The sequence below is a fragment of the Okeania sp. SIO2F5 genome, from assembly GCF_010692685.1.
In the GTDB taxonomy this organism is placed as follows: Bacteria; Cyanobacteriota; Cyanobacteriia; order Cyanobacteriales; family Microcoleaceae; genus Okeania; species Okeania hirsuta.
This window is the reverse complement of the sequence record NZ_JAAHGU010000010.1, coordinates 88,737-146,407: the sequence shown is the minus strand read 5'-3', so window position 1 is coordinate 146,407 and position 57,671 is coordinate 88,737. Positions and strand designations below refer to the sequence as shown.

43 protein-coding genes, 2 tRNA genes and 2 pseudogenes (1 of these 47 only partly in view) are annotated in these 57,671 nt (G+C 35.1%); 28 read left to right on the top strand and 19 right to left on the bottom strand.

Annotated features, from left to right (window positions below):
• From F6K27_RS33570 to psbM, 8 genes are all read left to right on the top strand, one after another.
• Window positions 1–142, top strand: the 3' portion of a protein-coding gene (locus F6K27_RS33570; RefSeq protein WP_287239212.1) for a hypothetical protein. 116 nt of this gene lie to the left of the window's left edge; the window shows 142 of its 258 coding nt (coding positions 117–258); its start codon lies off the left edge, out of view; it ends in the stop codon at window positions 140–142.
• Entirely contained in the window at window positions 87–506 is a 420-nt protein-coding gene (locus tag F6K27_RS07085; protein ID WP_353735948.1) for a hypothetical protein, read from the top strand. The genes F6K27_RS33570 and F6K27_RS07085 overlap by 56 nt, the downstream gene beginning before the upstream one ends.
• Window positions 507–628: 122 nt before the next feature.
• Entirely contained in the window at window positions 629–1,750 is a 1,122-nt protein-coding gene (locus tag F6K27_RS07080; RefSeq protein ID WP_287274235.1) for an NAD(P)/FAD-dependent oxidoreductase, read from the top strand.
• Window positions 1,751–2,093: 343 nt separating this feature from the next.
• Window positions 2,094–3,437, top strand: a complete 1,344-nt coding sequence (locus tag F6K27_RS07075; protein WP_124142992.1) for a TIGR03279 family radical SAM protein — start codon at window positions 2,094–2,096, stop codon at window positions 3,435–3,437.
• Window positions 3,438–3,523: 86 nt separating this feature from the next.
• Window positions 3,524–6,652 (top strand): TolC family protein, encoded by a 3,129-nt coding sequence (locus F6K27_RS07070; RefSeq protein WP_287284089.1) that lies wholly within the window; start codon window positions 3,524–3,526, stop codon window positions 6,650–6,652.
• Window positions 6,649–6,876, top strand: a complete 228-nt coding sequence (locus tag F6K27_RS07065) for a hypothetical protein (RefSeq protein WP_287274239.1) — start codon at window positions 6,649–6,651, stop codon at window positions 6,874–6,876. Before F6K27_RS07070 ends, F6K27_RS07065 begins: the two co-directional genes overlap by 4 nt.
• Before the next feature lie 362 nt (window positions 6,877–7,238).
• Entirely contained in the window at window positions 7,239–7,544 is a 306-nt protein-coding gene (locus F6K27_RS07060; RefSeq protein WP_124147321.1) for a 2Fe-2S iron-sulfur cluster-binding protein, read from the top strand.
• Window positions 7,545–7,598: 54 nt separating this feature from the next.
• Window positions 7,599–7,703, top strand: a complete 105-nt coding sequence (psbM, locus tag F6K27_RS07055; RefSeq protein ID WP_124147322.1) for a photosystem II reaction center protein PsbM — start codon at window positions 7,599–7,601, stop codon at window positions 7,701–7,703.
• A 317-nt stretch (window positions 7,704–8,020) separates the two neighbouring features.
• Here psbM and F6K27_RS07050 read toward each other — a convergent pair whose 3' ends face one another.
• On the bottom strand, window positions 8,021–8,875 hold the full coding sequence (locus F6K27_RS07050; protein ID WP_124147323.1) for a universal stress protein: 855 nt from the start codon (window positions 8,873–8,875) through the stop codon (window positions 8,021–8,023).
• Between the two features lie 104 nt (window positions 8,876–8,979).
• On the opposite strand from F6K27_RS07050, the gene F6K27_RS07045 reads away from it, so the two are divergent.
• The 4 genes from F6K27_RS07045 to F6K27_RS33565 all read left to right on the top strand — a co-directional run bounded on the left by F6K27_RS07045 (window position 8,980) and on the right by F6K27_RS33565 (window position 11,311).
• A complete protein-coding gene (locus F6K27_RS07045) occupies window positions 8,980–9,462 on the top strand; it encodes a thioesterase family protein (protein WP_124147324.1) in 483 nt (160 codons plus the stop codon).
• Window positions 9,463–10,131: 669 nt separating this feature from the next.
• Window positions 10,132–10,515: a hypothetical protein gene (locus F6K27_RS07040; protein ID WP_287274240.1), complete on the top strand. Its 384-nt coding sequence runs from the start codon at window positions 10,132–10,134 to the stop codon at window positions 10,513–10,515.
• A 412-nt stretch (window positions 10,516–10,927) separates the two neighbouring features.
• Entirely contained in the window at window positions 10,928–11,152 is a 225-nt protein-coding gene (locus F6K27_RS07035) for a hypothetical protein (RefSeq protein ID WP_287274242.1), read from the top strand.
• Window positions 11,153–11,224: 72 nt separating this feature from the next.
• Window positions 11,225–11,311, top strand: a complete 87-nt coding sequence (locus F6K27_RS33565; RefSeq protein WP_353735950.1) for a glycosyltransferase — start codon at window positions 11,225–11,227, stop codon at window positions 11,309–11,311.
• 1,103 nt (window positions 11,312–12,414) lie between these two features.
• Here F6K27_RS33565 and F6K27_RS07030 read toward each other — a convergent pair.
• Both F6K27_RS07030 and F6K27_RS07025 read right to left on the bottom strand, forming a co-directional pair.
• The gene (locus F6K27_RS07030) at window positions 12,415–14,316 is read right to left on the bottom strand and encodes an efflux RND transporter periplasmic adaptor subunit (protein ID WP_287274244.1); all 1,902 of its coding nucleotides are present in this window, start codon (window positions 14,314–14,316) and stop codon (window positions 12,415–12,417) included.
• A 30-nt stretch (window positions 14,317–14,346) separates the two neighbouring features.
• A complete protein-coding gene (locus F6K27_RS07025) occupies window positions 14,347–14,931 on the bottom strand; it encodes a PadR family transcriptional regulator (RefSeq protein WP_287274246.1) in 585 nt (194 codons plus the stop codon).
• Between the two features lie 455 nt (window positions 14,932–15,386).
• Here F6K27_RS07025 and ftsH point away from each other — a divergent pair, with 455 nt between their 5' ends.
• Window positions 15,387–17,378: an ATP-dependent zinc metalloprotease FtsH gene (gene ftsH, locus F6K27_RS07020; RefSeq protein WP_287274248.1), complete on the top strand. Its 1,992-nt coding sequence runs from the start codon at window positions 15,387–15,389 to the stop codon at window positions 17,376–17,378.
• A gap of 430 nt (window positions 17,379–17,808) precedes the next feature.
• Here ftsH and F6K27_RS07015 read toward each other — a convergent pair whose 3' ends face one another.
• The gene (locus F6K27_RS07015) at window positions 17,809–18,471 is read right to left on the bottom strand and encodes a M23 family metallopeptidase (RefSeq protein WP_124144661.1); all 663 of its coding nucleotides are present in this window, start codon (window positions 18,469–18,471) and stop codon (window positions 17,809–17,811) included.
• Window positions 18,472–19,060: 589 nt separating this feature from the next.
• Window positions 19,061–19,389, bottom strand: a pseudogene (locus F6K27_RS33560) (sensor histidine kinase).
• Between the two features lie 1,628 nt (window positions 19,390–21,017).
• Here F6K27_RS33560 and F6K27_RS07005 point away from each other — a divergent pair.
• The 4 genes from F6K27_RS07005 (at window position 21,018) to F6K27_RS06990 (ending at window position 24,659) form a co-directional block, all read left to right on the top strand.
• Window positions 21,018–21,401 carry a hypothetical protein gene (locus F6K27_RS07005; RefSeq protein WP_124144670.1) on the top strand — a complete coding sequence of 128 codons (384 nt, stop codon included), beginning with the start codon at window positions 21,018–21,020 and terminating at the stop codon, window positions 21,399–21,401.
• A 286-nt stretch (window positions 21,402–21,687) separates the two neighbouring features.
• Window positions 21,688–22,347, top strand: coding sequence for a deoxyribonuclease V (nfi, locus tag F6K27_RS07000; RefSeq protein ID WP_287274269.1), 660 nt, complete (start codon window positions 21,688–21,690; stop codon window positions 22,345–22,347).
• 520 nt (window positions 22,348–22,867) lie between these two features.
• Window positions 22,868–24,013 (top strand): glycosyltransferase, encoded by a 1,146-nt coding sequence (locus tag F6K27_RS06995; RefSeq protein WP_287274250.1) that lies wholly within the window; start codon window positions 22,868–22,870, stop codon window positions 24,011–24,013.
• An 85-nt stretch (window positions 24,014–24,098) separates the two neighbouring features.
• Window positions 24,099–24,659: a Uma2 family endonuclease gene (locus F6K27_RS06990; protein ID WP_287274252.1), complete on the top strand. Its 561-nt coding sequence runs from the start codon at window positions 24,099–24,101 to the stop codon at window positions 24,657–24,659.
• A gap of 202 nt (window positions 24,660–24,861) precedes the next feature.
• Here the strand turns inward: F6K27_RS06990 and F6K27_RS06985 are convergent, their stop codons facing one another.
• Together F6K27_RS06985 and F6K27_RS06980 are read right to left on the bottom strand one after the other, a co-directional pair.
• Window positions 24,862–25,500 carry a methyltransferase domain-containing protein gene (locus F6K27_RS06985; RefSeq protein WP_287274254.1) on the bottom strand — a complete coding sequence of 213 codons (639 nt, stop codon included), beginning with the start codon at window positions 25,498–25,500 and terminating at the stop codon, window positions 24,862–24,864.
• 569 nt (window positions 25,501–26,069) lie between these two features.
• Window positions 26,070–26,192: a hypothetical protein gene (locus tag F6K27_RS06980; protein WP_287274256.1), complete on the bottom strand. Its 123-nt coding sequence runs from the start codon at window positions 26,190–26,192 to the stop codon at window positions 26,070–26,072.
• Window positions 26,193–26,342: 150 nt separating this feature from the next.
• On the opposite strand from F6K27_RS06980, the gene F6K27_RS06975 reads away from it, so the two are divergent.
• Entirely contained in the window at window positions 26,343–27,275 is a 933-nt protein-coding gene (locus tag F6K27_RS06975) for an Rpn family recombination-promoting nuclease/putative transposase (protein ID WP_287274257.1), read from the top strand.
• Between the two features lie 190 nt (window positions 27,276–27,465).
• Here F6K27_RS06975 and F6K27_RS06970 read toward each other — a convergent pair whose 3' ends face one another.
• The 3 genes from F6K27_RS06970 to F6K27_RS06960 all read right to left on the bottom strand — a co-directional run bounded on the left by F6K27_RS06970 (window position 27,466) and on the right by F6K27_RS06960 (window position 28,245).
• Complete coding sequence (locus F6K27_RS06970) at window positions 27,466–27,804, bottom strand: XisI protein (RefSeq protein WP_287274258.1); 339 nt, start codon at window positions 27,802–27,804, stop codon at window positions 27,466–27,468.
• Entirely contained in the window at window positions 27,792–27,974 is a 183-nt protein-coding gene (locus tag F6K27_RS06965) for an element excision factor XisH family protein (RefSeq protein WP_287274259.1), read from the bottom strand. The genes F6K27_RS06970 and F6K27_RS06965 overlap by 13 nt, the downstream gene beginning before the upstream one ends.
• A 202-nt stretch (window positions 27,975–28,176) precedes the next feature.
• A complete protein-coding gene (locus tag F6K27_RS06960) occupies window positions 28,177–28,245 on the bottom strand; it encodes a XisH family protein (protein ID WP_240038920.1) in 69 nt (22 codons plus the stop codon).
• 531 nt (window positions 28,246–28,776) lie between these two features.
• On the opposite strand from F6K27_RS06960, the gene recQ reads away from it, so the two are divergent.
• Window positions 28,777–30,972: a DNA helicase RecQ gene (recQ, locus tag F6K27_RS06955; RefSeq protein WP_287274261.1), complete on the top strand. Its 2,196-nt coding sequence runs from the start codon at window positions 28,777–28,779 to the stop codon at window positions 30,970–30,972.
• Between the two features lie 534 nt (window positions 30,973–31,506).
• Here recQ and F6K27_RS06950 read toward each other — a convergent pair.
• The gene (locus tag F6K27_RS06950; protein WP_287284086.1) at window positions 31,507–32,001 is read right to left on the bottom strand and encodes a hypothetical protein; all 495 of its coding nucleotides are present in this window, start codon (window positions 31,999–32,001) and stop codon (window positions 31,507–31,509) included.
• A 157-nt stretch (window positions 32,002–32,158) separates the two neighbouring features.
• Window positions 32,159–32,701: a type IV pili methyl-accepting chemotaxis transducer N-terminal domain-containing protein gene (locus F6K27_RS06945; RefSeq protein ID WP_287272977.1), complete on the bottom strand. Its 543-nt coding sequence runs from the start codon at window positions 32,699–32,701 to the stop codon at window positions 32,159–32,161.
• Window positions 32,702–32,886: 185 nt separating this feature from the next.
• On the opposite strand from F6K27_RS06945, the gene F6K27_RS06940 reads away from it, so the two are divergent.
• From F6K27_RS06940 to F6K27_RS06910, 6 genes are all read left to right on the top strand, one after another.
• Window positions 32,887–34,446 carry a TM0106 family RecB-like putative nuclease gene (locus F6K27_RS06940; RefSeq protein WP_287272975.1) on the top strand — a complete coding sequence of 520 codons (1,560 nt, stop codon included), beginning with the start codon at window positions 32,887–32,889 and terminating at the stop codon, window positions 34,444–34,446.
• Window positions 34,447–34,547: 101 nt separating this feature from the next.
• The gene (locus F6K27_RS06935) at window positions 34,548–34,715 is read left to right on the top strand and encodes a hypothetical protein (RefSeq protein ID WP_287272973.1); all 168 of its coding nucleotides are present in this window, start codon (window positions 34,548–34,550) and stop codon (window positions 34,713–34,715) included.
• 810 nt (window positions 34,716–35,525) lie between these two features.
• The gene (locus F6K27_RS06930) at window positions 35,526–36,650 is read left to right on the top strand and encodes an esterase-like activity of phytase family protein (RefSeq protein ID WP_287272972.1); all 1,125 of its coding nucleotides are present in this window, start codon (window positions 35,526–35,528) and stop codon (window positions 36,648–36,650) included.
• Between the two features lie 1,172 nt (window positions 36,651–37,822).
• Window positions 37,823–37,896: transfer RNA gene (locus F6K27_RS06925), tRNA-Asp, on the top strand.
• A 212-nt stretch (window positions 37,897–38,108) separates the two neighbouring features.
• Entirely contained in the window at window positions 38,109–40,643 is a 2,535-nt protein-coding gene (gene gltX, locus F6K27_RS34310; protein ID WP_375339654.1) for a glutamate--tRNA ligase, read from the top strand.
• Window positions 40,644–40,989: 346 nt separating this feature from the next.
• Entirely contained in the window at window positions 40,990–41,490 is a 501-nt protein-coding gene (locus F6K27_RS06910) for a hypothetical protein (protein WP_124145184.1), read from the top strand.
• A 173-nt stretch (window positions 41,491–41,663) separates the two neighbouring features.
• Here the strand turns inward: F6K27_RS06910 and F6K27_RS06905 are convergent, their stop codons facing one another.
• The 5 genes and pseudogenes from F6K27_RS06905 to bchI form a co-directional block, all read right to left on the bottom strand.
• A complete protein-coding gene (locus F6K27_RS06905; protein WP_287272971.1) occupies window positions 41,664–45,485 on the bottom strand; it encodes an ATP-binding protein in 3,822 nt (1,273 codons plus the stop codon).
• 1,576 nt (window positions 45,486–47,061) lie between these two features.
• Complete coding sequence (locus F6K27_RS06900) at window positions 47,062–47,868, bottom strand: TPM domain-containing protein (RefSeq protein WP_287272969.1); 807 nt, start codon at window positions 47,866–47,868, stop codon at window positions 47,062–47,064.
• 636 nt (window positions 47,869–48,504) lie between these two features.
• Window positions 48,505–48,996, bottom strand: coding sequence for a crossover junction endodeoxyribonuclease RuvC (gene ruvC / locus F6K27_RS06895; protein WP_287272968.1), 492 nt, complete (start codon window positions 48,994–48,996; stop codon window positions 48,505–48,507).
• A 69-nt stretch (window positions 48,997–49,065) separates the two neighbouring features.
• A pseudogene (locus F6K27_RS06890) lies at window positions 49,066–49,527 on the bottom strand (GUN4 domain-containing protein).
• An 870-nt stretch (window positions 49,528–50,397) separates the two neighbouring features.
• Complete coding sequence (bchI, locus tag F6K27_RS06885) at window positions 50,398–51,504, bottom strand: magnesium chelatase ATPase subunit I (RefSeq protein WP_375339655.1); 1,107 nt, start codon at window positions 51,502–51,504, stop codon at window positions 50,398–50,400.
• A gap of 787 nt (window positions 51,505–52,291) precedes the next feature.
• On the opposite strand from bchI, the gene dapB reads away from it, so the two are divergent.
• Window positions 52,292–53,119 carry a 4-hydroxy-tetrahydrodipicolinate reductase gene (gene dapB / locus F6K27_RS06880; RefSeq protein ID WP_287272964.1) on the top strand — a complete coding sequence of 276 codons (828 nt, stop codon included), beginning with the start codon at window positions 52,292–52,294 and terminating at the stop codon, window positions 53,117–53,119.
• Window position 53,120: 1 nt separating this feature from the next.
• On the opposite strand, the gene F6K27_RS06875 is transcribed toward dapB, so the two are convergent.
• Together F6K27_RS06875 and F6K27_RS06870 are read right to left on the bottom strand one after the other, a co-directional pair.
• Window positions 53,121–54,074, bottom strand: a complete 954-nt coding sequence (locus tag F6K27_RS06875) for a hypothetical protein (protein WP_287273068.1) — start codon at window positions 54,072–54,074, stop codon at window positions 53,121–53,123.
• Between the two features lie 369 nt (window positions 54,075–54,443).
• Window positions 54,444–55,115, bottom strand: coding sequence for an Npun_F0813 family protein (locus tag F6K27_RS06870; protein ID WP_287272962.1), 672 nt, complete (start codon window positions 55,113–55,115; stop codon window positions 54,444–54,446).
• Window positions 55,116–56,191: 1,076 nt separating this feature from the next.
• Here F6K27_RS06870 and F6K27_RS06865 point away from each other — a divergent pair.
• Together F6K27_RS06865 and F6K27_RS06860 are read left to right on the top strand one after the other, a co-directional pair.
• Window positions 56,192–56,265 (top strand) — tRNA-Arg (locus tag F6K27_RS06865).
• Window positions 56,266–57,334: 1,069 nt separating this feature from the next.
• On the top strand, window positions 57,335–57,547 hold the full coding sequence (locus F6K27_RS06860) for a DUF2862 domain-containing protein (RefSeq protein ID WP_287273066.1): 213 nt from the start codon (window positions 57,335–57,337) through the stop codon (window positions 57,545–57,547).
• The last annotated feature ends 124 nt before the right edge of the window (window positions 57,548–57,671 follow it).

Here is a 57,671-nt window from a genome sequence, read left to right as displayed (position 1 = left end):
AGAAATACTGAACTATAATGTAGCGATCGCCCTGGCAAGTAATAGTGAAAAAGCTCGTTTCCTGACGGAATGCTCCGCAAACGGAAATGATAATTGCGCCAATATTAATAGATATCAAAAGACAAAATCAAGAACAAATTAATATATTTTCAGGCATAGATTTTACAGTCGAACCAGAAACAGGATTAAACGGAAGTTGTGACTTTTTAATCACGAAATCTGCGGAAATGTTAATCATAACAGCTCCAATAATCGTGATTGTTGAAGCGAAAAAGGAAAACCTGAATTTAGGATTAGGGCAATGTATAGCAGAAATGATAGCTGCTAAAATATTTAACCAAAAAGAAGGCAACAATATAAGCACAATTTATGGGGCAATTACATCAGGAACTAACTGGCGATTCTTGCAACTTCAAGAACAAAATATTATTATAGATTTAACTGAATATTACCTAAATCAAGTTAATCTAATCATGGGAATATTAACAGCTAGTCTGACTACTTAAAAAAATACAATTAAATGTAAAGTATATTTCAGATAAATTATACTAATGACTAAAAATAGTGCTGTACTTAGGTAATACTTCAATTATTAAATAACTAACACAGGCCGAATAACCTTATATTTATGATTACAAAAAATACTCGTATTGGCATTGTGGGCGCAGGAACAACAGGAACCTATTTAACTTATTTATTAGCTAAAAAAGGTTATCAAGTTGACTTATTTGAAAAATATCCTGCTCCCCGTACTGATGGCTGCGGTATCCTGTTAATTTCTCCAGGAATGCAAGCTATTCATCAGGGAAACCCAGAACTATGTTACCAGTTAATAGAAAAGGGTGTGCCTGTAAAAACCTTTGAATTTCGTAACTTCAAAGACGATGTTGTCAACCAAGAACAGGTAGAATACGAAGACAAAGAAATTCCTGGAATTTTAATCCATCGTAAAGCTATCTTAGAGTCAATTCTCACCTATTTACCCGCAGGTTGCCTACATTGTAACGCTTGTTTTAGCCATTTAGAACAAACAGAAGATAAGGTAATTGCCTATTTTGAAGATGGGAGTCATTGGGAAGGAAATTTATTGATAGGGAGTGATGGAATTTACTCAAAACTCAGAAATTTTGTGGTATCTGATGCACAATTATCTTATTTAGGTGATATTGTCTGGCGTGGAATTGTCAAAGAAGACGAATTTTGTCAAGATGGGTTATTCTTGCTTTACGTCCGAAGTCGTGGAGTTTATGCAAATTTCTTTGATATTGGTCATGGTTATACCCATTGGGGCTTTTTTACCGAAAAAAATCGAGAAGAATCTGAATTTAACTTACCTAGACCTCATAATATAGGAATTCCTCCTCAAGAATTGGCAAAAGTTCCTCAAGCAGCTCGAAAAGTCATTGAATCTACCCCAAATGACCAGATTGTTTGTAATTTTTCCTATGATATCGATCCTATACCTCAACTTTATCATGGAAACGTCCTCTTGATTGGGGATGCTGCTCACGCAAAAAGTCCTAGTCGTGCTAGAGGAATGACATCAGGGTTTGAGGATGCTTTGGCTTTATCTCGATATTTAGAAGAAGGTGAGACAATTAATGAAGCTTTGGCTAAATTTCAAGCAGAGCGACTACCCATTGTTCATGAGTACCAGCGTACTAGCAGAGAGATTAGCCGTAAGACTGGGCGGAAAAGTATACAAAAAAATGGTGAAAAAAGCGGTCAGCACTCAGCAGTAAACGTTTAGAAGGGGATTTAAACCCAAGTAGGGGCGTTAACGATAGTTATGCGCCAGCAAATGGCCATTCGCCCCTAAAAGCTGTTAACGCAGTTCCTCTGCAAGAGGCTAGTTGTTTGCGGAGCATTCCGGTACAGAAATGGTAAAAGCTAATGCCTAAAACTCGTTCATCATCCGTAATATAGAATCCGGTTATACAGTATATGTTGATAATTTCTTAAATTACTTCAAGCCTTTAATCTCCCCCACTCCCCCACTCCCCTACTCCCAACTATACAATAACTATTCAACCGGATTCTATATAAGTCCTGTTCCTTATTTCTTTTTTCCCTCTTCCTTGTTCCTTGGTAACATGAGTAAAACTTCTATCAAACCTGCCTTAATAACTAAAATTATCCCCGACTCCATCGCTGCCGAAATAGGTTTTGAACCTGGAGATGCGATCGCCTCTATCAACGGACAACAACCACGAGATTTGATCGACTATCAATATATTTGTGCTGACGAATATCTAGAAATAGAGGTCATCGATGCTAAAGGCAAAACTCACCACATTGAAATCGAAAAAGACTACGATGAAGACTTGGGTTTAGAATTTTCTACCGCTCTGTTCGATGGTTTAATTCAATGTAATAACCGTTGTCCGTTTTGCTTCATTGACCAACAACCACCAGGTAAACGAGAAACTCTCTATTTAAAAGATGATGACTATCGTCTCAGTTTCCTCTACGGTTCATACCTGACTTTAACTAACCTTCCACAACGGGAGTGGGAGAGAATAGAACAAATGCGACTCTCACCACTTTATGTTTCTGTCCATGCTACTGAACCAGAATTGCGATCACGCCTGCTGAAAAATTCCAGAGCAGGTAAAATACTCGAACAAATTCAGTGGTTTCAACAACGGCGACTGCAAATACACGCTCAAGTTGTAGTTTGTCCGGGAATTAATGATGGTATTCATCTGGAACGCACATTATTAGATTTAGCAAAATTTCATACTGGGGAAATTCCGGCAGTAGCATCTGTGGCAGTTGTACCAGTGGGTTTAACTCGCTTTCGCCCTAGTTCAGATGAACTAATACCCGTCACTACTGAAAAAGCGGAGGAAGTCATAGACCAAGTCCAAGAAATTCAAGCTAAACTGAGACAGACATCTGGGACTAATTGCATCTGGTTAGCTGACGAATGGTTTTTGATTGGCCGTCGAGACCTGCCCCCTGCTTCAGAATATGAAGATTATCCTCAAATTGGCAATGGAGTTGGTTCAATTCGCCAGTTTATATCACAATTTGAAGCTGCTGTCAAAGAAATTTTAGCCAATAACATTTGCTTAAGCACCAAAAGAAAGCTAACCTGGGTAGTAGGAAATGCAGTAGAAAAAGCATTTGCAGCGATCGCCGAGCGACTCAATCAAATTGAAGGACTGGAAGTAAATATGGTGGCCTTATCAAGCAACTATTGGGGACAAAGTATTAGTGTCACTGGATTATTAACAGGCCAAGATTTGCTAGATGGTTTACAAGGACGAGACTTAGGGGAAGGAATTATTTTACCCTCAGTCATGCTCAAACCAGGAGATAATCTATTTTTGGATGATATGACCCTAGAAGAATTAGCAGAGCGGCTGAAGAAACCTATTTGGCCAGTGGCAGGAGTAGAAGAACTAATTTTGACTGCTATGGGCGATCGCTAATTGAATTTTCAACTTTTGACTTTGGCAAAGCAGTTGACTCGTTAGTTTAAAATATCAGTTGGACTTGGAGACGAATAAAAAAATCCATGAGTGTTTTTCGTAATGTATTGGTAGTAGGAGCGATCGGAGTAGTTATTTCAAATGCGGGACAGGGGTCTACTGCCCCACCACCTATGCACTCCCAAAGTAATACTCCTAAAGATTCTATTTTAGACCCACAAGAGGTCAAAGAAAAATCTATTGAGGTAACAGAAACTCAAGAAGTCAAGTCAGATACTGATTCTTTAGAGGATATTACTCAATCAAGACCTCAAGGCAGTTTATTAGAAAAGTTAAATTCAAATTCTGATGCTCCTTCATTAGGTACAAAAGCACCATCAACAAGACACTCAAAAGTCAATATTAATAAACAATTACCTAAGTCAAAACCTAATCAAGAGATTATTTCATCTTTAAAAAAATTTGAACATATATATGAAAATACAGGTAGTTTATTGACCGAATTAAAATCCCATAGAAAGGGAGAAAATGTTTCGTCCTCAGTATTACCATTTAAACAAAATATTAATCGTAGTTTTGCAGCTAACAAGAATCAAAAATTTAATGTAGAATCGAAAAATTTGGTTGAGTTAGAGAAATCAAATTCTAGTTTATTAGATTTATTACAGTCAAATTCAGATAATTATGAGGTAGAAACGGAAATTAATCCGGGTAACGAAACAGAATTTCAACAATCAATTACTCTCGCTGGTAAAGGGGCTAAAAAATTTGATGTAGAATCGAAAAATTTGGTTGAATTAGAGAAATCAAATTCTAGTTTATTAGATTTGCTACAGTCAAATTCAGATAATTATGAGGTAGAAACGGAAATTAATCCGGGTAACGAAACAGAATTTCAACAATCAATTACTCTCGCTGGTAAAGGGGCTAAAAAATTTGATGTAGAATCGAAAAATTTGGTTGAATTAGAGAAATCAAATTCTAGTTTATTAGATTTGCTACAGTCAAAGTATGGTAATTCTCATAGAGCAGCAGAAATTAATCCGGGTAACGAAACAGAATTTCAACAGTCAATTATTCTCGCTGGTAAAGGGGCTGAAAAATTTAATGTAGAATCAAAAAAATTGGTTGAATTAGAGAAATCAAATTCTAGTTTATTAGATTTGCTACAGTCAAAGTATGGTAATTCTCATAGAGCAGCAGAAATTAATCCGGGTAACGAAACAGAATTTCAACAGTCAATTATTCTCGCTGGTAAAGGGGCTGAAAAATTTAATGTAGAATCAAAAAAATTGGTTGAATTAGAGAAATCAAATTCTAGTTTATTAGATTTGCTACAGTCAAAACCAAAAGCAGAAAATCCTAAAATTGAAACAGCAAAATTTCAGACAAATTTACAACCGAATCAAGAAAACGAAACAAATAACCCCAAAACAACATCAGAAAGAAATTCAATTCTAGGAAATTCTTACCGAGTAATGACAAGCATCAATCGAGCACCGATAATGGAAACAGTCAATGACTTAGCACAGACTGAAACCCAAGCATTAGGCTTAACTCATCCCCTAAGATTGCCCGGTAGAAATAATCGAAATTCAGCCACAACAATTCATAATCCACCTACTTTTGGGAATACTTCAACACAGAAAAAATCAGCCCAGATAACCACAGGTCTCAATCAAACTCCAAACAACAATACTGTTCCTAATTTAGCCAGAGTAGAAAATCAAAAACCTTCATCAAGAGATACTGGCTTTATCATTGTTCAACAAACAACAGAAAGTTTTCCTCCACCAGTACCAGACGGAACCTTAAAAACAAATCCTCCCCCTCAAATTCAACCAAAATCTTCTAATCCATTAAACTTTCCAATTACCCCCGATGAAGTACAGATAGAAGAAACCATACCAATTACTTTAGAACAAGCCATTGATTTAGCCAGACGCAATAATCCAGAAATAGAAATTGCTCAATTAGAAGTTGAAAGAAGCAGAGCAAGTATGCGAGAAGCTCAAGCTGCTCTCTGGCCCAGCCTAACTTTTGAATCAGCCCTACAACGTATAGAAAGTGCTAGTGGTGATTTACAGGCAAAAGCTCAACAACGACTTGCAGAAAGTAGGGGTACAGAATTTATAGACACAGATATTCAAAATTTCCCAGTCACGACTTTTGATAATACATTTCGATTTGACTATGACCTTGGCCTTGGTAAAGCTCGTTCTGCTAGAATTGGAATTGCTAGAGAACAAATGCACCTCCGAGAACTAGAGTTAGAAAGAGTTTCAGAACAATTACGCTTTGATGTATCTGATGAATACTACGATCTACAAGAATCAGATGGACGAGTCAGAATTGGGGAAGCTGCTGTGGCTAACGCTAGAAAAAGTTTAGAGGATGCAGAAGCTTTAGAAAGAGCTGGAGTTGGAACTAGGTTTGATGTACTGCAAGCTCAAGTAACATTGTCAAACGAACAACAAAATCTGACAAATGCATTTCGAGACCAGCGTACTGCTCAACGTCGCTTAGTGGAAAGATTGAATATAAGTCAGTTAATCAATTTAACGGCTGCTGACCCAATTGAGCCAGCAGGGTCTTGGCCTCTATCTTTAGATGAAACAATTGTGTCTGCTTTTCAAAACCGAGCTGAGTTAGAACAGCAGTTGGTACAAAGAGACTTAAGCGATGAGCAACGAAAATTAGCTCTCTCAGCCATCAGGCCAAGCTTAAATTTCTTTGCCACTTACAATGTGTTGGCGTTAACTACTGATAACTTAAGCCCTTTTGCTGCAAGAGGTTGGGCCGATGGAACTACAGTAGGATTCAACTTTAGATGGAATTTCTTTGATGGTGGTGCAGCTAGGGCAGCTGCTAGACAGAGTATTCTAGATCAAGATATTGCAGAAAATCGGTTTGAGCAAGTTAGAAATCAGGTTCGTCGTGAAGTTGAACAAGCCTTTTTTGGTTTGGAAGCCAGTTTTGAGAATATTTCTACAGCAGAATTAGGCGTGGAACAGGCCAAAGAGGCTTTACGTTTGGCGCGATTAAGATTTCAAGCAGGTGTGGGAACTCAGTTGGAGGTTATTAATGCTGAGACAGACTTGACCAGAGCTGAGAATAATTTGCTAACTGCAATTATTGACTATAACCGTTCTTTGTCAGAGCTACAGCGAGCTGTTAGTAATCTTCCTGGTGGAGATTTGTCAGATACTCCTTGAAGAAGCAAGAAGCAAGAAGCAAGAAGCAAGAAGCAAGAGGAAAAAATATTGGGTTGTGGTGCATAGTAATGGTAGATAGAGTGTGGGGAGTGTGGGAAGAAATTAAAAAATATATATCTTTACCATTACGCGAGCAGGACAACCAAATATTGCTTTCTCTGAGTTTTATAGTGGCTTTTTCTTCTGTCTTCTTCCAACAGAACAAGTTATATCAAATCCGGTAGCATCGGTGTAATTAGATGGGGAGATGGGGAGATCGAGAAATATTTGGTAATGGTTGAAGATGGAACATTTTTGTATACCGAATTAAACGGATTTGATATTACATAAAATCCGCCTATACAATCAACGCACTTTCTACTTCCATTCAATGCAGACATAAAATGCCAGAATATCCCCAGATAATTCCCACTCTCACCCTTTATTCCTACTGACTTTTAACTTCTGACTCCTGACTCCTGACTCCTGACTCCTGACTCCTAGCTAAGTTATTTATGAGTATTCAACTGAATATGATATTAAACTTCTCAACATTAGTTAACATTTTTTTAGAATTACCAATCTCAATATAAGTTAATAATTCATAATGGCCAACATCAAATTTGAACAAGAAAACCAAGAAATAATTGCTGCTGATGGAGCAAATTTAAGAATCAAAGCTCTAGAAAACCGTATTGACCTCTACACCTTTACAGGCAAAATGATGAATTGCGGGGGCTATGGACAATGTGGAACCTGTGTCGTAGAGGTAGTTGAAGGTCTGGAAAATCTTTCACCCCGTACTCCAGTGGAAGAAAAAAAGTTGAAGAAGAAACCCCCTTCTTATAGATTAGCTTGTCAAACCATGGTTAACGGTCCTGTAACTATTAAAACAAAACCAAAGCGCAAATAGCAAATAATGGTATTCTTAACCTTGTGGTTTTTTTCAATTCAAGGTGGGTTAATCATGGCAGTTAATGATTTAGGCTTTGTGGCAACCATTTTGTTCATATTTGTGCCAGCCGTTTTCTTAATCATTTTGTATATTCAAACTGGTAACAACGAAAGCTAAAAATTTAGCAGTTTACACACTCAGAGTAGGAGCATAATTTAAAAAATTGTCCTCCTACTTTGCCGTTTTTTTCTAATTATTGCTCTGCTGATTAAATCTCAAAGCATTGACTGATATTGGCTTTAGTCTTTTTAGGGTCGAAAAAAGTGCCTAGTTTGAGATGTCTCAAGCTTCAAAAGTTAATATTTTGGGCATTAGAGGGCAGAAAAATGAGGGGACAGTTCTTCCGACTACCTCCTGATAATACCCTGTTCTTCCTGACTCCTGACTCCTGACTCCTGACTCCTACCTTGACAAAAAGACTTTTTCAGCAAACCCTAACTACTACTCTGGCGAGCTAACAATACAGGACAATTGGCATAAACTCGCACATAATCCGATAGAGAATTTCCTAATAGTTTATCAAGGTCCACAAGATTCTTAGCACTGGATGGACGGCGGTCTGGTGAGCCCAATATCAATAGGTCTACATTCAAATCCTGGGAAATTTTACAAATTTCTGGACCAGGTTTACCACTGGCAGCAACACAGCGATATTGAATACCCATTTTTTTTGCTTCTGCTGCAGCTTCAGCTACAACAGGGTCTTTTTCTGCATCGGCAGTATAATCTTGCATTGATTTTCCACTGGGATCTTTCTTAACATGACTCAAAATTAATTGTCCCCCAGGAATTTGATTCACTAAGGAAATAGCCAACTGTAGAGAACTTTTTCCTCCTTCTGATGAATTTAGAGCTACCATCACCCGCCTGATTTTTTTAACGTAGATATCGTCTTTCACAAGTAGCATTGGACGGGAAGTTAACTGGAAAACATATTGACTAACTGAATTTTCCAGAATAGCTTGCAGTTTGCCTAAGCCCCGGGAACCCATAATAATTAGTTCAGATTCTTCTTCATCAGCTACTTGACAAACAATATCCTTGGGGTCTCCTTGTTTGAGTCGGGGATTAACTTTTTTTGGATCTATTTTTAAAGATTGAACAGCCTCTGCCAGGATTTTTCCACCTTCTTCTAACTTAGCAGACATACCTTCTGCACTAGGTTGAGGGGGGACAACGTGCAAGACAGTCACAGATGCTACTTGGAAGTAAGGGATGTCCATCAACATATTGAGCATCTGCTCACATAGTCCCCGACCAGCAACAGCTAACAAAATTTTGTTTATCATTTTTTAATTGAGTGAATCAGCAAATAATAACGTTTAAAAATAGCATAAATCTCCTGTACCCATGATAACTTTGAGAAATGTAGCGTTTTAGCAAATTTTGTAAAGTGGCCTCATCAGAACAATCTCAATCTCAGTTACCCACAAGTGCGATTGAAAATCAATCTACTCAGAAATCAGATGCTTGGTTTGAATATATAGTCCGAGTTCATCCTCATCACACTGATTATGCTGGTGTTGTTTGGCATGGGACTTATATTTCCTGGATGGAGGAGGCACGAATAGAAAGTTTGCGTTCTATTGGTATTGAGTATGCTGAGTTGGTTAACCTTGGTTGCGATTTACCAGTGGTAGAACTTTCAGTACGTTATCACAAAGCGGTCAAGTTTGGGATGGTAGTTGCAGTCAGGACTCGCATGACAAATACTCAAGGAGTCAAACTAGACTGGGATTACCAAATTCAATCTTTGGATGGTAAAGAATTATATGTTACAGCCAGAGTAACATTAGTAACTGTTGACCGAGAAAAAGGCAAAATCATGCGCCGTTTACCTCCAAAAGTAGAAGCAGCTTTAACCAAGCTTTATTGATAGTTGAGATTTATTTTTTATGTTATTAAGGAGGTAATAGACTGATAAAGTCTGTAATTACCTCCCAGTTCAGCTAATTCGGGAGATATTATCCATAGTTATCAGGAAAAAATTATCCCTGTTTTGAAAGAAAATGAAAGTTGACCAAACTCGATTAAAAATAGCTACAGAAAAAGCAAGGGAAAAATGTTGGAATTTGCGGAAAAAATTAAAGAGAAAGCAGCATCTACTGAAGCTATAGGTTAGCAAACTAAAAACAATTAAATTTTTAGTTGCTCAAAAAAATTACTTATAACAATTAATTATGGTCTCAATCACACAAACACTTGAAAATTGGATGCTCCCTCACAGGTTATGGAAGATAGGCGCTCCACTTCCTACCCCACTCCTAGAAAGTGCGACAACAGTTATTAACGACAAACTTTATATTTTTGGTGGCTTTACATTTAGATATAAATAAGCAAGATTTAATTTGAAAAAAAATTTACTAACTACAAATATATTTATTCTTTGCTGAAACTGAAAGAATTGTTTGCCAATGTTGATAATTTTACAGGACATAAAAAAGTCTAATATCGCTCTTTTTTGCCAAAGCAACTAATGAAACCAATAGTAATTATCTATCGCGACCAATTAATTCCCTAATCAGAAACTTTTATCCCCGCACAAGTGGAGAATTTTTCATCCTATCAAGGATTCTACGTTGGCTCATCTGGCTTTTTCACTGCCAAATCAATGATTCCCCAGGATAGAGCGATTATTCTGGGTTACTTAGCCTCTCCTCCTGGTCTCTGGAAAACAGCCTACAAATTAACTGGTTTTATCCATCCTCGCTGGCTGAAATCTTTGCAAGATTTATCGCCTCAGTTAATTCACGCTCATTTTGGTCTGGATGGGGTTTTAGCACTGCCACTAGCAAAAAAGTTAAACATACCCCTCATCGTAACTTTTTATGGTTATTATGCTACCACAGAAATAACCCTAAATCAATCTCAAAGTTTTTATGCACAGATCTGGGATTTTGTCAATAATCGCGGTCAATTTTTTCGATAATTATATTTTAGGAATCGCGATCGCCTATTTCAAGAAGCGGACTATTTTATTGCTGTTTCTGAATTTATCCGCTCTCAACTAATTGAAAAAGGATGTCTGTCAGAGAAAATTAAAGTTAATTATATCGGTATAGATGTAGATAAATTTACACCGAATCCAGAAGTAAAACTAGAACCGATTGTTTTATTTGTCGGACGGTTAATAGAAAAAAAGGCGTTGCTTAAATGTAATGATAATTAGACATCTACTCCACCCATAGGGAGTAGGCAGCTTTGCTGTAGGCAGTAGGGAACCCACCCGCGGGCCCCGACCGTGGAGGGGAAAGAATTGATAATTTCTTTGGGATATCGATATTGATTTTTGATTCTTGGAGATGTCTATTAGCTGAAGGTAAAATTGAAAAACTGATGTTTTGCGCCCAAAGTTAATCTCAAAATCATTACCACTCAGCAACGCCAGGGAAGAAGGATGTGAATATTTAATTCGGGCGATCGCTCAAGTACAAAAAACTATTCCTAATATAAAATTAGTAGTTATTGGCGATGGAATTTTACGTTCATCTTTAGAAAGTTTAGCTGGAAGTTTGTTATCTAATTACTGTTTTCTTGGAGTTAAACCACCTGAAGTTGTCAAATAATTGATGAATAAAGCTTTTTTATTGGGAGCGCCAAGCGTTACTACTCCTACAGGAGAATCCGAGTGATTACCGATAGTTATTCTAGAAGCACAAGCAATGGGATTACCTGTTGTTAGTTCGATTCATGCAGGTATTCCAGAAGCAATAATTGATGGATAAACGGGTTTTTTAGCACAAGAAAAAGATTGGGAGAGTCTAGCTAAATATATTTTGAATTTGTTTGAAAATGTGGAACTAAGAGAACAATTTTCTACCCTGGTTCGTAGACGGATAGAAACATAATTTAACCTCAAATTAAATGCTGCAAAATCAGAAAAAATATATCATAATGTAATTAAAATTAATTAGATATCTACGAAAAATAATAGACTTTTTGCAGAAGTATAGCAATGTGCGCTGGCATATTTACAAATTACAAGAACTGTCCAATAGCTAAAAGTCTTGTATTATCGGTCTTTTATTCCCCCAGATGAGCTGTTGCCAGATGAGCTGTTGCCTGCGCACAGCGCTATATACAACAGGCAATAGGAAAGAAAATTGATTAAAAAATGTACAAAAAATGGTCTACATCTGCAATTTTATCAGATGTATATTGAAGTATAAAATTTATAATTTTTCTGTAGATTATACCAATTCAAAAAAAGAATGTTACTAATAGTAAGAGGAATAAAAATGCAAATGCAGGATATGCACTTTGACAAAGCGGTGCGACCCCGCGACGACGCCAGCTCGCTTGCGGAACGCGCACCAAGAGAAAAGAATGATTTACGACCTAAAAAATGGTATTTAAACTATTCATTCTGACTCGGTCCTCCTGACTTCCCCTCCTGGGAGGGGTTAGGGGTGGGTTGACTCCTAAGAAATATCCTAGCTATTTGTAGCAAACATTTATCAATTTGGTATTAAAGCTGGAATTGAAGATGATAGCCAGGGGATTTTAACATCATTTTCCCTCTTCGAAGGAGCTACGCTTGCAGTAGAAAACTTATAATTATAATAAGGCTCGTAGTTTTGCTCTATCCCTAATATCAAGTCTCATTAATTAGACATAATAAAAATGATATTTTCTCAATTATTTTGAGAATCTATCAAATTGCCCCCTACTCTCTACTACCTAATAAATGTTATTTGTGGGTATTTAAAGAGACATGATATAAGACAAGTATTTAAAGGGATAGAGCAAAACTACAAAAAAAATTTTATGATAACTAATTATCCGCTGACATAGCTCCCCGAGAGAGGGCAAATGATATAAGTTCCAACTATCTCTTATTCTTTCCTTTATCTGAATTTAAAAGCTTCACAGCAGAGCCATCCTTCAACTTTTGCACCCCTGAAACAATCAACTTGTCACCAGATTGTAAACCAGACACCACCTCAGTCACATCACCCTTAACCAAACCTAACTCTATTATCTGGCGTTTTGCTTTCTGCTCCTCACCCGCTCCTTCCAACAAATACACAAACCTTTCTTCTCCTTGAAAACCTACCGCTGTCATTGGTACTACCACAGTTTGACGTCTATCCCAAATCACATTTACCCGCACAAACTGACCATCTCTTAACTTTCCAGCACTATTATCCACATCTGCTTTAACTAAAATAGTTTGAGAGTCACTACTAACAGTAGGAGAAATAAAACTAACTTTCCCCATTCCCACAGGTTTCTCTTCTGAATTCTTAATCTCCACAGGTAAACCCAATTTTAAATCCCCTCGTCGCTCTAAAGGAATTGGTAAATTTATTTCTAATACTTGATTTGCCGTCACAGTAGTAATAGTGTCATCATCAGTAACAAAATCTCCCATTTTCACAATCATATTTCCCACAATTCCAGCAAAGGGTGCTACAACTACCGTATCCCGTAACTCCGCTTCTAAACTCTCTACCTCTGCTTGTGCTGCTGCCACATCTGCATTCGCCTGAGCAATTTCTTCAGGACGAGTACCGTTTTGTAACTCCTCTAAATTACTACTAGCTTCTGCCACCTCCGCTTCTGCTCTAGCAATTTCTTCAGGACGAGTGCCATTTTGTAACTCCTCTAAATTACTACTAGCTTCTGCCACCTCCGCTTCTGCTCTAGCAATTTCTTCGGGGCGAGTACCATTTTCTAACCTTCTCAATACTTGGCGTTGTTGTTCTACTGCTGCTTCTAATGTCTCAATTGTAGACTCTCTATTTTTTTGTAATTGAGTCACTCGTCTTTTTGCTTCCTCTACTCTTGCTTTAGCTGCCTTCTCTTGTTTAAAAATTTCCTGAAAAGTTAATTCAGCGATCGCTCCTTCTGCTCTCAAATTTTGATTTCGCTTTACTTGTTCGCTAGCTAACTCTAATTCTGCTTGTTGTAATTCTATTTGCGCCTTAGCTTGAGCAATTTCTTCTAACAGACTACCTGACTTGGCATTGGCCAGTCGTGCTTCTGCCTCTTGTAGTTGTGCTTTTGCCTGAGCAATTTCTTCATTACGAGTACCTGCTCGTAGTTCTGCTAAACTTGCTTGAGATTGATTAAGGCGCGCTCTAGCTGCGGCAATTTGTTCTGGTCTTGCTCCAGTTTTGAGTTCTGCTAAACGTGCTTGAGATTGGTTAAGACGCGCTCTAGATGCGGCAATTTGTTCTGGCCTTGCTCCGGTTTTGAGTTCTGCTAAACGTGCTTGAGTTCGCCGGAGGTTTGCTTTAGTTCTCCTTAAGTTGGCTTCCACATTATCACTTTTGAGTTTAGCGATCGCCTGCCCTTTGGATATAAAGGTTCCTTCCTGGGCTAAAATTTCTACTACTCTACCATCTATTTCTGGTCTAACTTCGACTGAGCGTTTTGCTTCGAGTTTCCCGACAAATTCTGAGATTTCTTGGAGGGAGGTAGTTTCTATTGGTATGGCTTTAACTAGGGTACTTCGTCGTCTACCTGGAGCTACTGTTGATGGTTTGTTAGCTGTTTCGCTACTTTGAGACTGCCACCATTGTCCTCCTAAAAATCCTACTCCGAGGGTGGCAATAATTACTGTTGCCCAAAGTACACCAGAAAAATTCTTTTTCTCAGGTTGAAACCATTCCAGAGTAGTTTTTGTCTGGTCTTCATATATTTCTATTTTGGTATTCTCCTGGATATTTTCTGGTGGTTTAGTTTTGTCTTTAATTGCTGAGTTTGATGAATTGAAATTTGACATTTATTTAACCTTTATTTTTTGTGATTTTGACTAAATTTCTGCAGTTAATATAGAGTTAAAATTATGTTTTTTTGCTTGATTAGAATCAAAATTTATCAGTTCTAATTCTTTGACTAATTCTTCTCTGAGCCATTGCATTTCTGAATTAAGCATTGATTTTGCTCGATTCCAAGCCGAAAATTGATAGGGGTCTCGTTGTATATTTTCAGATTGTTGACTATCTAAATATTCTTGACGTAGTTGACAAACTATTAAACGATGTTCGATCAGTTTTACTCGTTCTATGGGTTCTAAATCACTGAAAAAGAAAAATTTAATCAGAAATCTAGAGCGACCTTTTACCCAACTTTCTTTGAGATTTTCTAGCATTTTTTCACGCCAGCGATCGCGCCCTTTTTCTGTTATTTGATAGATTTTACGACTACACCCGGCTTCCCCTGGTTCTTCTGTAACTACGAAAATATAACCCCGCTCTTCTAATCGTTTCAGCAATGGATATATAGCACCATAGTTAATGCTAATACAGCTACTCATAAATAATTCTAGCTGTTGCTTTAAACGATAGCCGTGCAGAGGCTTCTTTTGCAGTAAACCGAGGGCAGATAACTCAAGCATTTATATCAGTCTGATATATTTGTTCATTTTTTAATTATATTTCAATTTATTTCATCTGACGAAATAAAAATTAAAAAATCTTCAACTTATATTCTATAGCCCTGGGAGTTGGGTTGGGGGGTAAGTTTGGATAAGTTCAGTAGAACGGAAACTTACTTGTTTTATTTCTCAAAATAATTGGGTCGCGCAACCCCGCCTGGAAATGGCGATCGGAATGCTACAACCTTTACCTGTCAATGCTTTCAGATTTAATCAGCAAGCCCTAATTACCAAAAATGTAATTTGGCTTGTGTTAATTACTTAATAATTGAAGTGCTACTTAAGTTCAGCATTAATGCATGGTAATTGGTATCAGATATGAATCAAACTACCACTACTGCAAAGATAATGAAATACGCTATTGATATAGATATGTACCCTTAATCTAGATAAAAGGCCACGACTCAAGAATACTAATGAAAAATTTCTGGAAACAAATAAAAACAGATGGGCCGAATAAAATTAACAACCATCACCCATCACCGTGGAATCCTAAAGCTAATACCCAAAATACCAAAACTATTATTTTTCAAAAATATAAAAAACTTATATGGAGAATTTTGGCGACTGGGATAATTGCTCAAGGTGCCTTACTCGGAACTCCAGCTTTTGCTAATAAAAGTAATACTCAAAACTCTCTGAGCTACACTCAGCTGCTCGAGAAAATTAAAGCTGGTGAAGTTACAGAAATAGATGCTTATCCCTCTCAAGGAATTGCTAAAGTTAGCCTGAAAGGGCAAAAAAGTAATGAATCTATGTATACCGTCAATTTATTTGAGTATAACCCAGAGTTACTGGACCGAGTTCGCGCTCAAAAAATTGACTTTGAACTGAAGCGCTCTCCCGACAATAGCGCTGCTATGGGCATTATATTCAATATCCTCATTGTCTTTGTAGTTATCATTGTACTACTCAGTATTCTGCGTCGTTCTAGTCAGTCACAGGGAAATGCTTTAAACTTTGGCAAGTCCAGGGCACGTTTTCAAATGGAGGCCAAAACAGGAGTATTATTCGATGATGTGGCAGGTATCGAAGAAGCAAAAGAAGAACTTCAGGAAGTAGTCAGTTTCCTCAAAAAGCCAGAAAAATTTACAGCTATTGGGGCGAAAATTCCGAAAGGAGTACTTTTGGTAGGACCTCCGGGAACAGGTAAAACTCTATTAGCAAAGGCGATCGCTGGAGAAGCAGGAGTTCCATTTTTCAGTATCTCTGGCTCAGAATTTGTGGAAATGTTCGTGGGTGTGGGAGCTTCTCGCGTACGAGACCTATTTCGTAAAGCCAAAGAAAATGCTCCTTGCATCATATTTATAGATGAAATAGATGCGGTGGGTAGACAACGAGGAGCTGGTATTGGTGGGGGTAATGATGAAAGGGAACAAACCCTGAACCAGTTACTGACAGAGATGGATGGGTTTGAAGGCAATACAGGCATCATTATTATCGCTGCAACTAACCGTCCTGATGTCCTGGATGCTGCATTATTACGTCCTGGTCGGTTTGATAGACAAGTAACTGTAGACTTGCCTGCTTATAATGGACGCTTGGGAATTTTGGAAGTCCATGCTCGGAATAAAAAACTAACTCCAGAGATTTCCTTGGAGGCGATCGCTCGACGGACACCAGGTTTTTCAGGAGCAGACTTAGCCAATATGCTGAACGAAGCAGCTATTCTGACTGCTAGAAGACGTAAGGAAGCAATTACACCTTCGGAAGTTGATGATGCTATTGACCGAGTGACCATCGGTTTGAGTTTAACTCCATTATTGGATAGTAAGAAAAAACGGTTAATTGCTTACCATGAAGTCGGACACGCTTTGTTAATGACTTTGCTCAAAAATGCCGACCCTCTGAATAAGGTGACTATTATTCCTCGTTCTGGGGGAGTGGGTGGTTTTGCTCAACCAATTATGGATGAAGCAATGGTAGACAGTGGATTATATACCCGTTCTTGGTTAATAGACAGAATTACAATTTCTTTAGGTGGGCGTGCTGCAGAGGAAGAGATTTTTGGCCCTGCGGAGGTAACGGTGGGAGCTGCTAACGATATTAGGAGTGTGGCTAATTTGACCCGTGAAATGGTAACTCGTTATGGAATGTCAGATCTAGGGCCAGTTGCTTTGGAGAATCCTAGTGAGGAAGTATTTTTGGGTCGAGGTTGGCAGTCACAGTCAGAATATTCTGAGGAAGTTGCGACTAAAATTGACCATCAAGTTCGAGCAATAGCTGTTCATTGTCATGAGGAAGCTCGCCGAATCATTAGAGAAAATCGTGTGGTGATGGACAGGTTGGTAGACCTTTTAATAGAAAAGGAAACTATTGAGGGTGAAGAGTTCCGGAGAATTGTTTCGGAATACACAACATTACCTGAGAAACAGAAACTTTCTATTGGTTTAGAAAAGAAAAGTTGAAGTTTAATCTATAGCAGGGAATAGGGAATAGGGAATAGGGAACAGGCAACAGTGGGGAAATATTTCCCTGTCTCCGGTTTATTATCAGGATAACTCCTAACCAACCGATTCTTTGCTATAGGTTTTGAGTGGTAGATGTTGAATATCGAGATTTGAAGTTGTCAATGAACTCCTGCCTTTTTTTCCTTTTTAACTAGGGCTTGCTGATTAAATCTCAAAGCATTGACTGATATTGGTTATAGCATTTTTTTATCTAAAAAAGTGTCAGCTTTTCAGTGGCAAGAGCTGCAAAAAGCTAGTATTTTGGGACGATTATGGGAGAAAAATCATTCTGACAATTCTTACCCCTACCTCCTCGCTCCCGATCCATTTCTCCTGTCTCCTGTCTCCTGTCTCCTGTCTCCTACCCCCATAATTATTAATTGTTGAACTATCTACCTTGTAAACCTGATAGACTCCTAGTTTGTTGAGCATACATCTCTCGTAAAATTAAACCAGGGTCTACCCAACGACCCCCATATTTCAAACCCCAATGAAGATGGGGGCCACTGGTTCGACCAGTCATTCCCACTCTCGCTATTCGAGTCCCGGCGGGTAAGACTTGACCTTGAAGTAGCATAATTCCACCACCACGATCCACTAAATAACGACGCCCACCATGAGTTTCTACGCCTCCTTGAACATGGCAGTAAACGTGTTCCCAATAGCCTGACTTAATTACAATGCCAGTCCCACATCGCCTATCTTCCCAAACTTCTACAACTTTGCCTGCCCACCAATTTCGGATATAGCTTCCTTGGGGTGCTGCTAGGTCTAACCCATAATGAAATCCCCCACCCCTAGGGCCAAAGGGAGATGTATATCCTTGAAAGTTTTCGACTGGGAAGGAAGCATTTTGCCAGTTATTGACGTAGGCTATTTGTTGATTATTAATTGTGGGTTCTTGAGCTGTGACTAATTCTTGTTTGAGTCCTGTGGTGGTGAAGCCAACTCCGATGATTCCTAGTAATAGTAAAATTTTTTTTGATTTATTAAAATACTGCTTTATAGGATTAGATACCAAAGGCAAACCAAGAGGGATTGGATTTGACATGGTTTTTATTCACTCCTCAATTTCTTGTGACCATGGATGATTTGATACATCTGAAGATTCTGAGGAATTTTATCATCAATTTAACTATGTTGCCATTAGTAAATAGCATTGTTAGCTATAGGCAAATCTATATAGCTTGTCTCCAGAAATTTCGAGATTAACGCTAGATATAGAGAACAAAAACTATAGTGCTATATATATGTAGTGTTTGAATGGATAAAATCGAAAATCCTCACTCATTTTTATTCATTTGGCTCAAATAGAATTAGTCTATGGGCAAATCTATGAGCTTGTCTCCAGAAATTATGAGATTAACGCTAGATATAGAGAACAAAAACTATAGTGCTATATATATGTAGTGTTTGAATGGATAAAATCGAAAATCCTCACTCATTTTCGCTGAGTAAATTTAGAGGTATAAGCAATTTACTACCTAATCATTTTCAGTAGTTTCTATCAAAAGAGTAATTACGCTATTGATATATTAGTCTCAGGAAAGGTGAAGAGCATATCAAAAGCTGTAAACTCAGACAAAACAAGATTTTCCTTTCTTCCTTCTTCCCTCTTCCCTCTTCCTTCTCAAAAAATGTCAAGTTGGTATTTCAATCACAAATTCCGCTCCTTTTTCAGGAGAAGAAATACATTTTATTCTCCCTTCATGTTGTTCAACAATAACTTGATAACTGATTGATAGTCCTAAACCTTTGCCTTGACTGACTGGTTTAGTTGTAAAAAAGGGGTCGAGATTTTAGAGCAATTTTCCTCTGTTATACCTAAGCCATTATCAGAAATATAAATCCCGAGCCAATCATTTTCTAATTTTTCTGTTCTGATAGAAATTTTTGGTTGTTCTACTCCATATTTATTCTGATAGAATTTTATTTCTAGTGCATGAATGGCATTATTAATAATATTCATTATTGCTTGCTTTAATGCGTTAGTAAAACAGTTAACTAGAGGCAGCTCGCCATAATATTGAATGACTTGAATCCTTACCAATGGATTTTGTAAACGGGGTTGAATAATTAGTAATATACTGTCAATAATTACATGAATATCTACAGATATTACTTTTGCTGTATCTAAGCTGGAGAAAACTTGCAATGATTTAACAATTTTACTAATACGGTTTGCCCCTCCTCTCATTCTACCTAATAACTTGGATAAGTTTTCCTCAATATAATCCAATTCAATTTCTTTAATTTTGTCTATAACTTCATCAGGTAAATTTGAAGAATTTCTATGCAAAATATGAGCTAAATTTAATAAATCTTTCGTATAGTCATCAATGTGATTTAAGTTACCCAAAATAAAGGTTACAGGATTATTAATCTCATGAGCAACTCCGGCAAGCATTTCTCCTAAACTAGACATTTTTTCCGCATGAATGAGTTGAGCTTGAGTTTTTTTAAACTTTTCCAGAGTTTCTTGTAAGTAAATATTTTGCTTTTTTAAAGCTTTTTCCACTAATTTACGCTCAATTTCAGCCACAGAGCGAGCAGCAAATATTTTTAATATAGATTTTTTTTGTTCATAATTGTGTTTTAAAGGTTTAGTATCTAAGCCAGCAATATAACCGATATTTTTTCCATGACTATCTACAATATAAATCCCTAAATAACTTTCAGCTTGCAAAGTTAATAAATCTCGATATTCTGGGAATAGTTGTTGAATTGAATGGTGATAAATTTGTAGACCTGTTTCATAAATGGTACTACAAGGAGTTCCTTCTATATAATATTTAAAATTAGGTATAAACCTGTCTCCTGACCAAAAAGCTAATACCCTAATTTGTGGTCGAGTACTGTCTATAAATTCTCCAATAAATCCATATTTTATTTGCAAAACTTGAGCCAGGTATTGAACACAAGCCTGAAAAAATTATTCGCCGATGACCAAAAAGCTAATACCCTAATTTGTGGTCGAGTACTGTCTATAAATTCTCCAATAAATCCATATTTTATTTGCAAAACTTGAGCCAGGTATTGAACACAAGCCTGAAAAAATTATTCGCCGATTTTTAGATGCAATTCCTGCAACAATGAATTTGAAATTATATTCCGATTCAAAATCATAATTTGTCATTACATTATTATATAATTCTAGATATTATTTATATATATTTGCCTTGTTCATAAATCATCCTTCGGCTATTTATTCAAGTTCACTCAGTATTAGTTCTGAGATATTTAGTAATCATGTTTTATTCAATCGTTGTTTTCTTAAGTATCTTTCATATCAGATATAATCCAGAGCTACACTTTACCTGTCTAGTTATTTTTTCATTGCTCGATTGAGCAGTCTTAAAGCTGATAACTTTTAGATATAAACTATTATTCTGTTTCTTTAACAATTATATTAACTTGTTCTAGATATAATCCTAATTTAAGTGATTTTTCCGACCGAGTAACAATAGATAATACCAATTATCTAATTTCATGTTTATGTTTAATTGAATACTTAAAATATAATCATTCCTGAAATTTGTTATAATTCAGGGATTTAATATTTTGCCTAATAAATAAAATATAAGATTTTAAAAAATGATACTTGAAGAAATTTTTCCCTTTAGATTGGCCATAGATGCCACAGCGATCGCAGGTGCATCTCTCTGGTCTTTGGCCTTATATTGGGGTTTTTCTCCTCTGAGTGAGTGGGTGACGTTACAACTTAACCGTTGGTTTAATTTTGCAGAAAGAGCATTGTATACATCTGAGAAAGAATTTGAAAAGACGCGCAAAGCAAGAGAATCTCAGAATGCTTTTTATGCTTCTATTTTTAGTATTGTGCCTTTTTTAATTGTAGGAAGTTTGTGCAATTGGGGTGTAGAAATTGGTTTAGATAAAAGTTGGTCAATTAGTATTGGGATAATTGTTTGTGTAATCTGTGGTGTTTATGAATTGGGAAGAAGAGATAGTAAATCTTCTTAAATAAGACTTCTTGCAGAAGTCAGGCAATAGGGAATAGGGAATGGGGAATAGGGAGATGAAATTGTTGATTTCATATATTGAATTAATTTAATTAAAACTTTTGCAAGAAGTCTATAGTAGTTAAGTAGAGCAGGCTAAAAAAAAGACGTTGCATTTTTAATCAAAAAACTCTTAAAGGCAATGAATATAAACTTTTGAGCTAATTGACAATTTGATACATAGTGCTCAAAAATTACCATGTTCTACTTATTATTTTAATTAGCTGAATTGCTAAAGACTAAATATGATGAAAATAGACCAAAAGTTTCCTTTTCCTACTGATGTAGAAACAGCGATCGCTCTGCAACAACAACTCCGCCATCAAGTAATAACTGAAGACCAATTTGGAACTATTAAATATGTAGCTGGTATTGATGTTGGTTATAGTGATTCAGATAAGATTACTCAAGCAGCAGTAGCAGTGTTAAGTTTTCCACAATTAGAATTATTAGAACAGTCTATAGTTAAACGTTCTACTTCTTTTTCTTATGTTCCTGGATTATTATCTTTTCGAGAGATACCTGCTATTTTAGATGCTTTAGAAAAGCTAAATATTACTCCTGAATTATTGCTTTGTGATGGTCAAGGATTAATTCATCCCCGTCGATTTGGTATAGCTTGTCATTTAGGAGTTTTAGTTAATATTCCTAGTATTGGTGTAGCTAAATCTCACTATATTGGTCAACATAATTCTGTTGGTTTAGAAAGGGGTAATTGGCAACCAATAATAGATGAAGAAGAAGTTATTGGTGCAGTTGTGAGAACTCGTACTGGAGTTAAACCAATTTATGTTTCAACAGGTCATAGAATTAGCTTAACAACTGCCATAAGTTATGTGTTGAAATGTACTACTAAATATCGGTTGCCTGAAACAACTCGTTGGGCAGATAAATTAGCTTCATTTTAGGAAGGAAGAAGGAATAAGGAATAAGGAATAAGGAATAAGGAATAAGGAATAAGGAATAAGGAAGAAGGAATAAGGAAGAAGGAATAAGGAAGAAGGAAGAAGGAATAAGGAAGAAGGAAGAAGAAAATAACAAAAAAAATTGTACAGTAAATTCTAGATTAATGTTGTATAGTTAACGGGATAAATATTTTTTTCTTGTTCTGTATCCTGCTCCTTATCTTACCGAATAATTAAGGTTTAAAGCCTCTCCTTTAAAGGAGAAATAAGAAAGAATTTTCCTTTTAGTCAATCCTCTTCTTTTCAAGGACAAGGAGAGGTAATACTAAATCCGGTTATGAAAAGCTAATTTGTCCAAATCATTCTAACCCTTCTGCCTTCTGCCTTACCTTCACAATAATCTCCCTTCGCGCACCGGATTTAGTATAATAATTAATAATTAATTATTAATTGTTAATTGTTAAACTGCTCCCTACTCCCTATTCCTACAATTGTTCAATCCTTAAATACTTAAAAATCTACTGTGGAAGTAAAATATGCTCTTGTTCACGAATGGTTAACACCCAAAGCAACTGGTGGTTCAGAATTGGTTGTTAAGGAAATTCTCCAGCATATTAATGCTGATTTATATGCTTTAATTGATTTTGAGTCAAGCAATCCTGAAAGTTATCTTTATCAACGAAAAATTGGCAAAACATTTTTACAAAATTTGCCTTTAGCTCGTAACGGAGTACAAAAATATTTACCTCTATTACCAATAGCAATTGAACAATTAGACCTACGAGAATATGATGTAATTTTATCTTCTTCTCATGCAGTTGCTAAAGCAGTTATTACCACACCCTATCAACTGCATATTTGTTATTGTCATACCCCAATGCGTTATGCTTGGGATTTAACTTTTGACTATCTAAATAGTAGTAAATTAGGTAAAGGTATCCCTGGAATTTTGACCAGATATCTTTTACATAGACTCAGAGAATGGGATGTAATTTCTGCTAACCGAGTAGATTATTTTATTGCTAATTCTCAACATACTGCTAGAAGAATATGGCGTTGTTATCGACGCGAAGCAGAAGTAATTTATCCACCAGTAAATGTGGAAAAGTTTCCTTTTAAATCTCAGAAACAAGATTTTTATGTGACAGTTTGTAGGTTGGTTAGTTATAAAAAAATATCTTTAATTGTCAAAGCTTTTAATCAGTTAGGGCGAGAATTAATAGTTATTGGTGGTGGTGAAGAATTAAATAAATTACGTCATCTTGCTAAATCTAATGTGAAAATTATGGGTTGGCAACCTGAAGAAGTAGTTACTCAATATATGTCAGAAGCAAAAGGTTTTATTTATGCTGCTTGTGAAGATTTTGGGATGGCTTTAGTAGAGGCACAAGCTTGCGGTACGCCAGTTATTGCTTATGGGGTTGGTGGAGCAACAGAAACAGTTTTAGATATGAGAAAATATCCAGATTCAGCAACAGGTTTATTGTTTCCCGAACAAACAGAAAAAGCTTTGGTTGAGGCGGTGGAAAAATTAGAAAATTCTCATGAATATTTTCAGCCAGAAATTATCAGAAAGCACGCCTATAGATTTGCACCGGAAGTGTTTCAAAATAGTTACTTAAATTTTGTGGAAAAGTGTTATTCAGAATTTAAAAATGCTGGCATTTAAAATCTGGTTATTACAGAGAAATAGTATCATAAGTATGACTTATGTTTTTTAAGCTACAATAGAAGAAAATTGATAACAATTTACTATGAGAACTGTTTTAGATTTAAAACCATTAATTACATTAACAAAAGAAGATTTTTATCAACTTTGTCAAGTTAATCCGGACGTACCATTAGAACTTAGTCGTAATGGAGAATTGATTATTATGTCGCCTGTAGGTGGAGAAAGTGGTAATCAAGAAGCTAATTTAATTGCTGATGTTATTATTTGGAATAGAAAAACTCAGTTAGGATTTGTATTTAGCTCCTCAACAATATTTAATTTACCTAATGGTGGTAGTCGCTCCCCTGATGTCTCATGGGTAAGACGAGAAAAATGGGAATCTCTAACTCCTAATGAAAGGAAAAAGTTTCCAACTATTTGCCCTGATTTTGTGATTGAATTACGCTCTTCTAGCGATAGATTAAAACCTCTACAAGAAAAAATGAAAGAATATTTAGATTGTGGTTTGAGATTAGGATGGTTAATTAATCCTCAAGATAAAACTGCAGAAATTTATCGTCCTCAAAAACCTGTGGAAATATTAACTTTACCTATATCTTTATCTGGAGAAGATGTTTTACCTGAATTTAATTTATTCATCTAAGCATTCAGCGGTCAGCTATCAGCTATTAGCTAGTCATTTCAGTTATCAGTTATCAGTTATAAGTACCTCTGTAATAAGGAGGCTTGAAATACGGAATTATCTTTTTTTTATACCTTTAAAAGGGGAGGCACATACCCACAATTTATCGGTAAGATTTTATTAAAACAAAATCTTGTAAATTTATTAGTTTTTGATGAAAAAGTTACAGATTTGGTTTGAGATAAAACCATTTCATAATTGTTGGGCGTCCTTCTGATAATAGTCGTCTGCGATCGAGTAATCCGTAATCTTGTAATTCCTCATAACAGTAAGAACAATTTGCTTTGATAACATGGCTTATACTTTCAATAACAGTGATCGAATGAGTATCAGAAAAGCATTTTCGCAATGTAGAGGAAATACTAGGATCAATAAAATCATGTATTTCAATTAATAAATCACAGTTCGCGAAGAAGGAAACATCTTGTTGCGTAAATAGTTGTTTTTCATAGCCCTCACAATCACTAATAATCAGAGCTTTTTTTGTAAATGGAATACTTTTAAGGGTATTTATATCACAGAAAGATCCAGTAATTACTCTATCAGCTACATTGTTAATTTGAGCCATTTGTCTACATAAATCTATTGCTTGACTCTTTATATCATATGCAAAGACTCTAGCAGTAGGTATTCGCATTGCTAAACCAACTGCATAATATCCTTCTGCACATCCTATATCAACTATTTCACTATAATTCGTGTTACATATTTTGCCTATAATCTGATGAAGTTCTGATTCATATGAACCTACAATTTTAGGGATTAAAGCACTACCAACTGATTTCTGGTCAGGATATTTCATCCCTTTAAAAGGACCGTGTTTAACGATTAAATCAGGAGATATTGATAAAACTTCATCTTTATGATTAACAACCTGTTTACAGTTTGGTTCTTGTAAAATAATCCTTTCAGACTTAATAAATTCCGAAGCCCTAACTACAGTATTATAAAGTATTCTCCAACCAATATCATTTTGGAGAATTTTGGAAACAATATTTTTTCAAAAATATTTCATAATTTAATCTTTTATGACATAGTGATTTGAACTTTAACTACTTTAGCATAAATTAAATTGGTCTAATGCTAATGCTAGAGAAGCTGTTACCAAGTGCCAACTCCAATTTCACAATTTTTAGTCATTTTTTAAACTGTTTTGATAACGTACTTCCCGCACAATTTTGCAAATTTCTTCTGTTATTAATTGATTAGACATCTCCAAAAATCAAAAATCAAATCAATTCTTATCCATAAATTATCAATTATTTCTTTCTGTTGCCTGTTGCCTCTTTTCTGGAGATGTCTATTAGGATCGGGGTTAGTTGCTTCAACTCGTCGCTCCCATTCATTCCAGTCAAAACCTTTTTTAATCTTCTAAAAAACTAAGCTATCTTCTGTAATTGTATAGCGATCGCCTGGAGTAAGTTGGCTTTGAATTTCCGCAGGAATTTTTAACTGTCTGTCTGGGGTAACATGAACTATAATTTCTGGTTTCATAGATACTTTTAGTTGTTGATTTTATAATAATTATTGTGTCTCAAAAACTATTATTATTGTCAAATATGACAAGGAATTTTGTACCTCACGCTTTTTGGAAATTGCTATAATATTTTTAATAATTCAAATGTTCTTAAGGGAAAAATCACTATGGATTTTGTTAGTCCCAAGGTTGATTATGCTTTTAAAAAAATATTTGGTTCCGAGGAAAGCACAGAAATTTTAATCAGTTTCCTAAATGCCATAATTTATAATGGAGAAAAAACAATTGAGTCTTTAAGGATTATTAACCCCTTTAATCAGGGTCAAGTAATCAGTTTAAAGGATACCTATTTAGATATAAAAGCTGTTTTATTTGATGGTTCGGTTGTAGTTATTGAAATGCAAGTAGCATCGATGACTGGTTTTAGTAAGCGAGTCATGTACAATTTAATTAAAGGTTATGGCAACCAGTTAAAAACAGGAGATGATTATCTTCTACTACGTCCAGCAATAGCGGTAACAATTACAGATTTTATTTTCTTTAAAGACAAAAAAGTAGTAGATGTAATTAATTCTTTTGTGTTTAAACATGAAGATAAAAACTGGAAATATCCCGATGTAGAATTGCGGCTAATATTTGTGGAGTTACCGAAGTTTAAAAAAACTTTGGCCGAGTTAGAAACTTTGACAGAGAAGTGGATTTTCTTTCTTAAAGAAGCTGCTCGCTTAGATTATATTCCAGAGAATTTGGGAGTAGTTGCAGAAATTGAACAAGCTTTAAACATTGCTAATAAAATTAATATGACACCAGAAGAGTTAGAAATGGTTGAGCGTCGGGCCATAGCATTGCAGGATCAAAGAGGACAAATAGCTTATGCAGAACAAGAAGGAGAAGCTAGGGGAAAAGTCGAAGGACGTCTATCTGAAGCGATCGCTTTTGTTATGCGTTTACTGAAAAAAAGATTTAAAGATATTCCCACTTCAATAAATAATCAAATTGAAGATTTAGCTGTTGAAGAGTTAGAAAGTTTAGGAGAAGATTTGTTAGATTTCAACAGTCTAGAAGATTTGGAGAGTTGGTTAAATTCTCGCAACCCCTGAAAAGTTAAAAGTCAAAAGTCAAAAGTTAAAAGTAAGATTTGATAGGTTCAAAACTTTCAAATCAAAAGTCAAATTGATTAAAAAGATGGCATACTCCTCAAGAGTCATCTTAAGATGACTTAAACTATTAGCCAAGGATTGAAATCCTTAGCGAGCTTGGCGAGCCATATCATCCACTTTACAATAATAGTTAATTTTGGGCAAATTCTGTATATTTTCTCAGATTAGGTGGATGATAGGCCAAAACAATATCTTGTGCTGGAACTCCTTTTTCTATTAATTGGTCGGCGATCGCTTCTTCAGTCCCATCATGTTGTACCCAGATTTTTCCATCAATAATATCGACATGAATAGCACAACCATAAATTCTGGTGTTGTTATTTTTCCATCCTAAATTAACAAGTTGATAGTGGTCTCCTTCGCGGTCAATAATTGTTTGACTTTTGATGGGGTCGTTAGGAGAACGTAACTTAGCCCTTGCTATTAGTAATTCCTGAATTAATTGACGATATAAATCTAATTTATCCATTGAGCGATCGCCTCCTTATCGACATCATAAATAATTAATGGAATTTGGTTACAATGAATTACAGTTTGAATAAATGGATACTTAAAAAAGCGTTTATAGCAGAAGGAAGAAGGAAGAAGGAAGAAATAAAAATCTAGTGTTGTCTGAGTGTTAAGCTTTTGATATGTCAAATATAGTAATGGCGACTCCTATATAAATTTCTAATGGAATTACTAAATATAATTTTCGTTCTGTCTCTTATTCCTCCAAAGCAATACAAAAATTAATTAATTTTCCAACTGCAGTGTGAAACTCATAAATTGTTGAAGCTGCCAAAAAAGTTTTAATTTAAATAGCAATTTTTTCACCATATTTTGTTGCACTAATTAACTTTTATGCACCTAACTCAATATAAAAATAAACAAATCCTAAATCAATACGATAGGGGTCGTGAGTGATTATCCAACCCTGATTCTCAAGAGCAGTTCTAACTAATTGATGAAAAATATCTTTAGCAGAAATTCCAGGAAGTTTCCTTAAAGTTTAAGTACCTGTGCAAAATTAATTTAACATTTTTTTGTTGGGTTGCGCTGGCGCTTAACCCAACCTATTCACAGAAGTTAAAAGTCAAAATTCAAAAGTCAAAAGTAAGATTTTATAGGTTCAAAACTTTGACTGATAACTAATAACTGATTTGTTGGGTTGCGCTGGCGCTTAACCCAACCTATTCACAGAAGTTAAAAGTCAAAATTCAAAAGTCAAAAGTAAGATTTTATAGGTTCAAAACTTTGACTGATAACTACTAACTGATTTGTTGGGTTGCGCTGGCGCTTAACCCAACCTATTCACAGAAGTTAAAAGTCAAAATTCAAAAGTCAAAAGTAAGATTTTATAGGTTCAAAACTTTGACTGATAACTAATAACTGATTTGTTGGGTTGCGCTGGCGCTTAACCCAACCTACAATAGAATCAATTTTTAAATTAATTATCACTATGTCGGTGCAAAATCAAACAAAATTTAATCAACCATCTTTAGAAAAACATTTAAAGAATTACTTTGGTTATGATTCATTTCGCCCTGGGCAAAAACAAATTATTGAAACAGCACTTCAACAAAAAGATATGCTAATTGTTATGCCTACTGGTGGGGGAAAATCTTTATGTTTTCAATTACCCGCATTACTCAAACCAGGCTTAACAATAGTAGTATCTCCTCTCATTTCTTTGATGCAAGACCAAGTAGCAAGTTTACAAGATAATGGTATTGCTGCGACATTTTTAAATAGCAGTCTTGGACTGACAGAAACTCGAAAACGAGAAACAGATATTATGCAGGGCAAAATCAAACTTTTATATGTTGCTCCAGAGAGATTATTGTCAGAGAGATTTTTACCATTTTTAGAGTTAATTAATGCTCAACAAGGTATCTCTAATTTTGCCATAGATGAAGCTCACTGTGTTTCAGAATGGGGTCACGATTTTCGCCCAGAATATCGACAGTTACAAATGTTACGAGAAAGTTATCCAGATGTGCCGATGATGGCTTTAACTGCTACGGCGACAAAACGAGTCCGGGGAGATATTATTGCTCAATTAAATTTACAACAACCTTATATTCATATTGCTAGTTTTTTCCGTTCAAATTTATATTATGAAGTCCGTCAAAAAACTAATGCTAAAAATACTTTTGCTGAAACATTGCAAATAATTAGAAAACTTGGTGGTTCTGGAATAGTCTATTGTAATAGTCGAAAAAAAGTTGATGAAATTGCTCATAAATTACGACAAAATCATGTATCTGCATTACCTTATCATGCTGGAATGGATGATGAGGAAAGAGCTATTAATCAAACTAAATTTATCCGAGATGATATTGATGTAATTGTGGCAACTGTGGCTTTTGGTATGGGTATTAATAAGCCAGATGTTAGATTTGTAATTCATTACGATCTACCTAAAAATATTGAGAGTTATTATCAGGAAACTGGGAGAGCTGGTCGAGATGGTGAACCTGCTAAATGTACTCTATTTTTTAGTTATGGCGATAAAAAAAGTATTGAATATTTAATCGCTCAAAAACTTGATGAACAAGAACAAAGAATTGGTTATCAACAGTTAAGGAGAATTCTTGATTATGCTGATGCTACTGATTGTCGCCACCGAATTTTATTAGGCTATTTTGGTGAAGATTTGCCCGAAAATTGTGGAAATTGTGATAATTGTAAATATCCTAAGCCAATAGAAGATTGGACTATTGAAGCAATGAAGTTTTTGTCCTGTGTGGCGAGAACTAAAGAACGGTTTGGTATGAATCATATTATTGATGTTTTAAGAGGTTCTAAAAGTCAGAGAGTTTTAGATAAAAAACATGACCAACTTTCTACTTATGCTATTGGTAAAGATAGAAGTGTTGATGAATGGAAACATTTAGCAAAATCTCTCTTACATCAAGGTTTAATGGATGAAACAACTGATGGTTATTCAGTGTTGAAACTTAATCAAAATAGTTGGGATGTAATGGGGCGAAGAAAAAAGGTAGAAATTGCGATAGAAAAGAAACGTAAAATCGAAAAAACTACTACTTCTTTAGCTGCAGATGAACAACGATTATTTGAAGAATTGCGGGCATTACGGAAACGAATTGCTGATGAACAAATGGTAGCTCCTTATGTGGTATTTCCAGATACAACATTACAACAAATGGCACAGAAACGACCTCAAACTTTGGATGAATTTATGGATATTTCTGGAGTAGGTAGTCGCAAACAAGATAAGTATGGCAAAAAGTTTATTCAAGCGATTAGAAATTATTGTGCAGAGAATGGTTTATCTACTAATTCAGAACCTATCCGAGAGCTAGCAAAAGTTGTAGATAATTTTCCTTCTTTTACTCAAATAGAAACATTAGAATTGCATAAACAAGGATTAAGTATTGATGCTATTGCTAATCAAAGAGGAATTAGTTCTGGCACTGTTACTGGTCATTTAGCTGAATTAATAGAAAAAGAGCAACCAGTAGATATTGATAAATTAGTAACACCCAAACATCAGGAAAAAATTATTGCTGCAATAGAAGAAGTAGGAGATGGAGCATTGAAACCTATTTATGAATATTTACAAGAACGTTATAATTATAATGAAATTAAATTAGTTAGAGCATATTGGCGGAGCGATCGCTTAGATTTTTAGGTTGCAGAAGAAAGAAGGAAGAAGGAAGAAGGAAAAGCTATTGGTAGGGTGTGTTAGCGGTAGCGTAACTGAGCAAACCCTACATCCAAGGGAGCAAGATTCTCCCACTATTTTTGTTCTTGACAAAATAATTACACGGGACTTTAATAATTAATAATTAATAATTAATAATTACATAATTCTGGTTTAAAGACTTCCCTTTTAAGGGGAAAAAAAGTGCTAGGATATTTCCTTATATTCAATTCCGTAGCGGTTTTAACCAGAGGTAATTATCAACTATCCATTATCAATTATCAAAAAACCTATCCTCTTACACAGAGCAAATCTCCTGATTCTTCCTGCTTTCTATTCTCCCGACTCCCGACTCTCAACTCCTGACTCCTGACTCAGTCCTCCTGACTCCTGATTCTCTACCCAACGCCGAAATAGTTCCACTGCAAACCGCAAGTTTCCCTCGGTTTCGATAATGACATCGTGGCGAGCAAGAGTTTCAAGAGCATTATTTAATTTACTTTCTTCTAAACCTGTAATTTCCTAGATAGTGGCACGACTACAACCTTCTGGATAGTCAGCTAAACCTCTAAGAATATTTTGCTGTCCCGGTGCATCTTGAGCCGCTTGACCCCAAACTCCTGTGAAATAATAACGCCCATTCTGGAATAGTTCATTTTGACGAATAATAGCTTCCACATCTGCAACGGTAAAAACTGACTCTCGTGGTCTTCCCTGCTCAAAGGTTTGCTCGTTGTAGCGACGGACGAGTAAAAATCCTAGTAGTTGTACTAGGTAGGGTTGTCCGAATGTGAGGTCGTAGATGCGGTCCATTGCTTCTGGTTCGTAGGTGAGCAGGAAGTCTGGGTTACGGTTGGCAAGGAGTTGCCTGGTTGTTGCTCTGTTCAAAAAACCGACGCGGATGGGAATTACGCTGGCAAAAAATGGCTGAAAGTAATCTTCTGTCATATCATGTCCGGTAGCATCGTTTGTGTATAATTGAAGAGGAGAAAAATAATTCCCAGGAGCGATCGCCATTATGCCAAGACGCTTAAGTATCCAAGAACACCTAAGTATAGATGAACTAGAAAGAANTGGTGGCCTACTGATGATTTGTCAAGTGCTTGAAGAGTAGCGATCGCGGTAGCGTTGCGTAGCAATATCGCTCCGGGCAATTATTTTTCTTCCTCCTCTATTATACACAAACGATGCTACCGGACATGATATGATTCATCCGTGGAAGAAAAAGGGCCTCATTTTTGAGAATGGTTTCTACAAAAGGGCTAGTATTTGCTTGTGGTGACTGTGAGTTAATGATTACTAGCAAACCCCGAGCAGCTTTAACTATTGCTTGATAATATTCGTCCATCTCCGCAAACATTTGTTTTACCGTGGGACTATTATTACTGGGTAATCCTAAGTCTGAATCACCTTTTTGTAGTCCCTCATGGGAGGTTTGGAACAACTGGACAACATTTTCGAGTTCCTGTTGACGTTGTTTTCTGACTTTTGAGTTGGAGCTAGACTGGATAGCTAATGCTGCTTTGCTAAGTTTTTGACTCAGCATTCGTTGACGACCTGCGATGTTAATTACCCGAGAACTGGTAAACTGATATTTTAGGGATCTTTCTACTAAAAATTGTTCAAATATAAATAATCCGGCTATTACGCTGAGCCCGGCAATATAAAGTACCGTCAGGCGATTAGTTGGAGATGGCTGGCGTAGCTTTTTTGACATTTTTATAGTTATTGTTGCAGTGAATTTTGTCTATATTTCACTGTGGAATAATCAGAAATGTTTGGTCTTTATATCTCGATTTTATCTCAATTCAACAAGTGGACTAGACTAACTATATATATATAGTTGTGCTATTTTGGATTTTTAACTTCCGCAAAGTGGTTGACTCACTAACTAAATAATTAATGTTTATAACTGACTCTCAGCTACTTTCTTATCAACGTTGTTCTAGAAAAGTATTTTTAGATACCTATGGAGATTTTACGCAACAAGATTCTCCTAATGATTTTCTGCTGAAATTAATTAAGGATAGTTCGGAATTTAGGTCGAGCATTATCAAGAATTATATTTATCAAAAGCCTGATTATCCTCGTGGAGATTTAATTGCAGGAGGAAAAGCTACAGAAGTATTAATGGCAGCAGGTATTGATGTTATTTATCAGGGAATATTAATTATTCAGCAATCTTCAAGCAACTCATTCTCACAAAATCAGACTATTAATTTGGTCAGTCATCCAGCTTTATTGATTAAACAGCCTGGATATTCTCGGTTTGGTGATTGGGTTTATATTCCCACAGATATTAAGTTAAGCAAACGTCCGAAATTAGAATATCAAATAGTTGCTACTTTCCACGCTCAAATATTAGCAAGTATTCAAGAAGTTTGGCCAGAAACTGCTTGGTTGATTCTCCGAAAGAAAGGGTTATATAAGGTTAATTTAGAAAAGCGAATTGAGCAAATGCAGGAAACTATTTCTGAGTTAATTTCAATGTTGCAAAATCGCTTAGAACCAGAAGTATTTATGACACGGCAAAAATGTAGTATTTGTACTTGGTATAGTAGTTGTCATACTGTTGCTGAAACTCAAAAACATTTATCTCTTTTGCCTGGGGTTACTCCTAATCGTTATGCTGTGTTGAAAAGTCTCGATTTGACAACTTTAGAATCCCTAAGTTCTGCTAATCCTAATGACTTAGAAGTTTATCCTGAATTTGCTGATGGAGTCGGTACACAAGTTGTGCAGCAAGCTCAATCTGTCTGGGAAAATCAAGTAATTATTAGAAATGAAAAGTTGACCGAAGAAATAGATAGTAAAACTTTACCAATTAATTATTACAAATTAACTAGGCTAGTCAATGCTCCTGTAGAAATATATTTTGATATTGAAGCTCAACCAGACATTAATCTAGATTATTTACATGGTGTCTTAGTAGTTTATAAACGCACAAATACAGAAAAATTCTATGTTAATTTAGCCGAAAATCCCTTAGATGAAGAATTTATTTGGTATCAATTTTTAAACTTAGTTTGGAAATATCCTATAGCTCCAATTTATCACTTCTGTGAATATGAAATTCAAACTGTCAAAAAATTAGCTAAACTTTATAACACTCCAGATTATCTGTGGAAACCATTGTTGAAAAGATTTGTGGATATTCATAAAGTTGTTACTCAAACTGTTATATTGCCTGTAGAAAGTTATTCCCTCAAAAATATTGCTCGTTGGTTAGGTTTTGAATGGCGGAATCCCGAAGCTAATGGCGCTCAATCTGTCTGTTGGTATGAAGAATGGTTGAAAACTGGCGATCGCTCTTTTTTAGATGCAATTATTATTTATAATCAAGACGATTGTTATGCTACTTATTATATTAAAGAATGGTTGTTAAAATTTTTAGAAGAAGGAGTCAGGAGAACCGAGTCAGGAGGACCGAGTCAGGAGTTAGATATAGGAACCGTCGGATAGACAAGGTAAAGTCTTCAGAAGGAAAAAGGAAGAAGGAAGAAGGAAGAGTTCAACAATTATTAATTATTACCTCTCCTTGAAAAGAAGAGGATTGACTAATCATGAAAATTTTTTCTCTCTTGGTCGATTGGATATGGCGAGGTCTCCTCGCCATCCCACCCTACGGGAAGCTCCGAAGATCGACCGCTTGTTTATCTTTTAAAGGAGAGGATTTTTACCTTAATGATTCGGTAAGAAGGAAGAAAGAAGAAGCAATTATTCATAATTAAGAAGAAGGAAAGTGAGAAAGTATTATGTTATCTATATCAATAGAAAATAATACCAAATTCAAAAAAGTTCGTTACATCTTAATTTGTGATTTATTCGTACAATAAAAAAATGGTAAGTTCCATAGTAAGCATTCAGCCGTCAGCTATTAGCTATCAGCTATTGCTTTTGCTGTAGTTTCAAAGCTGTATTAGGCGTTGCTGATTCTGGGTATGATTTGATAATTTTGTATTTGGGATTTTTTATTTTGGATGGTTTGAACTACTTGTTAATATTAACTTTTCCCTGTTCCCAGTTAAGTGTTCCCTGTTCCCTATAAACCTACTTTCATACCTTAATTCAGCAATGCCCTGTATTAATCTAGTCAGAGTTAAATCTTATGACAAAATTTTTAAATTCTATATTCATTTAAACTCCTTCCTTAAAGGTAAGTTATTATTGTTGATAGCTGACAGCTAATAGCTGAATGCTTACGTTCCATAAATTATAAAAATTCAACTTTTTCCCTGTTTTTTATTATGTTTTTCGGGTGGATATCATATTTGCAAAAATACTTTTTTCGGCATTGGTGATTTTGGCTATGATTGTGCTTTAATGGCAATTGCCAAACTATTAACTGAAAAGCATTTTATATTTAGCAAAATTTAGGTTTCATAGCTTGATTAACCAACGCCATTTTTTCCTATATATTCCCTGTTACCTGTTGCCAGATGAGCTGTTGCCTAAAAGCGATAAATTTTTGGCTTTATTCAAAATTGAGATGCACCCTGTTTTTCTTTCCCTGTTCCCTGTTCCCTATCAGACTTTGATATATGAATATCTTTAAACATAGAACTTATAAATACCTAATTATCACCTTAATTACTTGTTTGATTGTTGCTGCGATTACAGGCAAAATAATTAATTCAGTAACTCAAGCAACTATTCCTAAAATTACTTTTTTAGGAGAGGTAAACTTTCCCACAAAATTAAAATTTAAAAATACAGAAGTTGGTGGGCTTTCTGCCATAACTTACAATCCAGAAAAACAAATTTTTTACGCAATTTCTGATGACCGTAGTAGCAAAGCACCAGCTCGATTTTATACTCTGAAAATTGACCTAGAGCAAGATAAAATTTTAGAGGAAACTGTAACTTTTACAGATGTCACAACTTTATTGAATGAAACAGGTAAACCATTTCCCGCTTTGAGTATTGACCCAGAAGGAATGACTTTTACAGGAAAGACTTTATTGGTTGCTTCTGAAGGAGATAGGAAACGTCAAATACAACCATTTATTAGAGAATTTTCTCTCACAGGTAAACAACTACAAAATTTGCCAATCCCTGAAAAATTTCTCGTAGAAACAAACAATGGAGTTAGAAATAATCTGGCTCTTGAAAGTTTAACTATTGCTCCTAGTCAAAAATATCTCTTCACCGCTACAGAAAATGCTTTAGTTCAAGATGGCGAAGAACCAACTTTTAGTATGGGTAGCTACTGTCGAATTATACGGTATGATTTAGCTAAAGGTCAGCCAGAAACAGAATTTCTATACATCACAGAACCTATTGCTACTAATTCTAATAATCTAGGTGGTTTTAGTACCAATGGTTTAGTCGATTTACTTGCGTTAGATGATACTCATCTTTTAAGTTTAGAACGGTCTTTTTCCCTAGGAACAGGAAATGTAATTAAACTTTTCCAAATAGATTTATCAGATGCAGATAATATTCAAAAAATTGATGGTTTAAATAATCAAATTACTGATATTTCTCCAGTGCAAAAAAAATTACTCTTAGATTTCAGCACTCTAGAAATAGTCTTAGACAATATTGAAGGTATAACTTTTGGCCCAAAATTGGCAGACGGTCAGCGATCGCTCATCCTAGTTAGCGATAATAATTTTAACCCTCTACAAATTACTCAGATTTTGATATTTAGCACTAATCTTTGAGTTAGCAGTCAGTAGGCGAAATAAAAACTATAGTGCTACAGTATATTTAGGGTAGACTATCTGTTTAACTATTCAGTAGTGGTACTTAGACATTTTATCGTAGGAAAAATGCGTCAAATTCAGTCTAGACAAGGAAATTACGTCGATGCCTTAAAAATGGCTAGAACCCCTGGTTATTCAGGATTTATGCCTTTTTGACGTAAAAGCCTCTGCCCATCTATATTTGATCCTATTTTCTGGCTTTATTTTGTGTAAGTACCAGTAGTCAGTAGTGATGTGGAAATTTATAAAACTTACTGACCAACCATATCAAGCAGCAAAATAAAAACTATAGTGCCATAGTATATTTAGGGTAGACTACCTGTTTAACTATTCAGTAGTTAATCAGGGCTATTTCATTCTAAACTTTGCCATTTTATGTATTGACGAAACCACGTTATTTACAGCTTTAGGAAATTTATCTTTCGCTGTCTGAAAATCAATAAATTCATTGTCAAAATCTAGAATGAAATGACCCTGGTAGTTAATCGTCAGTAGTGATGTGGAAATTTATAGAACTTACTGACCAACCATATCAAGCAGCAAAATAAAAACTATAGTGCCATAGTATATTTAGGGTAGACTACCTGTTTAACTATTCAGTAGTCATTAGTGATGTGGAAATTTATAGAACTTGCCGACCAACCATATCAAGCAGCAAAATAAAAACTATAGTGCCATAGTATATTTAGGGTAAACTACCTGTTTAACTATTCAGTAGTCATTAGTGATGTGGAAATTTATAGAACTTGCCGACCAACCATATCAAGCAGCAAAATAAAAACTATAGTGCCATAGTATATTTAGGGTAAACTACCTGTTTAACTATTCAGTAGTCATTAGTGATGTGGAAATTTATAGAACTTGCCGACCAACCATATCAAGCAGCAAAATAAAAACTATAGTGCCATAGTATATTTAGGGTAAACTACCTGTTTAACTATTCAGTAATCAGTAGATTTACTTTTTCAGCCCTAATATCTGACCTCGGCAATTCCGTTAAAAGATTAAGTATCAAAACCTTACTATAGTCTCAGGTTTCAGCTCTTAGAACAACACAGAGAAAAAAAATTTAGAGAAATGCTTGACAAATAAAAAGAAAAACCCCATAATAGTACATGGCTTGAAAATAAGGGACTGTAGTTCAACTGGTTAGAGCACCGCCCTGTCACGGCGGAAGTTGCGGGTTCGAATCCCGTCAGTCCCGTAGAGAGACAACTTAAACCTCAGAATATACTGAACATCATACGAACAGTAACTGCTGTTTGGTGAAACTCTATATTTTATGATAAAAGTAGGGAATCAAATCAGTATCAAAATTATAGATTTTAATATCACTCTGGTAAAATTGATATCTTCTCAGATTGAGCCAGGATGTAGAAAAGAATCTAAAAACAAAAAACTAAAATAGAAATTGATATGAGTGTTAGAGTTCGTCTGGCCCCAAGTCCAACAGGAAATTTACATATCGGTACAGCCAGAACAGCTGTATTTAACTGGTTATTTGCCCAAAACCAGAAAGGAAAATTTATCCTCAGAATAGAAGATACAGATATAGAGCGATCGCGTCCAGAATATACAGAAAATATTATGGAGGGACTGGCCTGGTTAGGATTAGAATGGGAAGAAGGACCATTTTACCAGTCTCAACGGTTAGAATTATACCAAGCAGCCACTCAAAAATTACTAGATAAAGGATTAGCCTATCGCTGCTATTGTACAGAAGCAGAACTAGAGGAAATGCGGGAAGCTCAGAAAGCTAGAAAAGAAGCACCCCGCTATGACAACCGCCACCGTGACCTTACACCTAAACAACAAGCAGCTTTTGAAGCAGAAGGAAGACAGCCAGTAATTCGTTTTAAAATTGACGATGACCGAACAATTAACTGGAAAGACCTGGTTAGAGGGACAGTAACCTGGAAGGGCAGCGACTTGGGTGGAGATATGGTCATCTCCCGTGCTGCTAGTGTAAAGACAGTGGGACAACCCCTCTACAATATGGCAGTGGTAGTAGATGATATGGATATGGAAATTACCCATGTAATTCGTGGTGAAGACCATATTGCTAATACAGCTAAACAAATATTACTTTATGAAGCTCTAGAGGGAAAAGTACCAGAATTTGCTCATACACCTCTAATTCTTAATCAAGAAGGACGCAAATTGTCAAAACGGGATGGCGTAACTTCAATTTCTGATTTTAAAGAATTAGGTTTTATCCCGGAAGCACTAGCAAATTATATGTGTTTGCTTGGGTGGACGCCTCCAGACTCAACCCAAGAAATATTTACCCTGACAGAAGCAGCTCAAAACTTCACTTTTGAGAGAGTGAATAAAGCGGGAGGTAAGTTTGACTGGGATAAGTTGGATTGGATAAATAGTCAATATTTACATAATTTACCAGTAGGAGAACTGACGGATAGATTAATTCCTGTCTGGCAAAAAGCAGGATATGAACTAGACCCACAGAGCGATCGCCCTTGGTTAGAACAATTGGCAGCTTTAATTGGACCTAGCTTGACTCGCCTCACAGATGCAGTAGAAATGAGTAAGTTATTCTTCTCCCCCACTGTAGAATTAGATGCAGAAGCAACTGAACAAATGCAGAAAGAAGATGCTGTGAAATCTATTAATTCTATTATTGAGGAAATTGATATTGATGCACCTCTGCGAGTGGGTGATGCACAAAAAATTATTAAAAAGGTAACTCAGTCAATTAAAGTTAAGAAAGGCATTGTCATGCGATCGCTCAGGGCGTCTTTAACTGGTGCCATGCAAGGACCGGATCTAATTCAGTCATGGTTACTCCTGCATCAAAGGGGTTTTGATATATTACGCTTCAAAAAATCTATAGGTCAGGAGGTTGAAGAAAGCAAAAAGGAAAAAGCTCCTGCTAATAGTAATAAAGGGTTTGCTGAAATAAAAACAGCAACTTCAAAAACATCTGTTGCACCAAAACAACAACCTCAGAAAATAAAAGCATCAGTTCCTCTTGCTGGTGAAACTAAAACTGTTAAACCAACTATAGATAAAGCACAAACAACAACTCCAACGGGTAAGTCTGAAGTTGTTGAACCTACTGTAGAGAAACAGAAACCAACTACGACTCCCGCAGGTGAAACTAAAACTGTTAAACCAACTATAGATAAGGCACAAGCAGCAACTCCGAGTGGGGAAGCTAAAACAGTAAAACCTGCTGTAGAAAAGCAAGCAACAGCAACTCCCAAAGTTCCCACAACTCCAACTACGGTAAAACCGACTGTAGACAAGCAACCAACAGAAACTCCTACAGTTCCCACAACTCCAACTGGAGAAACTAAAACGGTAAAACCTGCTGTAGAAAAGCAAGCATCAACAGAAACTCCTACAGTTCCCACAACTCCAACTGGAGAAACTAAAACGGTAAAACCTGCTGTAGAAAAGCAAGCATCAACAGAAACTCCTACAGTTCCCACAACTCCAACTGGAGAAACTAAAACGGTAAAACCTGCTGTAGAAAAGCAAGCATCAACAGAAACAACTCTTACTACAAAACCGCAAACTGTAGAACAACAAGTTGCTGCTCAAGTTGAAACTTCAACCTTGGATGACCAACAACCTGTAGACACAACAACTAATGAAACCGTTGGTAGCGAACGACTACAAAAGATTAAAGAAAAATTGATCGATACTTTTGCTTATTTTCCTGATTACATTAGTCAATTCTATCAAACATATCAACGTCAGCTTAAAGTAATTGGTTCGCTGATCTTAATCATATTAATCTTCAGATTAATTCTTGGTTTCCTAGAAGTTTTAGAAGGAATTACTACTTTATCAATTAGCTTTGAGTTGATAGGTATGGGATATTCAGTATGGTTTGTTTACCGTTATTTGCTGCGGAAATCTAATCGGCAAGAATTATTAGATAAAATTCAAGGTATCAAAGCAGAAATTGTGGGCAAAAAGTCTTAAACTTCAATAGTTTCAGATACTGCAAACAACATGGGGGAATTTAAAAATTAAAGTAAACTAGAAAAATGTTTGCTTCAAGTTCCCCCAATAATTTTTTAATTTCTGACGTTGGTGATTTCAGGTATAAAATAAGTAATTTAGGTAAATTAAGAGTCATTATAAAGATGGCAAAATTAGATATTGTCTTTAGTTAATTGACTGAAAAGTACTTTTCTTTCTCCTGACTCCTGTAGGTCGCTAATCCTGCGGAGACCTTACCTGACTTCTGACTCCTAAGTAATTAAAATTAACATCATACACTAATTCAGCAACGCCTGAATTTCTTTATCCGAAAACAGCACTCTAAATGAATAAAAATAAACGAAGAAAAACAATATTATTTTTAGTAGTATTATTTTCATTAGCTGGGATACAGAAAATCAGTCCTGTTTTATCCCAAGATTTACAATTGACACCTATATTTGAAGATGTAAATCTGTATCCAAAATCTCCTCAAAACCGAATGATTATTAGAGGATTAAGTGGAGGTCCTGTATCTGCAAAAGAAACAACAGGCAGAAATGACACGGTAACTGGACCTTGCGTAGGTTTTATTGATCGAAAACCAGATCATAGATTAATTTTAAATGGTTTTTTTCAATCCCTGAAACTTGAAGTTAAAAGTAGTGAAGATACAACTTTAGTAATTAGAGGTCCTGGGGGTAGTTGGTGTAATGATGACTTTGAAGGAAAAAATCCTGGAATTATGGGTCAATGGTTTTCAGGTACTTATGAAATATGGGTAGGTTCTTACCAAAGAAATAAATATTATCCTTATGTTATTAAAATTACTAAAGAAGAAGATTGATATATTCTCTGGGGTGAAGTTGTGGAGATTTTCATTTAAAAAATAATTCTTGATTGAGCGAAAAGAACAAAAGTAAAGATAATTTCAGTATTTATTTGGTACTGTCAGTTCTTAAATTTTATTTATAATTGACTCGTCCGTTAGTGTAGCTCCCCCTCCGGGGGAATATGATATTAGTCTTCTATAAAATTACGCTTTTTTTCATCTTCAATCCACTTCTCAAAATACTTAATTTCTTTTTCTAGATATTGCTTGTGTTCCAGAAGGTCTATTGTATTAAAAATTGGCAGTAGTGATTCAAGATACTCTACGATTTTATGTGTTGCTTCAATATTCTTAGAGCTACTCAAAATATAATCTTCTGAGGAAAGTTCCTTATGATTCTTAACATAAGGTTCTATGGGAAGTTTCTTAAAATATTCAAAATTTTGATTGTACTGACAAAATAGATCGATAAATTGATAACGTCTTTCGTATGGAAATGTTGTAGTTACGCTAAACAATAATTGCAGCAAATCAATATCTGTATATCTATTTTCAATCACACTTTTTAGCAGTTGATTTTGTCTATCCTCAAAAACAACTTTCTCTTCTTCTGTTACTTCCAAAACAAATATTCTTTCCAGAATAGTATTTCTAAATCCAGAGTTAGATAATTCCTTTTCTCTCTGATAAATATGCTCAACTACTTGAGTGATTAATTCCTGGTAATTTTCATGTTTCCAAAGAAATGTATAGTTTAAATCATCTCGGAAGTTTGAGAACTTTCTTTCCTCATCGTATACCCAGTCAATATATTCAATTATGAAATATTGGTCAGCATCAAGAATGCGAATAAATATATCTTCAGAGTTAGATGAGTATCCCTTTATTTTTTGACTTGATAAATATGCTTGTTTTAGCAGATAAAGTTTTTCTTTGAATAACTCAATTAAAATATGATTGACCTGAGTGTAAGGATTAAATAAAAAATAGAAAGGATCGGGAAAATTTGTCTGTTCATTAATTTGACTCAGAATAATTTCTGTTACCTGAGCAACAACATTTTTATCTAAGTCACGATATTTGAGAAGAAAATCAAATCTTTCTGGTATTTCATCAAGTTTGCTTTCTCTATATAAGTTATAGAGTTTCTCCAAATAATCGGATGTAATTTTATCTTCAGGTAGTAAGTTGTAAAATCCAAATAACCATTTTCTTTTTGAAGCAAAATCAAATTGATTGAGCAATTCAAAAGCTTTTTCAACTCCAGAAATTTTAATTAATTTCTCAATTAATAGAAAATAATTAAGTTGAAATGGATCGCCAAAATTGAGATAATATTTCAGTACATCTAAATAAAGCTCTGAATTTTCGCAGGAGAGAAAAATAAGTTCTGCTATTCTACCACTGGGAAATTCAGAATAGTAATGGTTTTTCTCTTTTGTTACAGCTTTTATCTCATGGCATTTAGCAAAGAAATCCTGATAATCCTTAAAATCGTAATTGGCAAAATATTCTTTGATTTGATTTTGCTTAAATTGCTTGTATTCTTTCCCGTCTAAATAGCAGTTGTTTCTCTCATTCCAATTATCTGAAAGTATCCTATACACCTCATAAGTTCCATTGAGAAATCGTTCTCTTATTTCATTATTAAATTCAATTTTACGAGACTCTAGAAAATCCAAATATTTCTGAACAATAAGACAATGATAATAATCTTTAGGATTTAACTGAGTTTCAATAAAGTCAAGCACTTCTACAGCGTCCTGCTTAATAATTTCACCGACAGGAAACTTAGAATATGATTTACTATATTGATGAATTATATTGATTACCTCTTTCTCAAAAATATCAATCTGATAGAGCTGAAATATTCCCTGCCAAATTTTATTTCTCAAATCAAGTAATTCTGGTGTAGTTGGTGGAGAAAATTGATAGAGTTTAAACTCTTTCTTTTTCATCTGAGAAGCATTAAATTGAAGATAGAGGTATTTTTCAGCTACACCAAAAAATAGTTTGACAAATAATTCGTTTTTTCCTTCATTTACTTCTTTTAGTAGCTTATCAATAATTGTAGACTGGATAATAAATTTTGTTATGTAGGAATCAAGTTCAAATCCAAATACCTCAATAAGAAGGCAAAAGACCTGTGGTAGTTCCTGTGGTTTTTTTGTCAGATATCTAAACAGCAAATCTATTGCAATTTTTTGGGAATTTTGTTCATCAGAATTACCAAATAAACTAAGTAAGTTAAGAATAGAATCTTGTGGAATTTGAATATTAGAATTAGACGGAATGTCTAAGGTTGAAATATCTACTGACTCGACTTCCATTTTGTCAATCAAATCTTTAGCATAGATGAGAATTTCTGTCTGTTTAAAAAACCAAAAAAGTTTCATCAGTTGAATTAAACTTTTCTCATCTCTTGCATCCTCATAAATTTTCCAAACTCTGTCTACATCTGGACTAAGTATTTTGATAATCTCCTCACTATCAAAAGCATTGAAAACAGGATTAAGACCATCAACAAAATTATATTGAAACTGAGGAAAGAAATTATCTAAGAGAACGGAAAACTTCAACAATTTATCCTTGAAAAAAGTAAGATAAAACAGATATGTCGCTAGAACTTGGTCAGATATTCTAGCAACCTCATTTTCATATATATCTACCAACTCAAATTCATATAATTTACAGACTGCTTTCCAGAAAATTTCCCTGTCAATATTAAATGTTGTTTGAATCTTTTCCATCATTTCATCGTTAGAGCAATCTACCACTTGGAAAAAAGCAACTATACCAGCAACTTTTAATAAACTTTCATCCTTAAAACCTGTAATATCTTCTGTGATTGAATAATAATATTCATCATAAACATCAGATACATTGTTGATACTTTCAATGGTTTTTTCTCGCTCTACGACCAAAGCAGTCATTATTGCCAGGCGAGGATTACCTTGAGCTATATCAACAATTCTTTCTATGTATAATTGATTCTGAATTTTGTATTCTTCTTTAACGAGTTGCTCAATTTGCTTATCTGTTAATGAGTCAATTTTTACTAGCTCTAAATTATTATCATAAGAACGCGCTACTTCTTTAATTTTTTCAACTGCATAGTCACGAACTGTAGCTATTATTTTAATTTGCTGATTTTCACGTTTATCCAGAATAAAATTAATAAAATGCTTAAATTCTTTGACTCGGTTAGCATCATCTACAAAAATTAGATAACTTCCCTCATCTGAGAAATAAACACCGATATCCTTATAAAGATCGACTCCTTTATTAAAAATACATTTAACTTCGTACTCAGAATATTTCTCTACAAATTTTCTACAACACTCTAAAACAAGTCGAGATTTACCTACTCCTGCTTTACCAGAAACTATAACTAGATTATTTTCCTCAAGTAGTTGTAATATTTGCTCTATTTCGTCTTCTCGAAAGTAAAACTTTGTATCTAGAGGAGCAACAATTTTTCTTTTATTATAAGTAGTAATAAAATCATCAATATCAACTATTTGACCAGTATCTACCTCAACTCCAAGAAAATCTTTAGTAATACCAGGATAATTTTGATAAAGGTCAAAAGAAATAGAGTCAATATCAAATATATCAAGCTCAACTCCATACTTCTGACATTCCTTTTTCAGAGACTTTTCTTCTTTTGTAGTCAGAGTAGAATTATGACATAAAATAATCTTTTCTATTTCTGTTATTGGTATTCCAGTCTTTTCTTCATCAAAACATTTGCGGAGGTCTTTCTTAAATTTTCCACAGACCCTCTCTTGCTGTGTTGTATGCTCTCCCAAAATATACTTTCCATTTTCCAGAATAATTAAAGTATCTGGAGTTCCTTTTATTGATTTATCAGCTCCAATTACAGACCCTAATGATTTAATTTGGTGAAGCTGTTTAATTTTTTTATTAAGGTAAGCATCAGCAAGTTTTTGGAATGTACCACCGTCTAATTCTTTAAGTTTATTTTGAATCTCATTAATTTTTGACATAGTAATTCTATACAGATAAAAATAATATATTATTTGTCAACCTAAAAGTAGCGATCGCCTCTCTCTATTCTCTCTATTTTAGCAATTAAATTTTTACTCTCAAGTGTCAAAAAGTAATATATGGACTTCCTTTTCTTATTTTTTTACTTCCCGATACAGACCCTAATGATTTAATTTACTTAACTTGTTCAATCTTTTTTGAAGGTAAACATCAGCAATTTTTTGAAACTCACCACTACTTAATTATTTGAGTTTATTTTGAAGTGTGATTAATTTTTTCAATAGTAATTTTATAGAGATAAAAATAATATCTTATTCACACACTTGAAAGTAGCGATCGCTTCTCTCTATTCTCTCTATTTTAGCAATACAGATAAAAATAATTATTCTTTCTCAACTTGAAAGTAGCGATCGCTTCTCTCTATTCTGTCTATTTTAGCAATTAAATTTTTACTCTCAAGTGCCAACTGGAGTTCATTTTCTGATTTTTTTTAGTTCCCGATACAGACCTTAATGATTTAATTTACTCGACCTGTACAATTTTTTTTGAAGGTAAACATCAGCAAATTTTTGAAACTCACCACCACTTAATTCTTTGAGTTTATTTTGAATTTCATTAATTTTTGACATAGTAATTCTATAGAGATGAAAATAATATCTTCTTCCTCAACTTGAAAGTAGCGATCGCTTCTCTCTATTCTGTCTATTTTAGCAATTAAATTTTTACTCTCAAGTGCCAACTGGAGTTCATTTTCTGATTTTTTTTAGTTCCCGATACAGACCCTAATGATTTAAGCAACTTAACCTGTTCAATTTTTTTATAAAGGTAAACATCAGCCAATTTTTGGAACTCATCACTACTTAATTCTTTGAGTTTATTTTGAAGTGTGATTAATTTTTTCCATAGTAATTTTGTAGAGATAAAAATAATATCTTCTTACTCAACTTCAAACTAGCGATCGCTTCTCTCTATTTTAGCAATACAGATAAAAATAATTATTCTTTTTCAACTTAAAAATAGCGATCGCCCTTCTCTCCTATCTCTATTTTATCTGAAATCTAGTTATACCATTATCCCACTCTCTACTTCCATTCAACCCAGACAAAAAATGTCGGTATATCCCCAGATAATTCCCACTCTTATTCTTCCTTTCTTATTTCTCTTTTCTCCTGAATAATACGATAACTAACTATCCAGAATATTTTGTAAAAGTTTGCCCCTATAAATGTAGCTGAAAACTATAGCAGTCGAAGGAAAAGGCGTGGAAATATCAAAAGCTTAAAACTCAGACAACACAAAATTTTTTCTTCTGTCCTAGATAACTAAAGCCTTCTTCCCTCGTCTTTCTACTAACTTCAGACAATAAAAAAGAGCTAGAGATACTTACACAAATAAAACATCCCTAACTCTTAGTTTTTTCCACTTATATTTTATAAATTTATCCTTTTCTTTTGGGTTTAATAACCCATAATAACTCGCGGTTTTTACAATTGGTTGAGGTTTAAATCCCTTCCACTTTTTCCAATTTCAGTCTTTCTTTATTCTTCCTTCTTCCTTCTTCTTTCTTCCTTCTTCTCACGTTTCAGAAGCAGAAGATTGACTGAGAAAAGGAGTCAAATAAGCAACCAAAGCACCAATCAGAAAAGCTGCAACATTACGAGTCAATGGCAACCAATCTGAAGTTCTCGTCACTACTGGACCAATCCCAAAAGCAATAAACAAAATTCCCCACAATGGAGAAAATATTAACGCCCACTGCCAAGAAAAAGCTTGATCCGGTTTCCGGGGTTGAGCTGCAAAACCACAAATTACTCCACCAAGAGCTGATGTAATTAAAGTTAAAATCCATTGCTCTCTTGGTAAACCAGGGACAACGTTACAACCACCTTGACGTAAACAAGTTTTGATAGATTCTAATGATTGGATAATAGATTGGTCTTCACCTTGGTCTCGCACAAAAAATTGATTACCGTAGCGAGTTTGTAACTCTACCCAAAATGTCCGAGGTAGAAATTCATAGAGAGCGCGACCCACATTAAAGTTCAGAATATTACCACCACGGGAGTCCGCTACTAACAAAACACTTTTATTATCAAGTTCCCAAAAATCTTTAACCGCTCTACCAGGAGTACGGTCAAATTGAGTCAAAACCCTCAATTTCCAGCCAGTTTCAGTTTCAAATTGCTCTAAATCTTTGGCTAATATATCTTCTTGAATGTCCGTTAAAGTTCTTGCTAAGTCAATAATTGGTGTTTGCTCTTCGGGGAGTAACTGAGGATTATCATAAGCATTGGCAACTCCAGGAGTTAGAGCAAAAATTGATAATGTCGCGAAAACTGCTGTAATTAATAAACAAATTTTTTTTAAAAAGTTTTTTTTCATCTTATCTTTAGTTTTAAACTCAAAAGTGGACAGTAAATGCTTGTATTAAAAAAGGGTTCAGAAAAATCTCATATTTCTTTACATTTATTTACTTTACCTCACATTTATATAAAATGCGCAGCCAATGTTAATATTGTTGAAACTTTTGACTGAATAATACTGACTATTGGTAATACAAATAAGAATATAATTATGTATTAAAGATCACTATTTCTATTTTTTATTAAAATAATATGGGTCTAAAACCCAGCCTTTTAAGGGGAAATATTTTTGTAGAGTTGCTCAAATCCCCGTTATAAAAATAACTTCTGACTTCTGACTTCTGACTTCTGACTTCGTTAAGCTCACCTACTTAACATTAGAGTTAAGTAGGGCTTGCTGATTAAATATCAAAGCATTGACTGATATTGGTTTTAGCATTTTTTTGTCTAAAAAAATGCCAGCTTTTCAGCCCAAAGAGCTGCATAAAGCTAGTATTTTGGGACGATTATGGCAGAACAATCTGGGGACAATTTTTCCGACTACCTCCTCTATAATTCCCATTTCTCCTGTCTCCTGTCTCCTGTCTCATGTCTCCTGTTTCCTAGCCCTACTAAAAGATTTATTAACCAAACCCTAAGTTGCAGAAGTCTAAATTTAACTCAACCAACTTGCGGCCAAAGCAATTGCTAAAGCATCAGCAGCATCATCTGGTTTAGGAATCTCATCTAAATCTAATTCTCTTGCTACTGCTTGTTGCACATCAGACTTATCTGCATTGCCATAACTTGTTAGTGCTTTTTTAATTTGTGCAGGTGTAAACTCTATTAATGGAATTCCATGTTGAGCCAATACTAACATTAAAATTCCTCTAGCTTGAGCAACTAAAATTGTACTGCTCATGCGATAAAAAAATAGTTTCTCTGTTGCTGCTAAGTCTGGCTTAAAGGTATTAAATATCGTATGTAAATCTTCATAAATTGTGATTAAACGCTCGCCCATTTCTTGTTTTTTTGTAGTTTTAATCACCCCAAAATCAACCAGAGAAGTAGAGTCTATCTTGTCTGTTTTTGAATTATAAATACACTTAATTAACCCAAATCCTAATACTGCTAGACCTGGATCTAATCCAATAATTAACTTTTCCAATTTTAGAATTTTGATTCTTATCGTAAATTTGCTGTTTGTAGGGAATCGGATAAAATATATAAGCTCTTATCAAATATTACATTTTGTCAGTTTTTCCGCTATATAAGGAACGCCAAAATTCCGAACATGAGTAGTAGCTTTAAAAGGTAGATGTCCGTAAGGGGCTGAAATTTTATATGGAATATTTTTATATCTATTATCCTTATCACCCCACCCCACTTGCTTGATAAAAATGTCAGCGATGTAGCTGCCGCTAGGCTCCGCCAACGCGACATCAAAAATCCCTGGTTTACCTCCTAATTCTATCCAAATCTGTTTTTGAATGCTAAATCCAAATTTGCCGTTACTATAGTTAATCCACAATTGATTAATTTTATTTAAGTCTTTACAGGGGATATTTTTGATATCTTCTCAATCAAATCGATACTGTTTTTCTCGCCCTACTAATGAAAGTAATATTCTTAGTGTTTCTTCGTCTGCTTCTTTAAATTTATCAGATGACAAGAAGTTTTCCAAAGCTGTGTAATCTATTTGTTTATCTATTGGAGGACGAGAAGTTATCCAAAAATTTATATTGGGGGATAAAGATATAAATTACAACAACAAATATGAATATACCAGTTCCTATCAATAATCCATTAGCTTCTCCTGTATAAAAATTTTTGACAGAATTTTGAGAAATAGGTTTTGCACCTGGAATATGTAAGGTAGCAATTTGAGATATAATTGCTTGAAAAACCTGAGACATTTGAGAAATAATACTCTGAGTTCAAAGCTGAAGTAATGTCAACCATTCTTGCACGGTTTGCGGGTGGTCTTCATGTCAAATTTCTATTCCTTTTATAATGGCATAATTGACGCGATCGCTGATTTTTTTATTAATTTGTTTTGGTTCTACTAATAGGTAATAGCTCATATTTAGCTTGTTTTCCCGTCAGTTTAAAAACCAATTTTTATAGCCATTTACTGCGAAGTTGCTGTCAGTAAATGGCTATAAAAAGCATTAATAGCCATAGCCATATTTTAACAACTAAATTTTCGTTTTGTCAGCAGGACTATGCTGAAGGCTAATATGAAATCCGGTTAAACAGTTCTCATTACAACCGAAGAGAAGCAATCTTGCCCCACATGAGATTGCTTCCTTCCACTCCGTTCCAGTCGTAATGACGAATACAGTGACTAATTACCAGGATTCTATATAACTGCTAATCGCTCTATCAAAAGATTTAGTATTTTTAATTATCGGAAAAATTACCCATAATTTAATCAAAATAGGAGAAGCACTGATACAAGTTTTTCATAATTGTTAAATAGCTAATTTTTCACCTCAAAAAAATCGCTTTTATCAATCTGCTTCTCCCTAAAAAATTCAACTACAATTAACGAAGATTAATTCTTAAATTATCCTTCTACCTCTGCTAATCCAAAGACTCGATTAAAAACCTTCTTTACCTTATCACCCGAATCAATACTTTCCAATGGATCTTTTCGTAGTCGATGTCGTAAACACATTGTAATCACACGACCAATATCTTCCACCGTCACTTCTGTCTTACCCTCAAAAGCAGCTAAAGCTTTTGCTGCACGGTTAGTTACAATATCTCCCCGTAAACCATCCACATCTAACTCAGAGCAAACTTGAGAAATTTTCACTCGTAAATCATAATCAACTTCCACTGATTTCAGCTTTTGTTGAGCTTCTACAAGCTTATCCTGTAATTCTTCCTGTTGTGTTTGGTAATTTAATAAAAATTCTTGAGAATTTTGGTCAAAAGCTGAACGTTGTTCAACAATTTGGACTCGTAATGAAGGGTCTTTAACAGTCCTAATTTCCGCGTGCATTCCAAATCTGTCCAGTAATTGAGGTCGTAATTCCCCTTCTTCTGGATTTCCCGAACCCACAAGCACAAAACGAGCAGGATGACGAATAGAAATACCTTCCCTTTCTACAGTATTCCACCCACTGGCTGCTGAGTCAAGCAAGACATCAACCAAATGGTCATCTAAAAGATTAACCTCATCAACATATAAAATGCCACGGTTTGCCTTAGCTAATAATCCAGGTTCAAAAGCCTTGACCCCTTCTGATAAAGCCTTTTCAATATCAATAGTACCACAGACCCGGTCCTCAGTAGCACCTAATGGTAAGTCCACCATTTGGACTTTTCTTTTCACTGTGGCAATTTCTTGCTGTTGTGCCAATCTATCTTGCACAGAATCGCTCATTAGATCGGGGTCTTGAGGATCGCTGTTGAAAGGATCGTCTAGAACAATGTCAATTTCTGGGAGCAGATCGGCTAAAGCACGGATAGTAGTAGATTTACCTGTGCCACGATCGCCCATAATCATCACACCCCCTATTTTGGGGTCAATTACATTTAATAACAAGGCCAGTTTCATTTCTTCCTGGCCGACAATTGCAGTGAAGGGAAAAACAGCCCGAATTCTTGGGACGGCTGGTTTAACTGATGTATTTACCGTATTATTGGCTTGAGCGATTGGACTCACAGTAGACTCTAAATTCTGATTACTAATTTTTATTTTTGCACATTGACGGACAATTAGAGCTTCTTACTGTACTTTTATCTATAATCTATAATGTAAGGGAATAGATGAACAGAAATGTCTGTGCCATATTTGCGTAGCGCTATAGATAAAGTACTAGTGTATAAATTTAGAGAAAAACTTGAAGAAGATATTAGGTTTTAGGTGTCAGGAGAAATAATTAATTTAGTAAGAGGTCTTTAAGACACGAAGCTGCAAAACTCGGTATCCACTATAAATTCAAGACAATCAAATGAATGATTTGATGGGGGTCATAATTTTGAATAGATAATTCTTTCGTGACGTTATCTCTCGTTAAGCTAGCGCTATAACCAGGGATTCCCTTGCTCACGGAAAAGGGCTTCCTGTTTCAAAGGTTGAGCATCCTCTTCACCTCCAAAGGCTGCAACAATGAGACCCACCGCCGTTTTGTACTGTCCAGTTCTGTACTTACCTAGCTACCTTCAAGATTTTACTTTCTTACGGAAATTACTAGGACTCCTGAGTTGAACCCCAGAGCTTGAGTTGTCTCAGTTTTGCAATCAGGTGCGTATTACCGCTACTCCTGATAACATTAACTATAGGATAATTGAAGTTACTTTACTGTAGAGATGAGTTTTTTTTGCAGGTCGCGATTCCCCTCCCGTTAAATCGAAGATTATAACGGCAGACCCCTTGCGACATTTAGTTAGCAAATAAAATGATCTAAAATGCTTATGTTCACTCCTAGTATCTAGTATTGATAGAAATTATGACAAGCCAAAGTTCTACTCCTGTAATTGTTAATGGTGCTGCGGGCAAGATGGGCCGTGAAGTAATAAAAGCTGTAGCAAATGCTAGTGACATGACTCTTTTTGGTGCAATAGAGCGCCAACCTGAGTATGTTGGTCAAGATGCTGGCGAATTGTGTGGTTGTGGAGAGCTAGAAGTGCCAGTGATTAATGATTTACAGGGGATGTTAGTCATGGCCGCCCAGGAAAAACAACCAGCAGTAATGGTTGATTTTACTCACCCAGATAGTGTTTATGAAAATGTTCGTTCTGCTATTGCTTATGGTGTCAGACCAGTGGTAGGAACTACAGGTCTTAGTCAAGAGCAAATTCAGGACTTAGCAGAATTTGCAGAAAAAGCCAGTATTGGTACACTGATAATTCCTAATTTCTCTATTGGTATGGTTTTGCTCCAACAAGCAGCGATCGCCGCTTCCCAGCATTTCGATCATGTAGAAATTATTGAGTTACACCACAATCAAAAAGCTGATGCTCCTAGTGGTACTGCAATTAAAACTGCAGAAATGTTATCAGAGCTAGGAAAAACTTACAATGTACCTAATGTTGAAGAAACAGAAAAAATAGAAGGGGCCAGAGGTTGTTTAGCAGAGGAAGGAATTCGGATTCATAGTGTACGCTTACCTGGTTTAATTGCTCATCAAGAAGTAATATTCGGTGGGCCTGGTCAAATTTATACTTTACGACACGATACAACAGATAGGTCTTGCTATATGCCTGGAGTTTTATTAGCCATTCGTAAAATTCAATCTTTAACCAAACTAATCTATGGCTTAGAAAAGCTGCTTTAAACTAAGAACTACTGCGTCTACTACGTCTACTTTGGCGAGAACGAGTTGAAATATCGTATTCTAAAACTGCACCTATTCCAAACAAAATCGCAGTAAATACAAAAAATACCTCTAATAAACCCCCACTTTCATAATCTCCTTCAATGCGGGAATCTGACCACTTAAAATACATATCAGCAATGTAAAGTGAAAATGTAGCAGCAGCAATCATCCGCCAAGACTGAGAAAAACGTCCACCCCAAAAAGCTAGAAGTAAAGCAGTAGCAATAATTAGTAAAAATACATCGGCAATGACATAAAACAAGTTTATGCTATAAGCAAATGGTTCTAACTTCTGATCTATACTTAGTACCCAAGACGGAGCCAAATTAGCCGATACTTCTTCTATATCTACCTCTTCTAAGACTGAAGTATCTGGACTAGATAATATACCAAAAAATGAAGGTTCAGCGACCCAAATAGCCAAAGCAACTCCTGCAACTGCTACTCCAGCTAAAACTCCCCACTGCCAAAATTCTAGATTTAGCCGTTTAGAAGTGACAGCTAAAGTCATACCCCAACCAATGAACAGGTAAGAAAAAATGTAGAAAATATCTGCTAGTGAAACATCGGGGTCTAGTTCCCAAAGTAGTTCCCAACAACCAAAAACCACACCAGCAATAAAGTAGAATAATAATCCTAAACCAATGCCCATCCATACATTGCGCCCACTAACCATTTGAGGACTTTGCCAATTTCTAAAGCAAACTATAGAAGCTAATAAGTAAGCTCCCAGTTCAAATATGTAAGTACCAACAGAGTACCAAAAAGGTAATTCTTCCCCTGGTAAAGGTACACTAAACAGGAGAAAAAATAATAGGGCAAGTACACCCCAAATAAGACCAGTAATTACAATAGTCTGGGCTGAGAATAAAGACTTAGTAAGGGTAGATGATTTTTCTGAAGTGCTGCTCATAGGAATATTCTCATCAAGCTTAACTTTGAACACATATTTTATCTCCATTTTTCACCATTTTTAGTCTTTTTTTGAGATTTATCAAAGGTATTAAGGAGATAAAAATAGACTTACTTTATTTTTTTGACCGATCGATATTAAAGAAATAGACTTTTTTCATCAATCAAATTTAAATTAATGAATTTAACCTAGTCTTAATCAAGATTGGACAAAAAAAATATTGATAGACTATTTGATTTTAAATGCTGTTTAAACATATAAATACAATCTGATGCCAAACTTATTATGTAGCAACATTTTATTTAATTTAGAGCGACCAATATCAATTTTTAACCTAACTCCAGAAGTGATACTGGCAAACTTTTTAAATTACTTTATTGCCCATTGTTTACCTTCAGGAAATTGATTCAGCCAAGCCATAAACTGAGTTTTATCAGAACTAGACATAGATTCTAAGATTTCATCAATACCTTCAGCAAAATTGGAATTACCAAAATATTCTTCACCTAAATGATGGACTTCTTGCAGTAAAGTATATAGATGAACTTCCCGCCAAGAAGGTAGTGGTAATTTTTTCACAGGATCGACAGTTAACAAAGCTTTAGTTGCATCAGGAGAATCAGTGTTAGGAAAGTTTCTTTTCTGAAGAAGTTTGGTAAAATCCTTGTGAAAGGACTTTGCCTGTCGATTACCTAATAAATCTTCTACATCAAAGTAAAGAGCTTGCACTAGCAACAAACAACCTTGAATAAAAGAAGGAGTAATGGCATCCTCATCTTTTGAGTCTTCATTACTAAGTTGCTCTAAGCGGATTTTTCCCCAAACACTATATCGATCGGGTTCCTCTAGTAAAACACAAGCTTTACCACGATTATCTGTTAAATCCCGCCAGAAGGATCTAGCTTCTTCAGCTTGCTCGGCCTTAAAAAGACTGATTAAGCGAAAACTTTGCCCTTGATAACTAAGAATAGGGATCTGTTGATCCTTTTTTGGGTGTTGAATACTTGTAATTTCAACATCTTGCCTTTTCAGAATAAACATGACACTTTACATTCGACTCCCATAATCACCTGGGGTACTATTGGTGTAATTGTAATCTGTTTTATATTTGCTAAAATTTGTTCACAAATACTTCCTGTTTCTAGCTAGAAGTGTCGGCACCACCTAGTCCACAGGGTTTAACTGTCACACCTGACCACCAATCAAAAACACGATCTGACAAAGATAGAAATTTTTTTCCCTAGTTAGAATAGGTTTTATCAGCTTTCAAAGCATTTAGTAGATTCTTACCAATAATTTAATTAATAAATCCTCTGACATAGATTTAATTTTATATATATAATAACTGTGATTTTCTATAAAAATACTACAGGTATTTTAGTAAGCACAACTTTAAGCTATACTTGGCACGGATACAACTTGTGATTTTTCAATCTATAAATGGTAGTGGTAAATAAGTAATAATTTTTACAGCTTACCTCCTGACTATGACAAGGATCTACTAATAAATATCCTTACATATTTATCACTACCCTATAAATAATATAACTCCCTCAAGCAAAAGCTAAAATTGTGGACTTATAAAGTATAGATATATTAAGTTAGTATGAGAGACTTACCATACTTTATCGGTAGTGTAATGTTTAAGAATTATCTCACCCCTTCCCTGATTACCGTGTGTGAAATTTTTCCATCACCAGACATAGTATATTTTTACAGATTTTCTCTTATACGATTACAATACTGGATTTACAAGTTTTCAAGTATCTTGCTCCTAAATATATTAATAACTGTCTAGATCAAATTTCTGGGAAATAAGGCCATAATTCATCTGAAACTGCTCTACTGAAATTTTTGTGTGGGCTTCTTCGAGAACAAGCTATAGGTATTTTTACCTCAATGGACTACATATATAATAAATTCTACTCTCAGCACGAGTGTATTCTGCCCGATCCTCATAATCAAAATACTAGCGATCGCCGGATTTAGTATTTCTAGTCCATTTACTCTCAAGACACTTGTACTTAATTAATCTAAATATCAAAGATCGACTTGCGTATTTGGAGATTTGCCAAGTAGAATAATAAAGAGTAATCTCAATCTCATAGTTTAAAATTGGGTGCGTAACTCAGTTGGATAGAGTAGCGACCTTCTAAGTCGCGAGCCGCAGGTTCGAATCCTGCCGCACCCGTAGATACTGAATTTAAAAAAATCCTAGATACAGCAAGTGTTTTAGGCTTTCTCTAAAAATGATCAAACATAATTTTCATCCTACATTCCGCACTTGAAAGCGTAATATAAAGGGATAGTAGTCAGTAGTCATTATTTAGTAGTCATTAGTTAGTAGTCAGTAGGGAATGATGGTGGCTAATTATCTGGCTCCATCAAGTATTTCTGCTTAATTTATTCAATTTAATTTGGCTTTTGTCTGAGTTAAATGATGATTTATAGACTATAAATACTGAGCAACCCACTGATGTTTGTGGTACTTTTTATATGACAAATTGATGTGCGGAATCTGAGTTTTATTTAAATCATTTATCATTTTTTATTAATCTTCGGTGGAGGGTAGTAGGGAATAGGGAATTGGGAATAACTGCTATTTAACCCCTTGACTATTGGGTTTAATACTTCACACTTCACCTGGAGTACGCCAATTGTCATAGATATTTAATGCCCATAATAATTACCCAGATTTCTATGATTAGTTTGATGATAATTTTTGCTCGTCAAAACTCTAGGAGAAGCTCTAAATATTGAGATGACACAAATTATGTAGATATGAGAATTTAAGCAGCAGTGCTATATTGCAGGTCAAAGTTTGCTTAGGACATTCTCAAATTCTTATACCAAGCGTGAAAAAAGAATGTTATGAATAATAAGTGCGATAGAATTAAGTTCTGCTGAGACGAACAAAAGATTTTAGAGGAGATGTCCCTTTGACGAAAAAGATAATTTATATCATGTCCGGATAATTAGTTATAAAAAAATTTTCTCCTTTTTCTCCTCTTCCTTCTTCTTCCCTGCTGACTCGGTCCTCCTGTACGTCGCCAATCCGGCGGCTTCCCCACCTGACTCCTAATAAATAACCTAGTTATTTGTAGCAAACATTTATCAAATTAATATTATACCTCAATCATAGAAATAATTTGGCTTTTGACCTTTTCTATTAGACTTTTGGTTTATACTATAGAACTGTGCTCAAGCACTAATTTCATATAAACTGTGGATTGATTCATACCACTAGGAGAACATCGTAAATAAAAATGGAAATAGGTCAGAAAGTAAAAGTAAAAGGTATCAGACAACAGCCTATACCACCCGCAGCTATAATTGACCAACTGAAGAAAAATCCAATTGGTACAATAAAGGAATTCAGAATGGTAGACGGTAGTGGAATTGGCTTTTGGGTCGAATTTGAAGAAAACATAGGTACTTGGTTTTTTGAAGAGGAATTAATACCTATCTCTTAACAGATGCTATAGCAGAAGGAAGAAGGCAGAAGGCAGAAGGCAGAAGGCAGAAGGCAGAAGGCAGAAGGAAAAATCTGGCATTGTCTGAGTTTTCAGCTTTTGATATGTCCTCTCCTTTCCTTCG

What these genes read in the sequence shown, in the direction of transcription:
- F6K27_RS07085 (WP_353735948.1), top strand. Translation starts at nt 87, where the DNA reads ATGATAATTGCGCCAATATTAATAGATATCAAAAGACAAAATCAAGAA.
- F6K27_RS07080 (WP_287274235.1), top strand. Translation starts at nt 629, where the DNA reads ATGATTACAAAAAATACTCGTATTGGCATTGTGGGCGCAGGAACAACA.
- F6K27_RS07075 (WP_124142992.1), top strand. Translation starts at nt 2,094, where the DNA reads ATGAGTAAAACTTCTATCAAACCTGCCTTAATAACTAAAATTATCCCC.
- F6K27_RS07070 (WP_287284089.1), top strand. Translation starts at nt 3,524, where the DNA reads ATGAGTGTTTTTCGTAATGTATTGGTAGTAGGAGCGATCGGAGTAGTT.
- F6K27_RS07060 (WP_124147321.1), top strand. Translation starts at nt 7,239, where the DNA reads ATGGCCAACATCAAATTTGAACAAGAAAACCAAGAAATAATTGCTGCT.
- psbM (WP_124147322.1), top strand. Translation starts at nt 7,599, where the DNA reads ATGGCAGTTAATGATTTAGGCTTTGTGGCAACCATTTTGTTCATATTT.
- F6K27_RS07050 (WP_124147323.1), bottom strand. Translation starts at nt 8,875, where the DNA reads ATGATAAACAAAATTTTGTTAGCTGTTGCTGGTCGGGGACTATGTGAG.
- F6K27_RS07030 (WP_287274244.1), bottom strand. Translation starts at nt 14,316, where the DNA reads ATGTCAAATTTCAATTCATCAAACTCAGCAATTAAAGACAAAACTAAA.
- F6K27_RS07025 (WP_287274246.1), bottom strand. Translation starts at nt 14,931, where the DNA reads ATGCTTGAGTTATCTGCCCTCGGTTTACTGCAAAAGAAGCCTCTGCAC.
- ftsH (WP_287274248.1), top strand. Translation starts at nt 15,387, where the DNA reads ATGAAAAATTTCTGGAAACAAATAAAAACAGATGGGCCGAATAAAATT.
- F6K27_RS07015 (WP_124144661.1), bottom strand. Translation starts at nt 18,471, where the DNA reads ATGTCAAATCCAATCCCTCTTGGTTTGCCTTTGGTATCTAATCCTATA.
- nfi (WP_287274269.1), top strand. Translation starts at nt 21,688, where the DNA reads ATGAAAATAGACCAAAAGTTTCCTTTTCCTACTGATGTAGAAACAGCG.
- F6K27_RS06990 (WP_287274252.1), top strand. Translation starts at nt 24,099, where the DNA reads ATGAGAACTGTTTTAGATTTAAAACCATTAATTACATTAACAAAAGAA.
- F6K27_RS06985 (WP_287274254.1), bottom strand. Translation starts at nt 25,500, where the DNA reads ATGAAATATCCTGACCAGAAATCAGTTGGTAGTGCTTTAATCCCTAAA.
- F6K27_RS06980 (WP_287274256.1), bottom strand. Translation starts at nt 26,192, where the DNA reads ATGAAACCAGAAATTATAGTTCATGTTACCCCAGACAGACAGTTAAAA.
- F6K27_RS06975 (WP_287274257.1), top strand. Translation starts at nt 26,343, where the DNA reads ATGGATTTTGTTAGTCCCAAGGTTGATTATGCTTTTAAAAAAATATTT.
- F6K27_RS06970 (WP_287274258.1), bottom strand. Translation starts at nt 27,804, where the DNA reads ATGGATAAATTAGATTTATATCGTCAATTAATTCAGGAATTACTAATA.
- recQ (WP_287274261.1), top strand. Translation starts at nt 28,777, where the DNA reads ATGTCGGTGCAAAATCAAACAAAATTTAATCAACCATCTTTAGAAAAA.
- F6K27_RS06950 (WP_287284086.1), bottom strand. Translation starts at nt 32,001, where the DNA reads ATGGCGATCGCTCCTGGGAATTATTTTTCTCCTCTTCAATTATACACA.
- F6K27_RS06945 (WP_287272977.1), bottom strand. Translation starts at nt 32,701, where the DNA reads ATGTCAAAAAAGCTACGCCAGCCATCTCCAACTAATCGCCTGACGGTA.
- F6K27_RS06940 (WP_287272975.1), top strand. Translation starts at nt 32,887, where the DNA reads ATGTTTATAACTGACTCTCAGCTACTTTCTTATCAACGTTGTTCTAGA.
- F6K27_RS06935 (WP_287272973.1), top strand. Translation starts at nt 34,548, where the DNA reads ATGAAAATTTTTTCTCTCTTGGTCGATTGGATATGGCGAGGTCTCCTC.
- F6K27_RS06930 (WP_287272972.1), top strand. Translation starts at nt 35,526, where the DNA reads ATGAATATCTTTAAACATAGAACTTATAAATACCTAATTATCACCTTA.
- gltX (WP_375339654.1), top strand. Translation starts at nt 38,109, where the DNA reads ATGAGTGTTAGAGTTCGTCTGGCCCCAAGTCCAACAGGAAATTTACAT.
- F6K27_RS06910 (WP_124145184.1), top strand. Translation starts at nt 40,990, where the DNA reads ATGAATAAAAATAAACGAAGAAAAACAATATTATTTTTAGTAGTATTA.
- F6K27_RS06905 (WP_287272971.1), bottom strand. Translation starts at nt 45,485, where the DNA reads ATGTCAAAAATTAATGAGATTCAAAATAAACTTAAAGAATTAGACGGT.
- F6K27_RS06900 (WP_287272969.1), bottom strand. Translation starts at nt 47,868, where the DNA reads ATGAAAAAAAACTTTTTAAAAAAAATTTGTTTATTAATTACAGCAGTT.
- dapB (WP_287272964.1), top strand. Translation starts at nt 52,292, where the DNA reads ATGACAAGCCAAAGTTCTACTCCTGTAATTGTTAATGGTGCTGCGGGC.
- F6K27_RS06875 (WP_287273068.1), bottom strand. Translation starts at nt 54,074, where the DNA reads ATGAGCAGCACTTCAGAAAAATCATCTACCCTTACTAAGTCTTTATTC.
- F6K27_RS06870 (WP_287272962.1), bottom strand. Translation starts at nt 55,115, where the DNA reads ATGTTTATTCTGAAAAGGCAAGATGTTGAAATTACAAGTATTCAACAC.